A 57,671-nucleotide genomic window follows, 5' to 3' on the forward strand; every position below is an offset into this window, starting at 1 on the left:
TTGGAGGCGATCATGGAGGCCCCGATGGCCCACCAGGTCAGCGAACCCTCGGCCAAAAAGAAGTCGTGGGTGTCGGTGACGGCTTTTTTCTTTTTGTTGTACACCCAGTAGCCATAGGAGGCCACAATAACAAAATAAACAATGAATACAAGGTAGTCAGCGAAAACTAAGTTCTTTTCCATACAAGCAAAGAAGGTTTTTGGAATGACGAATAAGTAAATGACTCGTTGTCCTAAACCTATCCGTCATTCATCATTCAGATTATTTAGATTTTAATTGATAATAGAGGTCGTTCCAACGCAATTCGTTTTTGAAAGAATGCAGTTTTGTTTCCTTATCAATCAAAACAAATTCAACTCCTGCCATTTCTGCAAAATCTTCCAGGTGTTCTGAAGTAAGGTTTTGAGAATAGCAAGTATGGTGAGCACCACCCGCTAAGATCCAGGCAGCGCAACCAGTTTTCATATCAGGATAAGGTTTCCACAAAGCACGGGCAACAGGAAGTTTAGGAAGTTCCTGAGTTACATCCACAGCTTCTACATCATTTACCAATAAACGGAAACGACCGCCCATATCAACTACAGAAGCATTCAGCGCTGGACCGCCGGCAACATTAAATACCAGGCGTACTGGATCAGCCTTGCCACCAATACCTAATGGGTGGATCTGGCAAGAAGTTTTTCCATTGGAAATACTTTCGCAGATCTCGAGCATGTGCGCACCCAGTACCATTGGATTGCTAGGATCGAAATGGTAAGTATAGTCTTCCATGAAGGAGTTCCCTCCAGGTAAACCTGCGGCCATTACTTTCATAACACGTACGAGTGCAGAAGTTTTCCAGTCACCTTCACCACCGAAGCCATAACCTTCTTTCATTAAGCGTTGAGAAGCGATACCTGGCAACTGAGCCATGCCATGGAGGTCTTCAAAAGTATCAGTGAAACCTTTGTAATTACCTTGTTGCAGGAAGTAACGCATGCCGGCTTCAATCTTTGCTGCTTCACGCAGGGAAGCATGTTGCGCGCCGCCTTTTCTCAGGCTTTCCTGTAGTTCATAGCTATCAGAGTACTCTTGAATTAAAGCATCAACAGTAGCATCGCTCACTTCATTGATCACTTTTACCAAGTCGCCAATGCCGTGTGTATTTACTGAGTAGCCAAAAATCATTTCGGCTTCTACTTTGTCGCCTTCGGTTACAGCAACATAGCGCATGTTGTCGCCAAATCGAACGAAACGGGCCCCCTGCCAGTCATTCCAGCCAGCAGCAGCTCTAGCCCAGACATTGATCTTATTCAGAACTTCTTCATCCTGCCAGTGGCCAACAACTACTTTGCGGTTTTGGCGCAGGCGCGTCATCATGAAACCGAATTCGCGGTCACCATGAGCAGATTGGTTCAGGTTCATAAAGTCCATGTCGATACTATCCCATGGGATATCGCGATTAAATTGAGTGTGCAGGTGTAATAAGGGTTTCTGCAAGGTCTTCAATCCACCGATCCACATTTTAGCGGGGGAGAAAGTGTGCATCCAGGCGATGATACCGATACAGTTTTTGTCGGTATTCGCTTCTACACAGATGTTGTAAATCTCTTCCGGTGATTTTACGGTAGGTTTAAATACAACCTGAACTGGAATTTGTTTTGCATTGTTCAACGCAGTGGCGATCGTTTTGGAATGTTCAGCCACCTGTTTCAATGTTTCTTCTCCATAAAGGTGCTGGCTTCCAGTAACAAACCACACCTGCAATTGTTTCAAATCTGTCATTTTATGAGATTGTGAATTGTGATTGGTGTACGATCAATATTCAACGAAACATAGAACATACACTTGTATTTATTAAGTAAAGAATGTTGTTATAAGATTTATTGCACTACCGCTTTTTAAGACATAAAGTGGATAATGCAGTTATGGACTGTTAGCCTGGGTGAAGGATAAGACCAGTAATAGAAAATAAGCTCTTTCTTTTGAAGAGATGTTTTGTAATAAACAGTAAAAAAGAAGTGATCAGTTTTTTCATGGTAAAAGAAATCGTTAGCAGACGTCAAATATCAATGGGTTATATTTTGATAGGTTGTTTTCAATGTACCAGAAATGAAACTTGCCAGTGATCATTACAGATCACTGGCAAGTAGTTATTTATTATTGACCATAATATGAATGTGGGCCATGCTTTCTTTCATAATGCTTCCTGATCAGGGAATCCTGCAATTTAGGGACGTCTTTCCTGATTTGTTCGGTCAGGTAAGCCATTTGGGCTACTGTTTCTAAAACAGCACTGTTGTACACTGCTTTTTCAGGTGTTTTACCCCAGGTGAAAGGAGCGTGGTTTCCTACCAGGATCATTTCTACTTCTTCGTAGCTCAATCCTTTTTGTTCCAGGCATTCCATAATCTGGAAACCGGTCTGGTATTCATAATTTCCTTTGATCATTTCATCATTCATAGGAGGAGCACAAGGGATATCCACGGTTAAGTGATCGGCATGTGTTGTACCAAAGATGGGAATATCTCTTTGAGATTGAGCCCATGCTGTTCCATAGGTAGAGTGCGTATGCACAATGCCGCCAATTTTTTCCCAATGCTTATATAAGACTGCATGGGTCAAAGTATCTGATGATGGGCGCAATTTGCCTTCAACTGTATTTCCGTCGAAGTCAACAATCACCATTTTCCCGGGAGTGAGGTCTTCATAAGGAACACCGCTTGGCTTGATGGCAAAAACGCCGAGATCCCTGTCTGCGGCACTTACATTGCCGAAGGTAAAAAGTACCAGGCCTAGCTTAGGCAGTTGCATATTTGCCTCGTAAGCAGCTTGCTGTATGTGTTGGTATTTGCTCATGATGCGTGAAATGTCAAGCGTTACTGACTATTGATTGATTAATTATTGTTTTATGATTATTGTTGTTCAAATTTTATAGTTAGACAGCAGCCAATTCAGATACAGATGGTATTTGATTTTCCACGAAGCCACCCAATTCTTTGTATTGCAGGTAGCGTTTTGCATAGATAACAGCACGCTCTGAATTAGGATAGTATTCTGCATCGAAGCCTTGTCCCATTACTTCCATAGCCTGTTCAACATTTTGGTAAATACCTGCGGCTGTAGCAGCAAACATGGCAGCGCCCAAAGCGCAGGTTTGTTCTGATTTATGGACACGAATCGGCATGTTAATGACATCTGCCATCATTTGCATGATGAAAGGAGATTTTTTAGCAACACCACCCAGGGCGATCAGGCCTTTAACAGGGATACCTTCATCAACAAAGCGTTCAACGATTGCTTTAGCGCCGAAGCAAGTTGCTTCTACGATAGAACGGAATATTCTAGGAGCATCACTTCCCAGGTTAAGACCAGTCAAGGCTCCGGTCAATAATTGGTTTGCATCAGGTGTGCGACGACCATTGAACCAGTCAACGGCCAGTTCGCCATCTTCTTCTAAAGACAGAGCGGCTGCTTGTTTGCTGAGTTCAGGGATGATCTTTTCAGTAGCTTCTTCAATGAGCTTTTTGATGGTATCGGCATCAACCAGTTTGGATTGGGAAAGGATGTTTTGCATAGGCCAGGCAAGAACATTCTTAAACCAGGCATAAGCATCACCAAAAGCAGACTGGCCAGCCTCCATACCGATCATACCAGGAATTACAGAACCAGGAACTTGTCCACAAATACCTTTTACCAATGTATCTTTTACTTCTTCAACCGGGGCTACGAGGATGTCGCAGGTAGAGGTGCCCATGACCTTGCTGATGTAATAGGGTTCAATTTGGCCACCTACTGCACCCATGTGGCAGTCGAAAGCACCTACACCAATCACTACGTTTGTTGTCAGGCCAAGACGGTTCGCCCATTCCTGGGAAATGATACCGGCTGCTTTATTGGAACAAGACGCATCTGCGAAAAGTCTTTGAGTAAAGCCTTGAAGCAATGGATCAAGAGATGTAAAGAAGTCTTCAGGAGGTAATCCGCCCCATTCAGCAGCATATAAGGCTTTGTGGCCAGCAGCGCAAATGCTGCGTTTCATTTCTGAAACTTGCTGTCCGCCGGTAAGTATATAAGGAATCCAGTCGCAATGTTCTACCCAGGAATAGCAGGCATTACGCACTTTTTCATCTACTCTTAAAATATGAAGGAGTTTCGCCCAGAACCATTCAGAAGAATAAATGCCTCCAACATACTGGAGGTAGTTGATATTGAATTTCTCCGCATGCATGTTGATTTCTGCAGCTTCCTGAACTGAGGTGTGGTCTTTCCATAGTACGAACATCGCATTTGGATTTTCCTCAAAGCCTGGAAGAAGGCAAAGCGGTGTTCCGGATTCATCTACAGCTATAGGAGTGGAGCCGGTAGTATCAACCGAAATAGCGCGCACTTGTGCAGCTACTTCAGGACCAGCTTTAGCCAAACAATCTTTTATAGTTGCTTCCAGACCTTCAACATAATCCAGCGGGTGCTGGCGGAATTGGTTGGCAGCGGCATCGCAGTATAAACCTTTTTTCCAGCGAGGATAATAAAATACAGAGGCAGCAATCTCTTGTCCTGTATTGGCATTTACAAGGAGTGAACGTACCGAGTCAGTACCATAATCCACACCGATAACGTATTGATTCTCTTTCATAAAACAAGAATTGTAAAAATAACAATTATTCCTAAAACTAGGACAATTTTATTAATGCGAAATAAATTTTATTCCGCGCTCAAATTGATTTATGAAAATGTTTGATTTACAATGCTTTGTAGCTTTCTAAATTATTATATAGAATAGCTGGTTTTCGGAGCTTTTTTAATGGAAGAGTTGGTTGTTTATCTATTTTTGGAGCCTAAAATAAATGCCATGAAGGGATATTATATAAATGAGTGAATTATTGGATTATGCTGTTCAGGTGCCTTGTTTTCATCTGTCTATGGAAATTCGAAGCAGGCTGATTGCTGTTTCGGACTTTATCTTGGAGGTCGCCAAAAGAATAATGTAAAAAGCAGAAAATAGCAAAATGTTCCATCATGAAAGTAAATCCTGACATTGCAGGAGGTATGAGCCAATTTTACCTTTATGCCTCGTTTTTTATTCCTTAAACAAATATTCATGAAATTTAGTCTTTCATCTATAGCAAAGGCTTCAATAATTAGTCGCTTTGCTTTGATGGTTTGCTTGTCTTCCTCAGTTATTGCGCCTGCATTTGCGCAGGATAGCCAAACTAAAAAGGAAGCTGATACCGCTTATTATAATGTAGTAAAACAAAGAGCCGGCAAAATTGTAGTCAACCTGGGTATTGAAGATGCTGCAAAAGCTGAGCGTGTGCAAACAATTATTGCCAGGCAGTATCAGAATCTGAATAACATTCACACCAGCCGCGATATTCAGATAAAAGCCGAAAAGGCAAAAGCAGATCAAAGCAAGGAAGCTATTGCTGCTAGTGTGAAGAAGATTGAAGATAAGGCCAGTAAGCAATTGGCAAAACTACACAAGAAATACCTGAAACAATTAGGAAAACAATTGACAGGTGAGCAAGTGGTGAAAGTAAAAGATGGAATGACTTATGGCGTGGTGCCCTTAACTTATAATGGCTACATGCAGATGCTTCCCAATCTTACAGAGGAGCAAAAGAAGCAGATCATGGCCTGGTTGGTTGAAGCCCGCGAAAAGGCTATGGATGCGGAATCTTCTGAGAAAAAGCATGGGTGGTTTGGTAAGTACAAAGGCCGGATCAATAATTATCTTTCAGCTTCAGGTATTAATATGAAGCAGGCGGGAGAGGAGTGGCAAAAACGCATTAAGGCAGAACAGGAAGCGAGGAAGGGGAATAAGGCATCTTAGTATGATAAAAGCCTTTATTCATCTTTAACGATACGAAACAGGAAAAGCTTACCGTAAGGTGAGCTTTTTTATTATTCCTGCCATTTAAGAGATGAAAGTACAACAATGAAATAATGGGATAATATATGAAATAGCAGGATTGTCCATCATGTCAGTGAAACTTGACATTGTCCCAGGGGGCGGGCAAATGTAATTTTAACAATTATATGACCCCCTAATAGCCATAGGAATCAATTTACTTCCAATTAAAAGATTTTTAAACGACACAGCTTATGAAGCATTTATTGCTTGCCTTGGGGACGACACTCGTTGTGGGTGTGCCCTCCATGGCTTCTCCAAATTTTAAGAGTGATCCTTCGTTCAGACATGCATATTTCAATGCAGGGCCAATTACTGGTAGAGTGACCGATGACAAAGGGCAGCCTTTGGCAGGTGTGACTGTGCAGGTAAAAGGTCTGAAAACTTCTGCTGTAACTGATGCAGATGGCTCTTTTACCATTAATGCACCAAGCGGTGCTTCGACACTTGTTTTTTCCTATGTTGGTATGGAGCGAAGGGAAGTGAGTATTGGGGGAAAAACAGACTTTCAGATTCAGTTAAAAACTGCTAATGCTTCGTTAGATGAAGTTGTTGTTGTGGGCTATGGTACACAAAGAGCGAAAGCTGTTACCGGATCAGTGGCAACAGTTGATGTGAAGAAGTTGGAGAATATACCAACGGCTACGATCACAGAAGCATTGTCAGGACAAGTGCCAGGTTTAAGTATTTCTGGCGTTAGTTCCCGCCCTGGTGTGAAGCCTTCAATTGATATTCGTCAGCAGTTTGGCTGGAGTAAAGATGGAAGTAGTACAACTCCTTTGATTGTAATTGATGATGTGATCCAGATTAATCCGGAAGATGGCAAGCCTTCTATGGATGCGTTCAATAATTTGGATGTGTCTGAGGTGGAAAGCATTACTGTGCTGCGTGATGCAAGTGCTGCCATCTATGGTTCTAGGGGGTCTCAGGGTGCTATCGTTGTAAAGACGAAAAGAGGAAAAGCTGGCGCTCCTAAGATCTCTTATTCTGGTAGATTCCAATATAACGATGCCGTGAGTCATCCAAAGGTGATGAGTGCTTATGAGTATGGTATATTCACAAACAGGTACGGGCGTGCCGCAGGTTGGGCCGCTGCTAACTTGTTTGACGAAACTGAGTTGGAAAAAATGAAATCCCTGGATTATGACTGGCGTAAAGAAGCCTGGAAAGCTGCTGGTACAATGCAACATTCAGTTAATGTGAGTGGTGGTGCAGAGAAAGCTACTTATTTTGCCGGTGCCTCCTACTATAGCCAGGGTGCTAATATGGGTAGCCAGGATTATGAAAGGTGGTCATTCCGTACAGGTGCAGATGTTAAGGTGGCTAATAATTTGAAATTGAGTGCTACTGTTGCAGGTAATAACACGGATATTGAAAAATCGTTTACAAAAGTAACGCTTAATGATGGTGTTTATACAAGGCAATCAGAACAAACCGATTATGCAGCATTGGCCCACATGCCCAAATATATTCCCTGGCAATATAACGTAAATGGTGTTGATCAGTTCATATCTCCTGCTTTGGGTACTAAAAGCGCGAGCACCTCGGTAAATAATAATAACATTACCGGTTGGAACTATTTTGCGCTGTTGAAGAATGGGTCTAAGACTGTAACAAACACTTTCAATTATAATACGAACTTTTCATTGCAATATGATTTGCCTTTCATCAAGGGTTTGTCTGTAAAAGGTTCATACGGATTAAGTTATTCTGCGGACAACAATGAGCAAGTGATGCTGCCTCAGACACTTTCTGTGGCAACAAATACAGATAAAGCAGGAACGCACTTGTATGATCCTGCAACTTCTGTTTGGTTTACAGGGATCAGTAACGGTAGAACGCGTGTTGGATATACTGATAGGATTGGAAAAATGCAGCAGGCAAACTTCTTTGTTAACTATGATAACACGTTTGGTCTCCATAACATTTCTGCAGTAGCTTCTGTTGAGAAAAGCCAACAGGATTTTCAGAATAAAACGATTCTTTATGAAAGTACAACAGATGGTTATAATGGAGCCTCTTCTTCAGCTGGTATATTGAATACCTCCAATACCATTGTGGGTAGGAGTATAGGCGGTAGCCTTTCTTACCTGGGTCGTGTAAACTATAACTACGATAGTAAGTATTTGTTGTCGTTCTTGTTCCGTTCAGATGCATCCACCAAATTTGCTCCTGAAAACTACTGGGGTTTCTTCCCAAGTCTTTCTGCTGGTTGGGTAGTGTCTAAAGAAAAATGGTTTAATGACAAATTTGACTGGGTGAACTATTTGAAACTTCGTGCTTCTATTGGTAAAACCGGTATTGATAATGTTAAGCCATGGAGATGGGCGCAATTATATAGCTATGCAGCTGATAAGGGGTTGGGATTTGGATCTGCTAATGGCGGCATGTTAGTGTCTGGAGTGAATCCGGATGTTACTCCGAATAGGGACCTGACTTGGGATCAAACGATTAAACGCAATATTGGTATAGATGCCTCTTTCCTGAAAAGCAGGCTTTCTATTACCATAGACCAATACTATGATCATATAACCGATATGTTAACAGTGATGGGTGCCCAGGTTGGTACTCCTGTTACTGTAGGTGGTGCTTTTGCTGAACAAAACTTTGGTGCAATTAAAACCTGGGGTACTGAGTTGAGTGCGACCTGGAGGGATAAAGTTGGTGCATTTGATTATAGTGTAGGAATGAACTTTGCAACCGAGAACAACAAGGTTACAAAATATCCGACTGCTGCTTTTGATTATCCATCAAAGATTGACAAACAAGTAGGATATTCTACCATTCGTCCCGCTTATGGCTTTATCACCTGGAAAGGTACTTCAACCGGGGATGGACTATTGCGTACCCAGGAAGATATTGATGCTTATTGGACTTACCTAACCGATTTGGCTACAAAAGCTGGTACTACTCCAAAATACTTTAGCGGAGATAAAACAAGCATTAAAACAGGTATGCTGGCTTATGAAGATAGAGCAGGAGCGCTTGATGCTACAAATAAAACAATTGCCGGGCAAAATGGTCAAATTAACGAGTACGAAGATTATGCGGAATTAGTTCATAAAAATAGAGCCTATAGCGTTAATACGAATCTGGGTGCTTCCTGGAAAAACTTAAGCTTACAGGCTCAGTTGGCAACTAGCTGGGGTGGATACAATTCCATTGATTACCTGAAACAGCCAACAAGTAGTGGTCAAATGTTCTGGTCTCGTGAGAGTTATCTGAATGATATGTTCGATGCTGCAGATAACGTAAATGGTAAATATCCTAATCTGTTCTATAATGACTTTAAAATTGGTAATCCATCTGATTTCTGGCAAATTTCATCATTCCGTTGTTATGTACGCAGCCTGAGCTTTGGTTATAATCTGCCTAAGGAAATTGCTCGTAAAATTCGTATGGATGGTGTTAAGCTTTCTCTGTCAGGTGTAAACATGTGGGATTTTTACAATCCATATCCGGATCATTATCGTAACATGTATGATAGCCCAAGCTCGGATTATCCAACATTGAGAACCTGGACATTCGGTGTGAATGCTACTTTTTAAGTGAGTAAATAAATTTTATTGACAATCATAGATATAAATCTAAGAAAATGAAAAAAATATTAGGATCCATCTGCTTAGCTGCGGTAATGTTTACCGGTTGTAAGCAGGATTTCCTCGAGGATATGAAGAGCTACGATAAGTTTGATGAGAACTTATTCAAAAACCAGGCACAGACAGGCTGGTATATCGACAGGGTGTATTATGATTACTTTTCTGCCTATAAATCGCCAATTGTTACCTTGGTTGGGACATATGACGATGCTCGTACAAAAATGACGGAAGAGATCGGTGGAACTGTTGGCAATTACATTAATCCTCAGAAGACTTTGGTGAACTCGCAGGATGCAGATGCCTATTATGGCGCTCCTCTTGCAGCTAGTTTATCGAATAATCCTTATACTCGTATTCGTAACTGTAATGTCCTGTTATCTAAAATAGACTCAGTAGGAAAAGACCTGCCTCTTTCATTTAGAAAAACATCCCGTGGACAAATGTTTTTACTCAGAGCGCTTCAGTATTTTGATCTGGTACGTGTTTATGGTGGTGTTCCCATCATAACAACCGTTCAGGATACCAAAGATGCGCCTGAAACAATTCAAGTGCCTCGTGCAAAATCTTCAGAAGTTTTTGCTCAAATTGTAAAAGACCTTGATTCTGCTGCCGCTTTATTGCCTATGCAATGGGATGGTGCTAATTTTGGTCGGTTCACAGGTGCAGCTGCGCTGGCTATGAAGAGCCGTGTGTTGCTCACTGCTGCCAGCCCTTTATTTAATACTAATTGGGATAATTCAAGTGATGCTAAATGGCAAGCGGCATTGGATGCGGGTCTGGCTGCTGAAACAGCGTTGACTAATGCCGGATATGGCTTGTATGGTGCTGGTACTACTAAAGGTAAAGATTGGGCTGAAATGTGGTATAAGAATGATAATGCTTTCAACAAAGAAGCTATCATGGTGCAGTTGTTAACCAATTCTACTTTAAACACAGGCACGAATTTGAATGGTTGGGAAAAATCGATCAGGGTAGCTAAGCAAAAAGGTAGTGGCGGTATTGCTGCTCCTAAAGAAATGATCGATCTGTTCCCACTGGCAGACGGTACCCGTCCTACTGCTGCAAATGGATACGATGCGCTCAACTTCTTCATGAACAGGGATCCCAGGTTCTACCGCACGTTTGCTTTCTCTGGTTCTAAGTGGCCAATAGCAGAGACCGATGTACCTTCTGTAATTTGGTTGTACAGATGGAAAAATGGATCCACCCCTGTTTATAGCGATGGTAACTCCGTGACTAGCCCTGCTGTAGTTTCTAAAATGACAACTCCGAAAGCTAGTTATCTTGTCGGCCTGGATCGTACGGGTACCGATATTATGGAATACCGCTATGCAGAGTTGTTATTGAACATTGCTGAATGTTATGCTGCTAAAGGTGATATTGCTAATTGTGTTATTTATCTTGGAAAGATTCGTAATCGTGTAGGTATCCCTTCTGCCAACAATTATGGCATTGGCCCCTTAGCTGATAAATATGCTGCTATTGAAGCATGTTTGTACGAGCGTCGTGTTGAGTTGGCTTATGAAGGCAAACGCTTCTGGGATATTCAACGTTGGATGCTGTATAATGATGACGCTGCCGCAGGTAATAACACCTGTGCCAAATTAGGAATTGCTCCAATTAATGGTACCGCTCGCACTGGCCAGCATTGGCAGTATAAAACTACTACTACGAGCAATACTGATCCATTGACGGCTGCAAGGGGTACGATCTCTATTGACCCGGATGCTGCTGATTTCCAAACACAATTGCAGGCTCTGAAAACTTTTGTTCAAAACAACATAGTGCTTTCTTCTCCGGATAAACCGATGGATAATATCAATGGTACATCAGTATCAATTAACTTCAGACAGAACTATTATCTTTCTGGAATAAAAGATAATGTACTTTCTGTGAATCCATGGTTGACACAAACTATTGGATGGAATGATTATAGTGGTGCTCTTGGAACATTTGATTATAAACAATAAATAATCAGCAATGCAAGGGGAATGTTTAGCATTCCCCTTGTTGTAACTTTTAATAGACGGTTTTGCTTGCTTGCCGGGATTTTATTGATTTACAAACTTTAAAACAAGTAAACCGAATTTGAAGATGAAAATGAATTTTGTCAAGTCTTTATTGTTTGCCTCGGCTATCGGAGCAGTACAAACCGTTTCTGCCCAATATCCTGATATCCCAAAGGATGTGAAAGCATGGTCTGATTCGTTGATGGAAGCGGCCCGTTTGCATTCCGATTCTGCATGGGAAAAGGCAAAGCCCATCATGGAAAAAGAAGCCATGGAAGGCAAACCTTTTATTCCATGGGCTTCACGTTATGATGAATTACCTCAAGCCAGTATCCCAGCTTTTCCCGGTGCAGAAGGCGGTGGTAAATACTCCTTCGGCGGTCGTGGTGGTAAAGTATACGTAGTGACAAATTTGAACGATGATGGTCCCGGAAGTCTGCGTTGGGCATGCGAACAAGGCGGCGCCAGAACCATTGTTTTCAATGTGGCGGGGATCATCCGCCTGAAAACGCCGTTGATCATCCGTGCTCCTTACATTACCATTGCCGGCCAAACGGCTCCCGGTGATGGAGTTTGTATTGCAGGAGAATCTGTTTGGATCAATACCCATGATGTGATCATTCGCTATATGCGTTTCCGCAGGGGCGAAACAAATGTTGGTAGAAGAGATGATGCCATTGGCGGTAACCCAATTGGTAATATCATGATTGACCACGTATCTGCCTCCTGGGGATTGGATGAAAACATGTCCATGTACCGGCATATGTATAACGACAGCACCGGCAAAATTGAAGACAAGTTCGGAACCGTTAATATTACGATCCAGAACTCAATTTTTTCTGAATCATTGGATACCTGGAACCATGCATTTGGCAGTACGCTGGGTGGAGAGAATTGTACGTTCATGCGCAACCTTTGGGCGAACAATACAGGACGTAACCCATCTGTGGGTTGGAATGGCATCTTCAATTTTGTGAACAACGTGGTTTTCAACTGGGTACACCGTTCAATTGATGGAGGAGATTACCGTGCTCAGTTCAATATCATCAACAATTATTTCAAACCAGGTCCTGCTACCCCTAAGAATACACCTGTAGGACACCGTATCCTGAAACCTGAGTCTGGTCGTAGTAAACTGAAATACCATGTATATGGAAGGTGCTATGTAAATGGTAATATTATGGAAGGTTATCCGGAGATTACAAAAGATAACTGGAATGGTGGCGTTCAGGTGGAAGAAGAAAACAATGCAGGTAAATACACTCCGTTCATGAAGGTGAACAAACCTTTGCCCATGACTGAGTTGACTATTCTATCTGCACAAGATGCTTTCAATTATGCCATCAATAATGCGGGAGCTACTTTACCAAAAAGGGATGCTGTAGATAAGAGGATTGCTGAGCAAATCAGAACCGGTAAAATAGATTATAAAGAAGGAGTGAAGTTGCCTGAGACTCAATTCAAGCACCGTCGTTTACCTATCGATTCTTATAAGATTGGCATTATCACTGATCCAAGCCAGGTGGGTGGATATCCTGAATATAAAGGAACACCTTACAAAGATTCTGACAACGATGGTATGCCTGATGCATGGGAGATTAAAGTGGGCTTGAATCCAAACAATGCAGCAGATGCAGGCCTGGATAAAAATAAAGATGGTTATACCAATATTGAAGAATATTTGAATAGTGTAGTAGATCTGAAAAATGTAAAACCTGTGGTGGCGAAAAAGTCTATTTAAAACCCGTTTTAATCATTCTATAAGGAAAACAGCCTGTCAGCAATGACAGGCTGTTTTATTATAAAGAGTTCCTTAAGTTCAAATAGAAGTTCACTTCAACTTGTTTTATTGCCTGGCTGAGAATTAATTCAGCTGTTTTTTCGCCCAACATTTGAAAATCTGTGGAGATGGTTGTAATACCATTAAGGAGCACTTTTTTGATAGAGGTTTCATTATAGGAGATGATGCCAATGTCTTCTCCAATAACAAGATTTTCTTCAAGCGATTTTTCAATCAGTGTTACCAGGTCATCTTCAAGAAGGTTGATATAAACCTCGCCGCGTGCAAGGGGTACTTTTTTAATATCAGAAATGATGTTGTAATTAAAGGCATATTCCTGGCAAAAAGCAGTAAAGCCTGTAATGATTTCAGAAGGATAATAAGTATATTCCGGGAATATAATATTAAGAGCATGGTATTTACTCAACCTGGGTAAAGCCTGTTCCAAAGAACGATAAATGTCTTTTTCAAAGTTTTCATATACTGCTCTGAAATTTCCTGTTACACGGGGAATAATTTTATCTAACAGGATCAATTTATCTTTTGGAATGGTATTGATGAATTTATGAGCGTTTTCCGATCCCTCCAAAAAGTGAGGCATAATAATGTAATAATCATAGTCCTCCTTACAGTTCAGTAATAGCTTTTTGAATAAGGTAAAATTATTATTATAAACATACATGTCTATAGTGGCTGCATCTCCCAATTTATTGGCAAGGGATTCATAAATAATTTTCTTGTGAGCACTAAGCTTATTGAACAACAAGAATATCTTGATGATTTTATCAACGTTAGTATTTTTTACGTAATAACCCTTTCCCGGAAAAGAACCAATAATGCCAGTTTTCTTTAAATGCTTATAGGCTTTTTCTACACTGTCTCTTGAAATTTCAAACTCAAAACTTAATTCATTGATAGATGGCAGTGGGTCATCAATATTCAGCTTCTCTGTTGCAATAGCTTTGATAATTGAGTTAACTAACTGCTGGTATTTTGGCATCGCAGAATATTCATCTATATGAATCAATTTATAGAAAGGATGAGAGGTCATACCATAAATGTATTTCTGGTAAAAAGTAGAATTTTACCTCTGCTAAAATAGAAAATATTCCAGGTGTAATTGAAATAAAATGCAAGAGTGGTAAACAATTGCAGGTACCGAAAGTACAGGATGGTTACGCTTTTTTTCAAAGTTAAATTTGGTAATTGTGAATGTAGTGTGTTACTCGCCATCAACAAAGAATGGTAGAAATTTTTACCGGCGCATGCCAGGATAAAAAGGATTTAAAAACTTTCATAGATAAATCGATTGTAAAGAAATTATGCTGATTGACATTTTGCCTGTTAAGGATAAACAGAATTTAAAAGAGCTGTTGCCGAATGTAGAAATTCCTGAATTAAAAATACACTTTCCGGGGAAAGTGGTTTTTGGAAATGATTCATTGAAATACTTACCCGATGAATTGCTTCAGCTTTCCGCATCCAGAGTATTTATCTTAACTATAGCACCGTTACTTCCGCAAATACAGGATTGTACAGCAAAGCTGAAAGACCTGGGAGTGGAGGTATATACAGATACCAGTATAATCAAAGAGCCATATTTTAGTGACTTTGATAGCATCATGAAAAAGGTTGAGTTGTTACATCCAGATGTTGTAGTAGGTATAGGTGGCGGAAGTGTACTGGATGTCGCCAAGCTGATTGCCGCTCAACTGGAAAATGAGCAATCTCTTCAGGAGTATGTTGGTATTAACTTACTAAAAAGCAGAAAGAAAAAACTGGTTTGTATACCGGCAACATCCGGAACTGGAAGTGAAGTTTCTCCTAATGCTATATTAGTTGATGATTTGGATAATCAAAAAAAAGGGATCATTAGTCCATATCTGGTACCAGATATGGTATTGGTTGATCCTTTATTGACCATTTCAATGCCGCCTGATATTACGGCTGCAACCGGACTGGATGCATTAACACACTGTTTGGAAGCTTATACCAATAAGTTTGCTCATCCATTAATAGATGTATATGCTTTTGAAGGCATGCGGCAGATAGTTGCTAACCTGGAACTGGCAGTAAAAGAGGGGTCGAATAAGGATGCAAGAGCAGCTGTTGCGATGGGAAGTTTATTGGGGGGATTTTGTTTAGGTCCGGTTAATACTGCCGGTGTGCATGCATTGTCGTATCCCCTTGGCAGTAATTTTCATTTGCCTCATGGTCTTTCTAATGCCATACTTTTACCCTATGTAATGGAGTTTAACCTGCCTTCAGCCATTAGCCGGTATGCTCAAGTAGCTATTGCTTTAGGCTGTTGCAGAGAGGAGAGCGAGGAGGCCACGGCTTATAAAGGTATTGAAAGAATAAAGCGTTTAATAGAAGCATGTGGAATACCTGCAAGGCTACGTGACGTAGGTGTGCCGGAGCAGGCTATTCCGGAAATGGCTACGGCAGCATTGAAAATAACACGGTTGTTGAAAAACAATCCTCGTACTATAACCATAGAAGATGCCATTGGCATTTATCAAGCAGCTTATTAACTATGCGTCCGAAAAAATATACAGGTGTTTTTGTCCCGGTAGTTACTCCTTTAACCGCAGATCATCAATTAGATGAAAATGCAGTGGAAAAATTGTTGCGCAATTTTCAGCAGGAAAATGTTGTACCATTTATCCTGGGTACTACTGGTGAAGTTGCTTCACTGCCGTTAAGTGTGAAAAGGAATTATATAAAGAAGGCTGTAAGCCTAAAAAGAAGGGATGATCTCATTTTTGCGGGTGTTTCTTCCAATTGCCTGCAGGAATCTGTAGAACTGGCTAAATATTGTTTTGATTCTGGTATAGATGCGGTGGTGGCTACACTGCCAGCTTATTTTAGTCTTACAGAAAATGAGATGCTGAATTATTTTGAAACTTTGACAGAAAAAGTGGCTGGTCCGGTGATCATATATAACATTCCTGCAACCACACACATGTCCATCCCTCTGAAAATAATCGAAACATTGAGTTATCATCAGCATATTGTTGGTATAAAAGATTCTGAAAGAAGTGAAGATCGGTTACTGGAATCGCTCCAGCTTTGGTCTCAACGTGAGGACTTTTCCCATTTGATCGGCTGGGCGGCTAAATCAGCCAAAGCCCTTTTGAATGGCAGTGACGGATTGGTGCCCAGTACAGCAAATTTTTGTCCGGGGCTTTACCGGCAGTTGTATGAGGCAGGGCGCAAGGGCAATCAGGAAATAACTGAGGCCCTGCAACGTGTATCTGATGATCTTGGGAATATTTATCAGAGTGGGCGAACATTAGGTACCTCATTATGGGCATTAAAAGTGATTCTACAGGAAGAGGGGCTATGCCAGCCTTATGTGATGCCGCCGCTCCTTGATCAGGATGAAAAAGAAGCAGAAATTGTAAAGTTGCAGTGGAAGCAAATAAAAGAGCATTTATTAATAAACAAAGAAAAAGTGCAAATTGTATAAAAATATTGGTATGTCATTAAAACCAATTATTGGTATTACCATGGGTGATCCGGCTAGTATCGGACCCGAAATCGCCGTAAGGGCTTTGCTCGAAGAAAAGATATACAATATCTGCAGGCCTTTAATAGTAGGTGATGCTGGTGTTTTTCAATATATTATTGACCATTTGCAGCTGGACGTTTCCATTCGTCCTGTGCAAAATGTAGCTGAGGCAAAGTTTGAAAGAGGCGTGATCGACGTATTGGATCTGCATAATGTTGACCTGCAAAATTTGGAATGGGGAAAGATTTCAGCCATGGCAGGTAATGCTTCGTTTGAGGCAGTAAAGACAGTTATTGACCTGGCATTAAATGGTGAAGTAGATGCGACAGTAACTGGGCCTATCAATAAAAAATCAATCAATGAGGCTGGTCATCATTTTGCCGGGCATACCGAAATTTATGCGCATTATACCGGTACGAATAAATATGCCATGTTGCTTGTAGAAGACAACATGAAAGTGATCCATGTCTCAACACATGTTTCGCTACGCCAGGCCTGTGACCTGGTTAAAAAAGAACGCATTCTGGAAGTGGTTCATCTGCTGCATGATGGTTTGCTGCAATTAGGTGAATCGAATCTGAAGATTGGCGTTGCAGGTTTAAACCCGCATGCTGGTGATTCCGGGTTGTTTGGTACAGAGGATGAACAGGAAATTGAACCAGCCGTGCAGGAAGCCAGAATTCAAGGTTTTGATGTTGAAGGTCCTGTTCCTGCTGACACGTTATTTTCAAAAGCGGCTACAGGTCATTTTGGAGGTATTGTGGCCATGTATCACGACCAGGGGCATATACCCTTTAAACTCTCTGGCTTTAAATGGAATGCTCAAAAAGGACAGATGGAAAGTGTAAAAGGAGTGAACATTACTATGGGCCTGCCTATTATCAGAACATCTGTAGATCATGGAACTGCATTTGAAATTGCAGGCAAAGGTGTCGCTAGTCCCGATGCAATGATCTTAGCCATTGAATCTGCTGTTCAGTTATGTCAAAATAAAAAAAATTAAATATCAAACAATGATTGTTGTACTTGCCGACGATCTGACCGGGGCTGCAGAATTAGGGGGTATTGCTTTACATTATAATCTGGATATTGAAATAAACATGTCCGTGAATCCCCGATCCAACGCCAATTTCCTGATTATCTCTACTGATACCCGTGCGATGCCCAAAGAAAAAGCTGGAGTGGAAGCGGCTAAGGCTACTGCCAAAGCCATGAAGTTGAAGCCCAAAATGATTTTTAAGAAAATCGACTCAGTATTGAGGGGGCATATATTACCAGAAATAAATGCTCAATTGAAACAATTGAATTTGCATAAAGCTTTACTGGTACCGGCTAATCCTGCTTTGGGCAGAACCCTTACAAATGGGATGTATTATATCAATGGTCAACCGATTCATGAGAGCGGTTTTTCCAAGGACCCCGAGTTTGCCATAAAAAGTTCAAGAGTGGCAGATATGCTGCATGCACATGATGAACCTTTATATGTGATAAGCAACCAGGAGCCTTTACCGGAATCTGGTATCATAGTGGGTGAAGCCCAAACAACTGATGATTTAAATAGATGGGCATCTCAAATAGACACAGATACATTGATCGCTGGTGCTGCAGGTTTCTTTTCTGCGCTATTAGATAAAATGAATCTAGAACCTAGAACCAGTATTGAAAGCGAGGATACAATTTTTGGCAAACCTGCCTTGTTTGTTTGCGGAACAGCTTTTGGAAAAAGTGTTGAAGCAATAAAAAGTATAAAAAAGAAAGGTGGACCGGTGAGTTATATGCCTAAAGAAATTATAGCATCCTCCAATCCGGCAGATTCTTATTACCAGCAATGGAGTGATGAAGTGGTTTCTTTACTGGCTGCTAAAGGAAAGGCCATCATCGCTATTGATGAAAAAACCACTAAGGATATTGACTTAAGTACCGCTGATTTACGGGAAAAGACAGCCCAGGCAGTTGAATACATCCTGGAGAAAGTGTATGTCCGTGAACTGTTGGTAGAAGGAGGATCTACGGCATCCACCATTATTAAAAAGCTGCAGTTCAATCGCTTTTTCCCAATCAAAGAATTAATGCCTGGTGTGATCCGTATGAGTGTAGAAGGGAAGGATGATTTTTACCTGACCCTTAAGCCAGGAAGTTATGACTGGCCTGCTCACATCTGGAAGTTTTAACTATAGATTAATTGCACCATATGAATACCTCTTTACATCTGATTGATTATTCAATCATAGTCCTTTTGTTGTTGGTAACTCTTTCGTTCGGTTTGCGATTTGCGAAACGGCAGAAGAGTACGCAAAGCTATTTTCTCGCCAAGGGTAGAATTCCCGCCTGGGCTATTGGCATGTCCTTGTTGGCAACATTGATTAGTTCGGTTACTTTTTTTGCCTATCCTGCTGAAGGATATACCTCTAATTGGATTCTGCTGGTGCAGGGGCTGATGGTACCCATTGCATTAATGGGTACTATATGGTTTATTGTGCCTTTGTACCGCAAGGTGATCCGGTTAAGCACATATGAATATTTCGAAAAACGTTTTGGCCTGTTTGCCAGGTACTACAGTTCTGTGGCCTTTGTATTAAGGCAGTTTTCAGGTATGGGCACTGTTTTTTTTCTTTTAGGACTTGCGTTATCCCAAATGACCGGAGTCAATACAATGGGCATTATTATCCTTGTAGGACTGATCATAATTGCAGTAAACTTATTAGGGGGGATTGAAGCAGTGATTTGGCTGGATGTATTTCAAGGCTTTATGTTGTTTGCCAGCGGGTTGATATGTATCGGAGTCTTACTATTTTCTGTTGACGGTGGACCGGCTGCCGTATGGCAGATTGCCAAGGCCAACAATAGAACAGGTTTTGGTCCATATAAGCTGGATTTTACGCAACTCACATTTGTGGTTATGGCAATTAACGGGCTCTTTTATGCTATTCAAAAGTATGGCACTGATCAAACAGTTGTACAACGTTACTTAACAGCCAAAACAGACAAAGCAGCGATCCGCGCTTCCCTGCTGGGTATATTGCTGACTGTGCCGGTTTGGATGCTATTCATGTTTATAGGTACGGCATTATTTGTTTTTTACAAGCAAAACGCATTACCTGGACATATACATGACGCAGCTGTTTTCCCTCATTTTATTATAACACAATTGCCCACCGGAGCGATTGGATTTATTATGGCTGCTATGATCTCTGCCGCTATTTGCAGCTTAAGTGCAGACTTGAATTCACTGGCCGCAGTTGGTGTAGAAGACTATTACAAAAAAATCAGGTCCAACAGGAATGAAAAAGAGTATCTGTTTGCTGGAAAGCTGATCGTTGTGTTTTCAGGAATATTAGCTATTGGAATAGGTTGCCTTTACTTGTTAGCTGGTAATGAAGGTGTTCTGGGTATTGTATTCACGCTTTATGCCATTTTCTCAGGTGGCATAGTCGGAATATTTTTACTGGGGCTATTCAGTGCCCGAGCCAACCGGCAAGGCGTAACTATCGGAATTATTGTGTGTATACTTTTTACCGCCTATGCATTACTTACTTCAACAAAGATGGGCTTAGGTGAAAATAAATCATTACTACTTGACTTGGGTGCATATAATTTCAGTCATCATAAGTTGATGTTAGGGGTATATAGTCACCTGATTGTGATAGGTGTTGGTTATGTAGCAAGCCTTTTCTTTCCTAAGCCAGTTTTAGATAAAAATCTATTGTATAGCGGTTGGCGGGAAGGCCGAAAGAAAGAACGGCTAATAAAAAATACAGCTGAAAAGAAAAAAGTAACTGTTTGATATCTCCATTTAAAAGTTAGTGCAAAAGTGTAGCTACAGTACAGGACGGTTTGGGTAAAAGCGTTTTTTAAATTTGATCTATAATTAAAAGATACTAATAATAGCATTATGGCTTTTACTGTTCTGCTGGCCAATGTATTTAGTATCAATTGGATGTAACTGCTTAATATTTTTTCTAAACAATTAATGGTTTTGGTGTTGACAAACCTGTTAAAGAATACAATAGGTTAATGGCCGAGATATGTAATGTGTTGAATTAAATAATTGTTTTCTATTCTTTTTTAAATGCAACTGTCATATGATTCAAAAATTGAAAAGAAGCTTTCTTTGCTTCATGCTTTTATTGGGCTGTAATTGTTTGTTTGCACAGCAAAAAACAGTGTCTGGTAAAATCATTGACCAGGAAACCGGGCAACCTCTAACGGGAGTAACAGTTAATGTAAAAGGTTCAACCCAAAATGTACTTACTAAAGAAGATGGTTCCTTCTCTATTACTATACCATCTAATCAATCCGTACTGCTTGTAAGCTATGTTGGTTATGGGAGTCAGGAATTGCCTGTTGGCAATAAATCTACTATTACGCTTACCATGACGAATACCAATAAGAAGTTGGATGAAGTAGTAGTGATTGGTTATGGAACTGTGAGAAAGCGTGATTTAACAGGGGCTGTTGTTTCTGTAAAAGGAGAGGAGGTAACGAAAGTGCCTGCTACCACCCCGATGGAAGCGATCCAGGGAAAAATTCCAGGAGCTGACATTTACAGGGATAATGGGTACGCGGGACAAGGTGCGAATGTTAGAATTCGTGGTACGCGTTCTATAGGGAACCCCGGAAGTTCAAACAATGTATTATACATTGTTGATGGCGTGCAGGGAGTTAATATGGCTGATATCAATCCTAATGATATCCAATCTATAGAGGTGTTGAAAGATGCTTCTTCCACTGCTATTTATGGTTCCCGTGGTGCCAATGGAGTGGTGATTATTACTACCAAAAGAGGTACAACTGGTAAAGCCAAATTGTCTTTTAATACATATTCAGGTATATCCAAAGTGGCCGGTTATGGCGAGTTTCAGAATGGACCTGAATATGTGGCATTCAAAAGAGAGGCTTTTAGAGCTGCAGGTACCTGGAACAGTCCTGCCGATGATTCCAAGATTTTTAATGCGGCTCAGTTAGCTGCCATTCAAAATGAGCAATATGTGGACTGGCAGGATCTGCTTCAGAATAAAGGAGCACAGCAAGACTACCAAATCGGTGTTGCAGGCGGTACTGATAAAACCAAAGTATATTTTTCTGCAGGCTATTTTCATGAGAAAGGAATTCTGAAGTTGGATGAATACAAACGGTATACAGGTAGATTTAATATCGACCAGACCATTAACAACTGGATGAAAGTAGGGATCAACTCACAATTAGCTTATATTGACAATGATATCAGACGCGATCCTTTCAACCAGGCATCTAAAACGCCGCCTATTGGTTCCGCTTATGATTCTGCTGGTAATTTTATTCTTTATCCTAATGGAGGCAGTGAAATTAATCCGCTTGCTGATCAACAGCCAGGGCAATGGGACAGGAATACAAAAACAACCCGTTTTTCTGCTGCTACTTATCTTGAATTGACCCCAATCAAAGATTTAAGCATTAAGTCTACTTTCTCTACAACCCAATCAAGTGCAGCAGCAGGCTGGTTTTATGGAAAAAACACGATTGATGGCAAAGGAGCCAACTCTCAATCACAAATTACCAATTCGCAAAGCAGCTTTATCAGCTGGGAAAATCTGCTGAATTATAAAAAACAAATAGGTGATCATTCGATTACATTAACAGGTGTGACCAGCTACTTGCAAACAATCAATACCAGCAGTTTTGCAGGAGGTAAAAATCAAATATTCGAATCGCAATCATTTTACAACATTGGAAGTGCTTCTCAACAACCTTTCTGGGGAAGTGGCTACAATAAACAGAACCTGGTTTCCTTTACTGGCAGGGCTAATTACAGTTATTTAGGTAAATACCTGCTGACACTTACGGGACGCAGTGATGGTTCTTCAAAATTGGGAACAGGTAATAAATGGGCGTTTTTCCCTTCTGCAGCTTTAGGTTGGAGAATTGTTGATGAAGGATTTATGGATAATCAGGATTTATTCAGCGATCTGAAATTAAGAGCTAGCTATGGTATTTCGGGAAATGATGTGATCTCTCCCTACGCTACACAAAATTCTCTAACCCTGATTCCTTTCTCTTATAATGATGCCAATGCTGCTGTTGCTTATGGTATTAACACAACTATTGGCAATGATGCATTAGAGTGGGAATTGACAGCAACAAAGGATCTAGGATTGGATTTCAGTATTTTGAAAAACAGGATAAGTGGAAATATAGATTATTATGATGCATTGACTTCAAATCTTATATTCCCATATACTTTGCCAGGTTCAACAGGTGTTTCTACGATCAACCGCAATGTAGGAAAAACAAGGAACCGCGGTATTGAGGTTGGTATCACCACACATAATATTACCAATAAGGCATTTACATGGTCCAGCAATGTCACCTTTACGAAGAATAAGGAGAAAATTGTTGAATTGCCCAATGGAGATGTAATTGACAATGATTACCGCAAGTCATTGATTTTGGGGCAGTCTCCAACTATTTACTATGATTATAAGAAAATTGGCATCTGGCAGTTGGGTGAAGAAGCTGAGGCAGCAAAATACAATGCAATTCCGGGAGATATTAAGATAGCCGATATATCCGGACCAGACGGTAAGCCTGATGGAGCCATTACTTCGGCTGATCGTACCTATATTGGAACTAGAGTGCCTAAATGGACTGGAGGCTTGAATAACGATTTCAAATACAAAGGCTTTGATTTGAACGTTTTCATCTTTGCCCGCGTTGGCCAGTGGATGAGCTCTGATTATTATGCAAAATTTGTTCGCAACGGAAGTCAGAATAGTGCTCGAGTTGACTACTGGACACCAGAAAATCCAACCAACGCCTATCCTCGCCCGCATGCAACAAGGAGTTCTTCTTATGTAACCACATTGACTGAATTTGAAAATTCATATGTAAAACTCAGGAATGTTACATTGGGTTATACGTTGCCCAAAGACATCAGCAGCAGGTTTAAAATGGACAATTTAAGAGTGTATGTATCAGGTAAAAATCTTGGCTGGATCTCCAACAAGAAAGACTTTGACCCTGAAAGTGAAGGCATCATTGATCAGCCATTGTCCAAATTATTTGTTGCCGGTTTGAATGTTACTTTCTAACGATTAACTAAAAAAATATGAAAATCAATATAAAGAAGTTATTGCCATTTTTACTTGTAGTATCCTTAACGGAGTCTTGTAAAAAAGAATTAGAGGAATATAATCCAAGCGGTGCAACTGTAGAGAGTTTATTTAAAACACCAGAAGGGTTTGAGTCTGCTGTAAATGCCACCTATACTTATAATAGGAATTTATATGGTAAAGAAGAAGGCTATGCCATGCTTGAAATGGGAACTGATATTTGGACGAATGCTGCCTTTAATGGCAGCACAGGTATCAATGGAATTTTTCCACAGACACCACTAACGACTTACCAGGGATTGATTTCTGACAATTTATGGGTGAATACCAAAATGTGGCAACCTTGTTATTCAGCGATTAATTTGTGCAATACCGGGTTGAAATACATTGATAACGCAGGATTGAATGCCGCAAGAAAGCCTGTACTTGAAGCGGAAATGCGTTTCATGAGGGCATGGTATTATTATCACCTGGTAGAAACATTTGGTGATATCCACTTTACGCTGGAACCAACTGAAGGGATGGTTACTACAGCTAATCGCACCTCTGTTGAAACTATCTACAAACAGATTTTTGAAGACGTAGAATCTGCTGTAGCTAATCTTCCTGTCACTACCAATGATTATGGCAGGATTACCAAGCCTGCTGCAGAGGCGTTCCTTGCAAAATTGTATTTAACCAGAGGCAGAAACCAGGAAGCGAGTGATTACGCGAAAAAGGTAATCACTGGTTATAATTTTAAATTGTTGACTAATTATGCCGATCTGTGGAATATCAACAATCAAAAGAATGCAGAAGTGCTTTGGGCAGTGAATTATTCTACCAACCTGGCCAATAATGCCGGTAGCAATTTAGGACATAGTTTATTTTTAATGGAGTATAATACCTTACCAGGCATGTTACGTGATGTGGCCAATGGATTTCCCAATGTGCGCTATATGCCTACAAGATCACTCATTCAGATGTTCGATGACCAAAACGATGCTCGCTATAATGCTTCATTTAAATCGGTTTGGTACGCAAATGAGCCTGATGCCAGCAAACGCCCGGCAGGCATGAATGTAGGAGATACTGCTATTTTTGTATCAAAGAATGTTATATCTGCTGCCGAACGGACCAGTAAGAAATATAAAGTATATGATATTAATGATGTCTATGATGCCAATGGCTTACCTAAAGATCGTTTTCACTTCCTTTCTTTAAAGAAATTTGATGATCCAACCAGGGGTTCTGCTACAGAAACCCAAAGCTCCAGGGATGCTTTTATACTCCGTCTTGCTGACATGTATCTTGTAGCTGCTGAGGCTCAATTCAAACTAGGCAAATTAGATTCTGCTGCCTACTTTGTGAATGAGGTAAGAAAACGTGCTGCTTTGCCTGGTAAGCAAGCTGCAATGCAGATAGCACCAGCAGATGTGAATATGGACTTTATTTTAGATGAAAGGGCCCGCGAATTTGCTGGAGAACAGATGCGCTGGTATGATCTGAAAAGAGCTGGTAAATTGGTGGAAAGAGTTAAAAAATACAATCCTGATGCGGCAGTTAATATTAAGGACTTCCATATTTTAAGACCGATTCCTCAGGCTCAGCTGGACGCGGTAACCAATAAATCTGAGTTCAAGCAGAACCAGGGTTATTAAACGCGCGCTCATTTAATATAGAAATATTGAAAAATTTCATACAGCAATTATAGTGTACGGGGGATTGGTTTTCCATTTTCCCCCTTTTTAATATGAGCAGATAGAAGTCTGCAAAACACTTATAAAACCATTATCTGATCTTTAGGGGAATATCAAAGGCTAATTTGAAGTAATATGTTTTAAGGGATCTTAACCCTGATGAAAGTAGATGTTAATATAATATTTAAGATTTTAACAACTCACTGATTAGTAATAGTAAAATCATCCATCATCTTAGTGAATGGTTCTATTGTTCAGGGATTTTCTCACTTCTAATTTTAGCAATCCGTACTCCCCATTTAAATGCTAATAAAACTTTGATTTAATAATGAAAAGTAAGCTACTACCGATTGCATTGTTAATGACATCCATTGGTGTTACTACTGCAAGTTTTGCACAATATCCTACCATACCTCCTGACGTAGAGGCAAAAGCTGACTCCTTCTTAGCTGAGGCTCAACGCAGGTCTGATCTTGTATGGGAAAAAGCATTACCAATTATTGAAAAGGAAGCCAAAGAAGGCAAACCTTATATTCCATGGGCATCTAAACCAGAGCATTTACCTCAAGCAAAAATCCCGGCTTTCCCCGGTGCAGAGGGGGGCGGCGCTTATTCATTTGGAGGACGTGGCGGCAAAGTATATGTAGTGACCAGTTTAGCAGACAGTGGTCCGGGAACCCTACGTGAAGCTTGTGAAAAAGGCGGTGCAAGAATCGTTGTGTTTAATGTAGCCGGTATCATTCGCCTGAAAAGTCCTATAGATATCCGAGCTCCCTATATTACCATTGCAGGACAAACGGCTCCTGGTGATGGCATTTGTGTAGCAGGAGAGTCTGTGTGGATCAATACACATGATGTGGTGATCCGGTATATGCGTTTTCGCAGAGGTGAAACGAATGTTGGACGCAGGGATGATGGACTTGGTGGCAACGGTGTTGGAAATATTATTATCGACCACGTATCTGCTTCCTGGGGATTGGATGAAAACATGTCCATGTACAGGCATGTATACGATCCAAAAGACGGTTCAAAGCCGCAGAAATTACCAACTGTAAATGTTACAATACAGAATTCCATATTCTCTGAAGCCTTAGATACTTATAACCATTCATTTGGCAGCACTATTGGTGGGCTGAACAGCACCTTCATGCGTAATCTGTGGGCCAATAATATTTCCCGCAATCCTTCGATTGGCATGTATGGGGATTTTGGTTTTGTAAACAATGTTGTGTTCAACTGGTGGAACCGTTCTGCCGATGGAGGTGATCATCTTTCCCTCTTCAATTTTATCAACAACTATTATAAGCCAGGTCCAATGACGCCAACCGACAAGCCAGAAGGTTACCGCATCTTAAAGCCTGAGTCAAACAGGGACAGAAAAGCTGGTCTCCAGTTTGGTAAGGCATATGTTGCAGGTAACATCATGGAAGGAAATGAAAGAATTACTAAAGATAACTGGGCTGGAGGTGTGCAGATAGAAGATAATCCCGATGTACAAAAATACCTGGACCAGATTCGTGTGGATAAGCCATTTCCAATGGCGCCAGTAGTTACATTGACAGCGCAGGAAGCTTACCAGTATGTATTGAACAATGTGGGTGCTTCATTGCCTAAACGTGACCCGGTTGATAACCGTATCATTGAAGAAGTGAAGACTGGAAAAATCGTTTATAAAGAAGGTGGCCGGACAGGCATCGGCAGCGAGTATATCAAACGTCGTCTTCCAGTAGATTCTTACAAAAAAGGTATTATTTCCGACATAAGCCAGGTAGGTGGTTATCCTGAATATAAAGGAACAGCTTACAAAGACGCAGATAAGGACGGTATGCCAGATTCCTGGGAAAAGAAAGTGGGTTTAAATCCTAACAATGCTGCTGATGCCACCAAGGATCGTAATCATGATGGTTATACCAACATTGAAGAATATTTAAATAGTGTTGTTCCGGTACAAAGTGTGAAACCTCAGCCTGGTTTAGCTAAGAAATGATTGAATTTTTCTCATTCTACTCCGGAAACCCTGAATAATTATTCAGGGTTTCCGGAGTAGAATTTTGCGTTAACGTTTACATTCATAGAAAATAAAAGATCTCGTTTTGACCACTTATTGCTCAATAACCAATTCTACGCTGAAAAGGTTCTTTTCTTATTGCCTTATTGCCAGTCTTGTGCCTGGATTATCCCCTGTATATGCTCAAAAAGGAAAAGTGAAGCCACTGCCTCCGGTTTCAGTGAATACAGGCCAATTGATTTATACGCCTGATGCTCAGGGGAACAGGGTTCCTGACTTTTCCTATTGCGGTTACAAAGGGAGCAACGAAGTCATTCCTTTTGCCCCAGTACGTGTTGTTGTTCCCATTGTGAATGGTGATGCTACTTTAAGGATTCAGTCTGCCTTAAATTATGTTGCTTCATTACCAGCTGGAAAAGACGGGATCAGGGGCACTGTTTTATTGGAGAAAGGTATTTACAAAATAGCTGGTGGCTTAACTATCAATGCATCTGGTGTTGTTCTTCGTGGTAGTGGAATGGGTGAAGAAGGAACCGTGCTGTTAGCTGAAGGGAAAGATCGTCAAACGCTGATTACAATTAAAGGTAAGAATGACCGCACGGTTGATGTTGAAGGTGATATTTCTGATACCTATGTGCCTGTTAATGTTAACAAATTAAAAGTGAAGACTCCTTACTCCATTAAAGTGGGAGATGCCGTTCTTGTACGCAGGCCTTCAACGCTTAAATGGATTCAGGAGCTGGCTACAGACCATTTTGGTGGTGGCATTACTGCGTTGGGATGGAAACCCGGAACACGTGATATTTTCTGGGACAGGAAAGTGGTTGCCGTTGATGGCGACCAGATCACCCTGGATGCACCCCTGACAACTGCATTGGATACTACCTATGGTGGTGGAAAGATCGCCCGGTATCAATGGCAGGGACGCATTCAGCAGGTGGGTGTTGAAAACCTCCGTTGCGTTTCCACCTATGACAATTCGAATGTAAAAGATGAGGCCCATCGCTGGATGGCCATCACTTTAGAAAATATATCTGATGCCTGGGTTCGCCAGGTTGTTTTTGAACATTTTGCCGGATCAGCCGTTTCTGTTTATGAAACCGCCAACAGGATAACAGTAGAAGATTGTAAATCATTAGCACCTGTTTCAGAAATTGGAGGGCAACGTCGTTATACCTTTTACACAAATGGCCAGCAAACACTTTTCCAGCGCTGTTACGCTGAATTTGGTTACCACGATTTTGCCGTTGGATTTATTGGTAACCTGAATGCATTTGTGCAATGTGAATCTCATTTGCCTTTCAGCTTCAGTGGTACCATTGATAGCTGGGCATCCGGAGTTTTGTTTGATGTTGTGAATGTTGATGGCAATGCCTTGCGTTTTGCCAACAGGGGTCAGGATGGACAAGGGGCAGGATGGAGCGCTGCCAACTCTGTTTTTTGGCAATGTTCTGCTGCAATGATCGAGTCGCAGAAGCCTCCGACAGCCAACAATTGGGCTTTTGGTTGCTGGGCTCAATTCTCCGGAGATGGTTTTTGGGACCAATCAAACGAACATATTCAACCTCGCAGTTTGTTTTATGCGCAATTAGCAAGCAGACTCGGCGACAGCATTTTAAAAAGAGCTTATTTAGTTCCAGTGGAGTCTGAAGCTTCCAGCAGTCCTTCTGTGGCTGTTGCTGCTTTGTTGACATCTCAAGCTGTAAATCCTGCACCGCTTTTGACTGATTGGATAGACCTTTCATCAAAAAGGATTAAAATTCCTACGGCAACAGTAGGCATTAAGACCATCGACCAGGTTGGCATTCATAAACCAACTGTCATTCCTTTTGTTGCAGCCATGCAGGTACAAAACGGTTGGCTAGTACGCGGTTCCTCCATCGTAACAGGTGGTAGAAATGATGTAGACTGGTGGAGAGGCGATATTCGTCCTGCTGGTAGAAAAGATGCAGGTCTTGGGATCACTCGTTATGTGCCAGGACGCGTAGGATCTGGTCTCACTGATGATCTGAATGAGTTGACTGATTCCATGAAAGCCCAAAACCGGGTGCTGTTGGATCACAATTATGGTCTTTGGTATGAGCGTCGCCGTGATGATCACGAGCGTATCCGTCGCATGGATGGTGAAGTATGGGCTCCTTTTTATGAACAACCTTTTGCTCGCAGTGGACAGGGATTTGCCTGGGACGGTTTGAGCAAATATGATCTTACCAAATACAACTATTGGTACTGGAATCGCCTGAAAACCTTTGCTGATTATGCAGATCAGAAAGGACTGGTACTGATTCACCAAAATTATTTCCAGCATAACATTATAGAAGCAGGTGCACACTATGCCGATTTCCCCTGGCGTCCTGCCAATAACATCAATGCAACAGGCTTTCCTGAACCGGTTCCTTTTGCTGGTGATAAAAGGATCTTCATGGCTGAACAGTTTTATGATGTGAGTCATCCTTTAAGAAGGGCTTTACACCGCGCATATATTCGCCAGTGCCTAGACAACTTTTCAGAAAACAGTGGCGTCATTCAAATGATCGGTGCAGAATTTACAGGACCTGTGCATTTTGTGCAGTTTTGGTTAGATGTGATCGCTGAGTGGGAAAAAGAAACCGGAAAGCACCCGTTGATTGGTCTGAGTACAACAAAAGATGTTCAGGATTCTATCCTGGCTGATAAGCAAAGAGCTGCTGTTGTTGATGTTATTGATGTCCGTTACTGGCACTACCAGGAAGATGGTAAAGCATATGCGCCGGAAGGTGGTCAAAACCTGGCGCCTCGTCAGCATGCTCGTTTACTGAAGCCAAAAAGAAGTTCAGCAGACCAGGTATATCGCGCTGTTAAAGAATACAAGCAGAAGTATCCCGAAAAGGCAGTAATATATTCAGGCGATAGCTTTGATCGTTTTGGCTGGTCTGAATTTATGGCAGGAGGGTCGCTGGCGGTGATTCCTAAAGTGAACAGCGAAGAGTTCCTCAAGAAATCTTCCCAGATGCAGCCAGTTGATTTAGCTGGCGAAAATGCAAAGTATTGGGCCTTGGGTAATAAGGAAGGCGAATTGATCATCTTTGCTGATGCAAAAGATGCAGTATCCATTGATCTTTCAAAAACACCCGGCTCTTTCCTCATTCGTTGGATTGATCCAAAGAATGGTAATATTTTAAAACAACAACAAAACCTGAAAGGCGGAAAAGTTGTGGATGTGAAGAAACCTCAAGGTGGCGAGTTGGTAATCTGGGTAAGTAAAAAATAAAAATTAAAACCGAATAATAATTTAAGCATGTTGAAAAAGATTGCTGCAACCATTTTAGTTTGCTTTTTATCTAGTCTTAGTTTCTCGCAAACTGCAATAAAACCGTTGCCTAAGTTGAAGGTGTCTGCAAATGGACGTTACCTCGTTACTGAAAAAGGAGAACCTTTCTTTTGGTTGGGTGATACAGGTTGGTTATTGTTTGGTAAGCTGACACGCGAAGAAGCTGAGAAATATTTGGAAGACCGCAGGATGAAGGGTTTTAATGTGATCCAGGTGATGACATTGCATACAGTAAGTGCTGTCAACGTATATGGAGATAAAGCTTTGAATAATAGAGATGTCGCTGCTCCAATAACTACACCAGGTAATTCATTTGCAGATGCAGAACAATATGATTTCTGGGATCATGTGGATTACATTATCAAAAAGGCTGAGGAAAAAGGTATTTATATGGCCCTTGTACCAGTGTGGGGCACTAATGTGAAAGAAGGATACGTCAACCAACAGCAAGCCCAAAAATATGCTTCATGGTTGGCAGATAGATATAAAAACCAGTCAAACATCATTTGGATGAATGGTGGTGATATTCCTGGCGCTGATTCCCTGGATGTTTGGAAAACAATCGGTTCCACATTACGTGCACACGACCCCAATCACTTGATAACATTCCATCCCAGAGGCCGCACCACTTCTTCCATTTGGTTTCATAAAGAGCCTTGGTTGGATTTCAATATGTTTCAATCCGGGCACCGTAGGTATGACCAGGATACTACTGCTGGAGAGCAATTTCATTATGGAGAAGACAATTGGAAATACATCCAGACCGACTTCCGTTTGTCTCCTGTAAAACCGAGCATCGATGGAGAACCTTCTTATGAAAGGATTCCCCAGGGTTTGCATGATACTACAGAGAAACTGTGGACAGATGCTGATGTAAGAAGATATGGTTACTGGTCGGTTTTTGCTGGTGGCTTTGGTTACACTTATGGTCATAATGCGGTAATGCAAATGCACAAGCCAACAGATAAAGGGAGCGCTTATGGCTCTAAGGATTACTGGTATGATGCGATTGATCATCCGGGTGCAAGGCAAATGTTATATCTGAAAAACCTGATGCTTTCTAAACCATACTTGGAACGTGTTCCAGATCAGTCTTTGATCGCTTCAGGCCAGGGTGAAAAGTATAATCACCTGGTCGCCACAAGAGGAAAGAACTATGCTTTCATTTATACTTTCAATGGCCGTAACATGAATATTGCGATGGGTAAGATTAAGGGCAGTAAGGTGAAAGCTTCCTGGTATAATCCACGTAATGAGGAACAAACTGTAATTGGCACTTTTGCCAACAAAGGAGTACAATCATTTAGCCCTCCAGGTGAGCAACAAGATGGAAATGATTGGGTGTTGGTATTGGAAACAATATAATTTATGCTGAAGAAGAATTTTTTCTACGCTGCCTGCCTTTTGCTTTTAGGAGGATGTAAAGCCGGAAAGGAGGTCTATATGTTCACTTCTTTCCGCGAACCGGCCAATGAAGGCTTGCGTTTATTGTATAGTAAAGATGCTTATCACTGGAAAGAACTCAATGGTGTTTTCCTGAAACCGGAAGTAGGTAGTAAGATCATGAGGGATCCTTCTATCGCTCAAGGTCCAGATGGTACTTACCACCTGGTATGGACATCTGCCTGGAGAGGTGATAATGGGTTTGGTTATGCTTCCTCTAAAGACCTGGTTCATTGGTCTGAACAGCAATTCATTCCTGTGATGAAAAATGAGAAGGATGTTGTGAATGTATGGGCTCCTGAATTGTTTTATGATGATGCGCAAAAGCAGTTTGTTATTGTTTGGGCATCTACCATTCCTTTCCGCTTCCCTAAAGGGGTAGAAGAGGAGAACAACAACCATAGGTTGTATTATACCACTACAAAAGATTTCAAAATCTTCTCTGATACCAAACTATTTTTTGATCCTGGCTTTAGTGCCATTGATGCTGTGATCGTGAAGGAAAAGAAAGATCAGTATATACAGGTGTTAAAAGACAACACGCGTCCGAACCGCAACCTGAAAGTGGCTTTTGCCAACAATGCATTGGGGCCGTATTCTAGTGCGTCGCAACCATTTACTGGCAACTTTATCGAAGGGCCCAGTGTTGTGAAGAAAGGTGACGAGTGGCTGATCTACTTTGATGTGTACCAGGAAAAGATTTATGGTGCTATGAAGACAAAGGATTTTAAAACGTTCACGGATATCACTAAGGAAGTTTCAGTGCCTGAAGGTCATAAGCATGGGACGATCTTTATGGCAAAGGAGAAATTGGTGAAGCAGTTGGAGAAAAGAAGAAAATAAAACTAAGTATTACAGTTATTTTATACAAAATGAAAAATAGTTTTATAAAGATATCAGCATTGGCCTTTTGCGGTTTATTATCCGCTTCTGTTCATGCTCAGGATACAGTCCGCTATACAGGTACTACGTTAAGCAACGTGGACTATCATCATGGCCAGTTAGCTCCAGCTATAGGAGTGCACAATATACAAGTGATGCGTGCTAACAGGGAATTTCCGGAGAAAAGCGATGGCTTTGGCTGGACATACAACCATGCGCCCATGATCGCATACTGGAATGGTACTTTTTATGTTCAGTATTTAAGCAATCCTGTAGGTGAACACGTACCTCCCGGGCAAACATTGCTGTTGACTTCAAAGGATGGATACAATTGGTCCAAACCTGAAGTTGCTTTTGGATTGTACAAGATTCCGGATGGTACAACAAAGGAAGGCATCAAAACGGTAGCCAAAGACCTGTACGCGGTAAATCACCAACGTATGGGCTTTTTCGTATCTAAAAAGAGCCGTTTGTTAACCCTTGCATTTTATGGTACTGTTTTGGAAAAAGGCGATGATCCTAACGATGGAAATGGTATTGGTCGTGTGGTAAGGGAAATTTATAAAGATGGTAAAATGGGGCCTGTTTATTTCATCCGTTACAATCATGGTTGGAATGCAAAGAATACCGCGCATCCTTTTTATACTTCCAGCAAGGATAAAGGATTTGTTGAGGCCTGCAATGAATTATTGGCCAACCCCCTCATTACCCAGCAATGGAATGAAGAAGCTGACAGGAATGATCCGCTGATTCCCTTGAAGAAAGATTATAAAGCTTTCAGCTTTTATCACCTTCCTGATGGTCGTGTAGTTGGCCTATGGAAAAATGCCTTAACAGCCATCAGCACCGATAATGGTAAATCATGGCCTGCTAATGCCGTGCGGGCTCCAAGATTTGTTAATAGTAATGCGAAAATCTGGGGGCAACGTTTATCAAACGGTATGTATGCAACTGTGTATAATCCATCAGAGTTTCGCTGGCCTCTGGCTGTTTCAACCAGTCCTGATGGTTTGAATTATACCAACCTGTTGCTGGTTAACGGAGAGATCACTTCTATGCGTTATGGTGGTGCTTATAAATCTTATGGCCCTCAATATGTGCGTGGTATCGTTGAAGGAAATGGAACACCTCCGGATGGCAACATGTGGGTTACTTATAGCATGAACAAAGAGGATATCTGGGTTTCTAAGATCCCAGTCCCTGTAACAGAAAAAGCAACCAGTCAAGCAGATGATGTGTTCCAAAACATAAAGGATGGCGATGAGTTGAAGTTGTGGAATGTCTATAGTCCGCTTTGGGCCCCGGTGACAATTGAAAAGATGGCTGACGGAGTTAAGGCTTTGACAATGAGTGACTGGGATCCATTTGATTATGGTAAAGCAGAAAGGGTGATTCCTGCCGCAAAGAGATCAAGTGCAGAGTTCTCCATTACGCCTGCCCAAAATGATAAAGGTCAGCTGGATATTGAATTCCAGAATGCCAAAGGAAATGCTGCGATCAGGCTGTCTTTTGACTCAACTGGAACTTTGATTTCTAAAGCTGGTTATCGCAATAGGGGAGTTGCCCCATACAAAGCAGGTGAAGAATACAAGATCAAGGTGGAATGGAATGTTGATACCCGTTTTTATACCATCTCTGTGAATGGAAAGACGCCTAGCAACAACATTATGTTTGCTCCTGCAGAAAGCATCGAAAGGATCGTTTTCCGCACAGGTGGTGTACGTCGTTTCCCCGATGCTGATACCCCAACAGACCAGATATACGATCTGCCGAATGGTGGTTTTTCTGCTCCTAAGGCAACATTCTATATCAAGTCTTTGAAGACAGGAAGCGAATACCTGGCGAATGCGAATAAACAATAATAATAAAAACCTTGTGAAAAATACCAGGAACTAATGCTATCAAAGGATTTAAACCTTTTAAAAATTCAATTGTGAGAAAATTCTGTCTTTCCATCTTTGCTGTTGTCGCTATTGCTCTCCTGATCGCATTTCAGAAGAAGGATGCAGTTCAGTTAGTGAACCTTAGGTGTGAAATGCTGTTAAATCCTGAAGGTATAGAAACAAAATCGCCTCGTCTGAGCTGGGAACTGGAATCAAAAGAAAGGAATGTAGAACAGACTGCTTACCAGGTCTTAGTGGCTTCTTCAGAAGCTAAATTAAAAGCCGGGGAAGGAGATTTGTGGAACTCTGGGAAAGTGGCTTCCGATCGATCTATTCACATATACTATAAAGGGAAACCTTTGGCGAGCAGAACCAATTGTTTCTGGAAAGTAAAAGTATGGACCAATAAAGGTGAATGCTCCTGGAGCGAACCTGCTCATTGGAGCGTAGGTTTATTGAAAGAAAGTGACTGGAGTGCAAAATGGATTGGCATGGATAGCGCTTTTGCATGGGATTCTGTTTCCAAATTTGCGCGCCTTTCTGCCCGTTATTTCAGAAAGGAATTCAATGCTCCTGCTCAAATTAAAAAAGCAACTTTATATATAGCTGGTCTTGGTTTGTACGAACTATACATCAATGGCCAACGTGTAGGAAATCATGTTCTGGCGCCTGCACCTACAGAATACAGCAAAACGGTTAAGTATAATACGTTTGATGTAACAGCCCTGGTAAAAGTAGGGGGAAATGCTTTTGGAACTGTTTTAGGTAATGGTCGCTTCTTTACTATGCGCCAGAATTACAAACCGCAGAAGTGGCACACCTTCGGCTTTCCCAAGATGTTGCTTCAATTGGAAGTTGAATATGCTGATGGCCGCAAGATGCAAATCAAGAGTGATGAGAGCTGGAAGATGACTGCTGATGGTCCTATACGCACTAATAATGAATATGATGGTGAGGAATATGATGCAACAAAAGAGTGGCCAGGTTGGAACACGGCTGGATTTAACGATGGTAAATGGTTACAGTCTCAATTGGTAAAAGCTCCTGGAGGTAAACTTGAAGCCCAGATGAACGAACCAATGAGAGTGGTTGAAAATATTCAGCCTGCTTCTGTGAAGCAATTAAAGCCCCGCACTTTTATCATGGATATGGGCCAGAACATGGCCGGCTGGGTAAAAATGAAAGTGCGCGGAAAGAAAGGCGAACAAGTAACACTTCGTTTTGCCGAAACACTGCAGAACAATGGCGAGTTGTATGTTGCCAACCTGCGTGATGCAAAGGTGACAGATATTTATACCTTGAAGGGTGAAGGCGAAGAAGTATGGGAGCCAACATTTGTTTACCATGGCTTCCGCTACGTTGAAATTACCGGGTATCCAGGCACACCAACGACAAAGGACTTTGAAGGCAGGGTGGTTAATGATGATCTGAAGACAATTGGCACATTTGAAACTTCAAATAGCATCATCAACCAGATCTTTAAAAACTCTTTCTGGGGTATCCGGAGCAATTATAAAGGAATGCCTGTTGATTGCCCGCAGCGTAATGAACGCCAACCCTGGTTAGGCGACCGTTCTACAGGCGCCTACGGTGAAAGCTTTATTTTCGACAATGTAAAGCTGTATGCAAAATGGTTGGATGATATTCACCAATCGCAAACCGAAGAAGGAAGTATCCCTGACGTTGCGCCTAACTTCTGGTATTACTATAAAGATAACATGACCTGGCCGGGAACATACCTGATGATCGCCAATACGCTGTATGACCAGTTTGGAGACAAGGAGCCAATTGTAAAACACTATAATTCGATGAAGAAGTGGCTGGCCTATATGCGTAAAAAATACATGACGGCCGATTATATTGTGACCAAGGATAGCTATGGTGATTGGTGTGTGCCACCTGAATCGAAAGAGCTGATCCACTCACAGGATCCAGCCCGGAAAACAGATGCGCAAGTGATTGCAACGGCCTATTATTACTACATGTTGCAACTGATGCAACGCTTTGCAACTATGCAAAACATGTCACAGGATGTCAAAGAATATGCGGCCTTAAGTATAAAGATCAAGGATGAGTTCAATAAGAAGTTCTTTAACAGGAGCACTTTCCAATACAGTAATAATACAGTAACTGCAAACCTGCTCCCACTGAGCTTTGGCATGGTGCCTGAAAATGCAAAGGCAAGGGTGTTTCAAAATGTTGTTGATAAGATATTAATCGAAAACAAAGGACATATTAGTACTGGTGTTATCGGCACACAATGGCTGATGCGTGGCCTTACAACAATGGGGCGTCCAGATGTGGCATATGGAATTGCTGCTGCTAAAGACTATCCAAGTTGGGGCTACATGGCAGAAAACGGTGCAACCACCATTTGGGAACTGTGGAATGGTAACACTGCTAATCCTAGCATGAACTCTGGCAATCACGTGATGCTGCTAGGTGATTTAATTGTGTGGTATTATGAAAACCTGGCTGGTATTAAATCCAGTAAAAAATTCCCAGGCTATAAAAGAATTGAAATGAAGCCCGTTACTGTAGATGGATTGGATTATGTAAAGGCTTCTTATCAATCTATTCATGGGGTGATCAGGAGCGAATGGAAAAAAGAAGGCGGCCAGTTTATCTGGAATATCACCATACCAGCTAATACAAAAGCAGAAGTGCATATTCCAGCCAATTCTAAAGATGATGTAAGGGAAGGCGGCAGAAAGATAGCTGCTGGTGCTGATATCAAATTTATACGTATGGAAGATGGCCGGGCTGTTTTCCAGGTTGGATCAGGAAGTTATGCATTTGTTGCGCCGCACCCCCAGTCCGCCAAAGGCGGAGAGCGTGTCGCTTCAAGGCCTTAATTATTAAACAGATGTTAATTGAACATAAACGATCATTGATTGAATCATATCTAAGTTGTTGATTAAAGAATGACAAGAAGAACTATGAAAAAAATAACAATAGCATTGGCTTTTATGGTGTTGGGAAGCATAAACTTCCTTTCTGCTCAAAGCCAGAGATGGAAGAGTGGAATACTGGTGGATGAATTTATTTTTGAAAAAGCACCTTTCCCGGAAAGTCACGCAGCTACGATTGCATTGACACCAAAAGGGTTGATCGCTTCATGGTTTGGTGGTACCAAGGAAAGAAATCCCGACGTATGTATTTGGGTGAGCCGTAGGGTAAACAACAGGTGGACAGAACCTGTAAATGTTGCCAACGGTATTGTCAATGATACTTTAAGATATGCATGCTGGAATCCTGTATTGTACCAGGTGCCGGGCGGTGACTTGTTATTGTTCTACAAAACCGGTCCTAAGGTATCTGCCTGGAAAGGATGGATGAAAACCTCAAAGGATGGTGGCATCACCTGGTCTGAAGCACAGGCGCTTCCGGAAGGTTTGATCGGGCCTGTGAAAAACAAACCTGTGATGCTGAAAAACGAAAGGCTGTTAGCTCCCTCAAGCACAGAAGGTGATGGTTGGAAACTCCATTTCGAAGTTTCTGACGACAAAGGCAAAACCTGGACGAAGATTGGCCCCATCAATGATGGTAAAACTTTGAATGCCATTCAGCCAAGTATATTGTTTCATAAAGGTGGTATTCTCCAGGTGTTGGCAAGAAGCAGGAACAGAGCCATCCTGGAATCCTGGTCTTATGACAACGGAAAAACCTGGACTCCATTATCCAAAACAAACCTGCCTAACAATAATTCAGGAACTGATGCCGTGACTTTAAAAGACGGCAGGCAATTGCTGGTGTACAACCACGTATTGCCACCAGATACGTTGGCTAAAGGACCTCGCACTCCTTTGAATGTTTCTGTTTCTAAAGATGGTAAAAGATGGTATGCGGCATTAGTATTGGAGGATTCTCCGATCAGCCAGTATTCCTATCCTTCTGTGATCCAAACGCCTGATGGCATGGTTCATATTGTTTACACCTGGAGGAGACAAAAAATCAAGTATGTAAAGGTTGATCCTTCCAAACTGAAGTTAACAGAGATCAAAGATGGTGTATGGCCAGGAGGGAATCCTGTAAAGCCAATAGCTGGGAAAGCAGAAGAGGAATAATTTGTGAAGGTATCATTTCCTTCTTCCTATCTATTCATCCTTCATTTCTGGAGCATACATGGTGTATGGATGGTGTATAGATGAAGCATAGATGGTGTATGGATAGTGTATGGGGAGTGTATGAAAATGGTTCCGGCGCAGTCAGGCCCAATTGAAAAATATAGTAGACTGCAGATGCTAAAAAATCATATATCTAAGATGAAAAAATACTTATTAATCCTTTGTTTCTTTCTCCTTGGCAAGGCTGTGCTCTTTGCTCAGACTTCAGATGATGCATTTAAGAAGCCTTTGAAGGAAGTGATTGCAGATGTAGAGAAACAGTTTGATGTTAAAATCAGGTACCCGGAGGAATTGGTAGCTGGCCGTATGATTACCTATGCCGGTTGGCGGTTCAGAGCAGGTAATTTGGAAAAGACGTTGACTAACATTCTTTCGTCACAGGATCTCACTTTTGCGCCGGATGGAGATAAGCGATATAAGATACAGGCTTTTCAATACCATTTAAAGACAGTTGAAGAAGGTAAACAGCAGTTGGAATACCTTGCTTCACTGTACAGCAACCAGGTAGAATGGGAAAAGAGGAAAGATGAATTAAAAGCCTGCATGCTTTCTGCCTTGCATCTTTCGCCATTACCAGCTAAGCCTGCATCACAACCTATCAGAACCCCAGTTCGCAAGATGGATGGTTATACAGTCGAAAATATTGCTTTTGAAGTTTTGCCAGGTGTGTACATCAATGGTTCACTTTACAAGCCTACAAAGATCAAAGGGAAGATCCCTGTTATCCTGAACCCAGATGGACATTGGGGCGGTCACCGTTTCCGTCCGGATGCACAAATCCGTTGTGCTATGCAAGCTCGTATGGGAGCAATGGCAGTTAGTTTTGACCTTTTTGCATGGGGCGAATCTTTATTACAATTCAAGCCTGAAGATCACCGTAAAAGTCTTGCTCAGACAGTACAAGTGCTGAGTGGTATGCGTATTCTTGATTACCTGCTTTCTTTGAAAGAGGCTGATAAAAACAGAGTTGCTATCACAGGAGGTTCTGGTGGTGGCAGTCAGACTATGATGACAACAGCCATTGATGACAGGATTACATTGAGTGTTCCAGTTGTTATGCTTTCATCTTATCATAGTGGAGGTTGTCCTTGTGAAAGCGGTATGGGGGCACATCTTTGCGGAGGTGGTACTAACAACGTCGAAATTGCTGCTATGGCAGCCCCAAGACCGCAACTGGTGATTTCTGATGGTAAAGACTGGACACAGAATGTTCCGAAAAATGAGTTTCCTTTCCTTCAAAGAGTTTATGGATTTTATGGCAAACAGGATATGGTAAAAAACGTACACCTTCCTGAGGAAGGACATGATTATGGATTGTCCAAGCGCCTGGTTTTATATGAATTCCTGGCACAATACCTTGGATTGAACATTAATGCCGTTAAAGATCAAAATGGTAAAATAGATGAGTCGAAGGTGACCATTGAGAAAGAAAGTGATATGTATGTATTTGGGGAGAAGGGAGAGCGGTTACCTGCAAATGCTATTAAAGGGTATGAGGCGTTGCAAAAATTAATTGAACAGAAATAACTGCCCAGCACGCCCCCAGTCCGCCTAAGGCGGAGAGCATCAGCTCACAGGAACATTTGTTTTGAACTTTTTAAACAGAGCGTATAACAGTATTTTTAAAATTTATCTATAAAGATCATGAAAGAGAAAAATAGAGGGTTGAGTATGGTTGAAAATTCTTTTTCAAGGAGGAAGTTTCTTTCATCGGCAGCATTGGTAGCCACAGGATTAGTTGTAGCCAGGAACTTTTCATGGGCATCAGCTTTTAGTAATAGATTGGAGGCTTTTCCTGCTGCTCCCACTGTGCAACGTTACAAGATCGCTGTTGTTGACTTGATGATCTTAAAAAGGCAAAAATTGAGTGCGTTTCAATTGACAAAAGAGTTAGGTGCAGATGGAGTAGAAGTTGATATGGGTGGTCTTGGTAATCGAGAGACCTTTGATAATAAATTGTCTGATCCGGTTACCCGCCAACAATTCTTAGATAAGGCTAAAGAATTGAACCTGGAGATCTGTTCCCTGGCTATGACCGGATTTTATGCCCAGTCCTTTGCTACGAGGCCAACGTACAACCGGATGATCCAGGATTGTATTGAGACTATGAAAGCCATGAATGTAAAAGTGGCGTTTTTGCCACTAGGCATACAAGGAGATTTAAAGAAGAATCCTGAATTGCGACCGGCAATTGTGGAGCGACTGAAGGTTGCTGGTAAAATGGCTGAAGAAGCAGGTGTTGTGATTGGTATCGAAACGTCTTTAAGTGCAAAAGAAGAAGTTCAATTATTAAAAGAAATTGGATCTCCTGCCATTAAAATTTACTTTAACTTTTCTAACCCACTGAAGGAAGGAAGAGACCTTTGCAAGGAGTTACGTATCTTAGGACGGGAACGTATCTGCCAGATTCATTGTACCGATGAAGATGGTGTTTGGTTGCAGAACAACACCAGACTAGATATGAAGAAAGTGAAGAAAACCTTAGATAAAATGAAGTGGCGTGGTTGGTTGGTTATTGAACGTTCACGTGATGCAAAAGAGCCAACGAATGTAAGGAAGAACTTTAGTGCGAATACAGCTTACATGAAATCCATTTTTCAATCTGCATAAATTATCCAGATGGTTATTTGTAAACGATTGATTGTCGTATCACTGGCTTCTATTATTTCTCTATTCTCTGACATTGCTATTGCATCGGACATATATGTAGCACCTGGTGGTGTGGACACTAATCCCGGAAGTGTTCAGCAGCCTAAGGCCACTTTGGCTGCAGCTTTACGCCAGGCAAGAGAATTACGCCGGCTTAATGATCCTTCAATAAAAGATGGCATACGAATTATTGTAAAAGGTGGTACTTATTTTCTTAATGAATCTCTCTTTATTAGACCAGAAGATTCCGGAACTGAGAACAGTCCAACGATTATTGAAGCCGCACAAGGAGAAAGTCCAGTACTCAGCGGTGGAGTAAAAGTTAGTGGATGGAAAAAAGTATCTTCTGTTCCGGGATTACCTGTTTCAGCTCAGGGCAAAGTGTGGATGGCTGATATGCCAATGTTTGAGGGACGACCATTGGAATTTCGTCAGCTTTGGGTTAATGGACAGAAAGCCATTCGAGCAAAGGATACCTATGGCGATAGCATGAACCGGATCCTTTCCTGGAATCACCAAACAGAAAGCTGCTGGATACCGAAGCCAAAAGCAGGCGACCTATCATCCGCGGAAGGATTGGAAATGTTTATTCATCAGTGGTGGGCCATTGCCAATTTAAGAGTGAAGTCGGTGAACGTACAAGGAGACAGCGCGCAGCTTACTTTTTACCAGCCTGAGGGCCGCGTACAATCAGAACATCCCTGGCCCGCACCCTGGATCTCTAAAAAGACGGGTAATTCTGCATTTTACTTAACCAATGCCATCCAATTTTTAGATAGTCCCGGTGAATGGTATTTAGACCAAAGGGCCCGTAAGGTTTATTATTGGCCTCGAAACAATGAAAACATAAGCAATGCCAATGTGATTGCTCCGGCTTTAGAAACATTGGTAAGGGTAGAAGGCTCGATCGACCGTCCTGTGTCGCATTTCTATTTCAAGGGCATTTCTTTTCAAAATGCTACCTGGTTGCGTCCTTCCAAAGAAGGGCATGTGCCTCACCAGGCTGGTATGTATATGCTGGATGCCTATAAGCTGAAAATACCGGGCACTCCAGATAAGAAAGGTCTGGAGAACCAGGCATGGGTAGGGAGGCCAGCAGCCGCAGTAGTAGTGAAATTTTCCAATCATACAGGCTTTGAATCCTGCCGCTTTGAGCACCTTGCTTCTACAGGATTGGATTATGAAAGAGGCAACCATGCAGATGAAATCAAAGGCAATCTATTCAGGGATATTGGTGGCACAGCTATACTAATAGGAGTTTTCTCTGACGAAGGTATAGAAGCGCATCTTCCTTATAATCCTGCAGATGAAAGAGACGTAAGCACCAATACATATATCTCGAATAACTTGATTACCAATGTTACCAATGAGGATTGGGGATGCGTTGGTATCGGGGCTGGTTATGTTAAAGGAATCCGTATAGAACATAATGAGATCTACAATGTTTCCTACACTGGAATCAGTATGGGATGGGGGTGGACCAGGACTATTAATGTCATGCGAAGCAACTCTATTATTGCCAACAGCATTCATCATTATGCAAAACACATGTACGATGTAGCAGGAATTTATACCTTATCTGCTCAACCAGGTTCCCTGATACAGTATAACTACATTGACAGTATTTACAAGGCGCCTTATGCTCATGATCCCAACCATTGGTTCTACCTCTATACGGATGAAGGCTCTTCCTACATTACTGTAAAAGATAACTGGTGTCCGGCTGAAAAGTTCCTTCAGAATGCTAATGGGCCTGGGAATACCTGGGAAAACAATGGTCCCAAGGTTGCGGATAGCATCAAGAATGCTGCTGGTATACAAGCGAAGTACCAGTACCTTTTAAAGGAAAAAGAACATGGAAAGACAGCCTGGCCTATTAACCAAATGTAAATGTGTATCATGAAAGCAAATGTGTTTTTTGGAATTGTTTTCCTGATTGTTTCATGTTTGGGCTCTTGTGTTAGCCGTGAGGCTCATGCAGTTCAAAATGTTACATTTAAAGATACTGCAAGCATTGTGAAGGGAAGTTCCTTTATCATTGAATTGGTTGAAAAGCCTTGGGTTAAAGTAGATCTTTCAAAATTAAGGGCAATATGTGAGGAGAATGGTTTGCAACATCCCAATATTCATCAATGGAAGGATCATTTTGTAGTATTTGATACAGCTTCATATGCAGCAGGTTTGGAAAGTAAAATAAGTACAGCCTTTCAAGGTGCAGTTGTAAAGACATACAGGAATCCATTTTATGAATTTAACAGGTCGCACTGCGGGAATGATCCTGTTGCCAAGGTGTGGGATCATGTAATATTAACAGCAAACCTGGTAGAAGATACAGTGCTACAGAAGGAATACATGGATTATCATGCTACCCAGTTTCAAAAGTGGCCGGAAGTATCCAAAGGATTTTGTAATGCTAATTTCCAGCAGCTTTTAGTTTTTAGAAATGGAAGGCAGTTGATGTTGGTCATAAGTATTCCTAAGGGAAGCAGTTTAGATGAACTGAATCCAAAGACTACAGAGAATAACCCAAGGGTTGATGATTGGAATGCACTCATGAAAAAATACCAGGAAGGAATTGAAGGGACAAAGCCGGGAGAGGTGTGGGTGTTTTTGGAGGAAGTAGGCAAATAGGAAAGGATTGAAACTTTATTTCATCATTATTTATAATTGAAACCGATGCAACGATTAGGCATTTTAGGGTTGGGGGAAGGCAGGAGTACCATGTCTGCTGCCTTGCAAAGTAAAAAATGGGAACTGAAGAAAATTTGCGATGTAAAGGCGGAATTATGTCACCAGCGAGCAAAAGAGTTTGATTTTCATCAGTATACAAATAGTTACCAGGAATTGTTGGATGATCCTGAAATTGATGTCATTGCTATATATACTCCCGATCATTTACATGCGGAACATGTGAAACTAGCCTTACAGCATGGAAAACATGTGGTGTGTACAAAGCCATTTATTGATGATTTGTCAAAAGCAGCCGAACTGCTGCGGCTCAGTGAACAAACAGGAAAGAAGGTATTTATAGGACAAAGCTCCCGTTTCTTTGAGCCTGCAAAAAGGCAAAGGGCTGATTTTGAAGCTGGTATCATAGGAGACTTGATTACTATTGAAGCCTACTATCACGCTGATCACCGATGGTTTTTAGAGAAGGGGTGGGCATTGCAAGAATCATTTAAATGGTTGTATGGAGGACTCAGTCATCCTGCAGATTTCATAAGGTGGTATTTGCCCAATATTGAAGAAGTGATGGGATATGGAATGATCAGCAGTAATGGTAAAAATGCTGGATTAAAAAATGAAGATACCATGCATTTCATTTTTAAAGCGACAGATGGGAGGATTGCAAGGGTAAGTGGAGCTTATACGGGGCCCACTCAACCTGCGGCCAGAGATAGTGGTATGAGCACCATACTGAGATGTACTGAAGGTGCCAGCCAGGCAGATTACCATGAATTGCGGTACTCTGTTACGACCAATACTGGCGAAGAAAAGATCATTCATTGGGGGGATGCTTACCTGAAACATTATTTCAGGTTTGAGGGACAAAGTCATCATGCTGGTGAATACCAGAACTACCTTGAATATTTTGCAGATTCCATTGAACAAGGATTTACAGCATATCCTGATATCAAGGAAGGTATAGGAACAGTTGCCCTTCTTCAAGCAATGGATAAAAGCTTATCTACAGGAATGCCTGTTAAAATTGTTGATGTATTAAAGGAACATGGATTAGAGGAATTGATTTACTCAAATGAGCGGTCATTGGCCGGGGTGAATGAAAGGTGATGACTGATAAAACTTAATAACGCTTAAAGAAACGAACGATAATTGCCATGGGGAATAACATCATTGAACGACTAACCACGTTAGATTACCTAATTGTCATTGCTTATCTAATTATTTTATTGGTGATTGGTTACAGAGCAAGTTTTTCACAGAAGAAGAAAACAGGTGAATCGCTTTTCCTTGCGAATAAATCCCTGGGATGGCCAAGTATTGGGTTCAATATGTGGGGCACCAATGTAGGACCTTCCATGCTTCTAGCTTTTGCCAGTATTGGGTATAGTACAGGAATTGTAGCAGTCAATTTTGATTGGTATGCTTTTGTGTTCCTGTTTTTGCTGGCCATGGTATTTGCGCCACGTTACCTTTCCGCTAATGTGACCACCATGCCTGAGTTTATGGGGAATCGTTATGGAGATTCTACCCAGAACATCCTTGCCTGGTATGCCCTGATCAAGATACAGATCTCCTGGCTTTCCCTTGGCTTGTTTGCTGGTGGATTCTTAGTGCGTCAAATATTAGGTATTCCCATGTGGCAATCTGTTATTGCTTTGGTGTCGTTTGCTGGCTTGTTTGCATTTGCAGGAGGCTTAAAAGCAATAGCAAAAGTGAATGTTTTCCAAATGATCCTGTTGATTATTGTTTCTTTAACGCTCACCATTATGGGCGTGCAAAAGGTCGGGGGATTGTCTGAGGTTTACAGCAGTGTACCAGGTCATTATTGGAATTTGATACACCCAGCGAGTGATACTAAATATCCCTGGTATGCGATTCTTCTTGGATACCCGGTGTCTGCTGTGGCTTTCTTCTGCACAGACCAGGCGATGGTGCAATCAGTGCTGGGCGCCCGTAACCTGGAGAATGGTCAACTAGGTGTCAATTTTATCGGGTGGCTTAAGATATTGTCCCTGCCTCTTTTTATTCTTACTGGTATTTTGTGCTATATTCTTTTCCCAGGCTTAAAAGACCCCAGTGAGGCTTATATGACAATGGTTACTAATCTTTTTCCTGCAGGGATGAACGGGTTGGTGATTGTTGTGTTGATCGCTGTTTTGGTGGGAACAATCGGATCATCACTTAATTCATTAAGCACGGTTTTTACCATGGATGTATATGCCAAGAAGATCAATCCGAATGCAACCAATGAAGAGATCATTAAAGTTGGGCGAATGACTGTTGTGGCGGGTTGTTTGTTTGCCATTATGATGGCTATAGCTATTGACAGTATTAAAGGGTTGAATCTTTTTGATGTGTTCCAGTCGATACTTGGTTTTATAGCTCCGCCACTTTCGGTTGTCTTTCTTTTGAGTGTATTCTGGAAGAGAACAACCAGAAGAGCCGTAAACCTGATACTGTCTGCCGGATCGGCTTTTAGCTTGGGGATAGGTGTATTATACTTGTGGGTATTTACACCAGATCAATATGATTTCTGGCCACATTACCTGCTTTTATCTTTTTACATATTCGTCGTTTTATTACTGGTTGCAGTGATCACTTCTTTGCTTGATCCTTCGCCAGTTGTAACGGATCATTCTAAACATGGTGGTAGTGGATTGCCAAAGCCAACAAAGCGTGTATGGATAGCATGGGTATTATTGATCATTACCATGGTTGGCCTGTATTTAGTTTTCAATGGTCATTAAGAAGAAAGCAATAAGGAAAAGTTGAGAGATTCAGCAATTGAAAAATATTAAAGAAGCATATAATCAATTATAAACGCTCATGAACAGGTACAGTACAAAAGATATTTTCAAGAGGTTGGGATTAGCCGCTGTTATGGTATTGTCTGCAATGGTAAGCGAGGCTCAACAAAAAGCAACCTGGATCTGGTATCCCGGGGATTATGAGATCTGGCTTGCCAATAAGATGCAAAACCGCCGTACTGAGCGAGGATCTTTCTTTCCTCCATTCTGGCGATTAGATAATCATTATGTACTGATGGATTTCCACAAGGTATTTGACCTGGCTCAACCAGAGGAGGTAGAACTTCTTGTGGAAGGTGATTACAATGTGAAGTTGGACGCCAAGCTGATTTCGGGAGCTCCAAAGAAAATAACGATCCCAGCCGGAAAGCATAAGGTCAACATCAAAGTGCATAACCAGCAATATGTACCTGCCATTTTTGTGCAGGGTAAAACTATTGTTTCTGATTCATCCTGGCAGGTAACTTATGAAGATAAAGAGTGGATTGATGAAACTGGAAAGGTTTCAGATCAATCCGGTACTAAATGGTTGAATGCGGGTTATTGGAATTTTAATGATCCCCAAGTAAGGCCTTCAGCATTTCAGCTGAACAGGGAGCCACAGGCTGCTGTTAGCAATGTCCGCCAACCTCAATCCCTGTTCGTTGACTTTGGTAAGGAAACATTCGGCTTTGTAAAACTGCATGGTTTAAAAGGTAAGGGTAAAATATCTATTTATTACGGTGAATCAGCAGAAGAGGCTAAGGCTACTGAAACCTGTGAGACCCTAGATCACCTGGCAATTGACCTTTCCAGCAAGAAAGATTCTGTTATGAATCTTTCCAAGGCATTCCGTTTTGTCAACATTCAAATGGATAATGGTGTCAGCCTGGATTCTGTTTCCATGTTATATGAATATCTTCCATTGAGTGATCGTGGGCAATTCCGTTGTTCAGATGAACAGATCAACAAGGTCTATGATGTAGCTAAGTATACGATGCACCTGAGTACACGTGAATTTTTTATTGATGGTATCAAACGTGATCGCTGGATCTGGAGCGGTGATGCTTATCAAAGTTATTTGATGAATTATTACTTGTTCTTTGACTCACCCACGGTATCAAGAACATTAGCAGTTTTGAGAGGGAAAGATCCTGTCACCAGTCATATCAATACCATCATGGATTATACTTTTTATTGGTTCCTGGGAATCTATGATTATTACCAATATACTGGAGATAAAACATTCATACAACAGTTCTATCCACGCATGCAGAGCCTTATGGATTATTGTCTTGGCCGCCGCAATAAAAATGGACTGATGGAAGGACTAGCCGGTGACTGGGTGTTTATTGACTGGGCCGAGGGGTTGAGTAAAAAGGGTGAAGTGAGCTTTGAACAACTGTTGTTTGCCAGGAGCCTTGAAACCATGGCTCTTTGCGCAGGTATTGTGAACGACGCTGAAGGCGCTGCAAAGTATAAGGGCCTTGCTGCTGATGTGAAGTCTAAACTGTTTGCCAACTATTGGAATGAACAAAAGGGCGCATTGGTGCATAGCCGGGTGAATGGTGTGCAGACAGAAAATGTTACCCGTTATTCCAATATGTTCGCCATCTTCTTTGATTACCTGACCAATGCGCAGAAACAATCAGTTAAGAAGAATGTATTGTTGAATGACCAGGTGCAGAAGATCACTACACCCTACATGCGCTTTTATGAACTGGAAGCATTTTGTGCATTAGGTGAACAAAAGTATGTGTTGAAAGAGATGAAGGATTACTGGGGAGGCATGCTGAACCTTGGTGCCACTTCATTTTGGGAAGAATACAACCCTAACAGGAAAGGGGCAGAGCACTATGCCATGTATGGCCGTCCATTTGGTAAAAGTTTATGTCATGCCTGGGGCGCCAGTCCGATCTATTTATTAGGGAAGTATTACTTAGGTGTAAAGCCAACATCTGCAGGATATGCTACTTATATTGTAGAACCTGTGTTGGGCGGGCTGAAATGGATGGAAGGAAAAGTGCCCACGCCTCATGGTAATGTCTCTGTTTATTGCAGTAACAAGCAGATCAAGGTAAAAGGAGATGAAGGAAGGGGGACGTTGCGATTTAAGAGTAAGAAAAGGCCAGATGTTAAAGGTGGTATTATCGAGGCTAAAGGTGATGGAATATACGAGTTGACTATTGAACCAGGGAAAGAATATGTTGTGGACTATGTTCCTGTTGCAGAGAAGATCAGTACTGGTACAGTTAAAAGCAAAGAGAATCAAAACGGAAAAGGAATTTAGTAGGAGGCTTGAACGGGAACTAGCCCTTCAAGCTATTTTAATCATTAATCATGTATCATATTAAAAACTACACTGTTTATTCTGCCAAGAGAAAGTTAGAGCAATCCATATCCGATGCCACACACACTTTGACCGAGATCTCATTTCTGGTACTCAGAATTGAAGTGGCCAACGGTGTGGTCGGTGAATCGTATCTATTGAGTTTTCAATACAGTCCCAATGCCATTGCCGGTGCCATGAAGGATGTGGGAGAAATGATTATTGGTGAAAAGGTTTATGACACTGTCAAAGTTTTCGAAAAGATGAACCATGCCAATGAATACTTTGGTATGGAAGGTATCAATCGCTGGGCACAAGGCGCATTCAATATTGCGATGTGGGATGCCTGGTGCAAGATCCTGGGACAACCTATATGGAAGGTGTTAGGTACCTCCAGGACAAGTGTTCCCATTTATGGCAGTGGCGGATGGATCTCTTATACTGTTGATGAATTGATCAATGAGGTAAGCAATTATAAAAAGAGGGGATTTAAAGCTGTTAAAATCAAAGTAGGTAAGCCGGATTGGAAGGAAGACCTGGAACGGTTAAAACTTGTACGGGAAGCTGTTGGGAATGAGATCAACATCATGATGGATGCCAACCAAGGTATGACTGTACCTACCGCCTTGCAATTATCCAAGGCTGCGCATGAACTCAATATCCATTGGTTTGAGGAGCCTATCGATCATACTGATTTTGAAGGATATAAACTCCTGAGGTCGCAAGCAGGTATTTCACTTGCCATGGGCGAGCGTGAATATTCAACTACGCCTTTACGTGAATTACTTGTTCGCAATGCATTGGACATTTGGCAGCCAGATATACTTCGTTTAGGAGGTGTAGAGCCTTGGCGTAACAGTGCAGCATTGGCCGCAAGTTTCAATATACCTGTATTGCCGCACTATTATAAAGATTATGATATCCCATTGTTGTGTACCATTCCGAATGGTGTTGGAGCAGAATCATTTGACTGGATCGATCCGCTCATTGATCATCCTTTACAGATCATTGAAGGGATGGCAACACCTCATGACAGACCAGGCTGGGGCTTTTCATTTAAAGATGAGTTTTTAACCAGCATATAATCGAGTCTGAAATGACACAACAAGTAATGGATGAAGACAGGAAAGCCAAGATCTTAAACCGAATGCCTTTACACAGGTTTGGCAAGCCGGGAGAATTGGCATCCATGATTTGTTTTTTAGCCTCACCAGCAGCCTCATACATCACCGGACAGGATTTCAGTGTTGATGGAGGTGCTTTGGCTTATGAATATTAGGAAATTAAGTTATCGGGATAGAGGAATAATGATTGCTGCCAGAAATAAGAATTAGTTTTTGAAGACAATTTTCACATTTACAGACATCATGAACATTAAGCATTCTGTTATCGTTTCTTTCAGCTTATTTCTAGCGCAATTGGTCCAGGCACAAACTGTTACCGGAGAGCCTGCCGCAACACCACCACCACCAAGCATCTTTCACTCAGAGCCATGGGAAGATCAGCAGGTGAATAGTATCAACCGGGAGCCTTCAAGGGCTACTGCTTATTCCTTTGCCAGTGAAAAAGAAGCGCTGCAAGGTGACCGTTCGAAAAGTGGAAGAATGATCTCGCTGAATGGTGAGTGGGATTTCTTCTTTGCACAGAAGCCCGCTGATGCCCCTAAGGATTTTTACAAGGGCAGAGTGAAAGGTTGGAAGAAAATTCCAGTGCCTTCCAACTGGGAAATGCAAGGCTATGACATACCAATTTTTAAAAGCGCAGTATACCCATTCAGACCTATTGACCCACCTAGAGTTCCCAAGGATTATAATGCAGTAGGCTCTTACCAGCGTACGTTTACTGTGCCGGCAGACTGGAAGGATATGAATATTACACTTCATTTCGGCGGGGTGAATTCAGCATTCAAAGTATGGCTGAATGGTCAGTTCCTTGGCTATAGCGAAGACAGTTTCCTGCCTTCGGAGTTTAATATTACCCCTTATTTACAAGCTGGTGAGAATATCGTTTCCGTGCAAGTGATCCGTTGGAGTGATGGTTCTTATTTAGAAGACCAGGACCAGTGGAGAGTGAGTGGTATACAACGTGAAGTCTTGTTGCTGGCCGAGCCCAGGATCCGCATTGCTGATTTTCAATGGGAGGCCAAACTGGATCACAATTACCAGGATGCCCTTTTCAGTATCCGTCCGCGCATAGACAATACGACAGGAAAGCCCATTAAAGGCTATATGCTGAAGGCTCAGTTGTATAACAAGGATCTTCAGCCTGTGTTTGAAAAGGCTTTAGAAAGAAGCGCAGAGTCCATTATCAATGAAATTTATCCAAGGCTGGATAACGTGAAGTTTGGTCTCCTGGAAACCAATGTGACGAACCCGGCCAAATGGAGCGATGAGGTTCCTAATTTGTATACACTGGTGCTTTCGCTCAGTGATTCGACCGGGAAACTGTTGGAAGCCAAAAGTTGTAAGGTTGGTTTTCGCAGTGTTGAGTTTTCCAAAGAAACAGGTAAACTGTTGATCAATGGGAAAGTCACCTACCTGTATGGTGTTAACCGCCATGATCATGATCCTATAAAGGCTAAAGCGGTTAGCAGAGAGGATATTCTCAAAGATGTACGGACGTTGAAACAATTCAACTTCAACTGCATCAGAACCAGTCATTATCCTGCAGATCCCTATTTCTATGAGCTGTGTGATGAGTATGGCATTCTTGTGATGGATGAAGCCAACCTGGAGACACATGGTATTGGATCTAAACTCAGTAACGATCCCACGTGGACTGGAGCATACCTGGAACGGGTAACACGAATGGCCATGCGAGATAAAAACCACCCCAGTGTTATTATATGGAGTTTAGGTAATGAAGCTGGCCGTGGACCTAACCATGCTGCCATGGCTGAGTGGTTGCATGATTTTGATATTACGCGTCCTGTCCATTATGAAGGAGCACAAGGTAATCACCGGATGGAAGGATATATACGTCCTGGAGATCCTGGCTATCTGAAGCCAAATGACCATTCACACCGTATTCAAAATCCAGTTGATCCTTTGTATGTGGATATGATCAGCCGGATGTATCCAGGCATATTCACGCCCAAATTATTGCTAGACCAGAAGAATGGAGATAACCGGCCTATTTTCTTTGTCGAGTACTCACATTCTATGGGTAATTCGACCGGAAATATCAAGGAGTTTTGGGATATTTTCCGTTCCAGTCCGCGAATGGTAGGAGGAGCTATCTGGGAATATCGCGATCAGGGTTTATTGAAAAAAGATTCGGCAGGAGTGCCTTTTTACGCTTATGGTGGCGATTTTGGTGAAAAGCTATTTGAGGATTTTACCATAAAGGGTATTGCCACCTCAGATGGTACGCCAAGAGCTGCCATGTATGAATGCAAGCGTGTGTTTCAGCCTGCAGAAGCAGAACTGGTTGATGCAGTCAAGGGCAGTATCAAAATATACAATCGTCACGCTGTCAGGAATCTTGCAGATTATGCTGTTTCACTTTGGATCAGGGAAGACGGACGCGTGGTCTCCAAAAAAGAGTTGCCCCGAATTCAATTGGCTGCAGGTGCTGATACTGTTCTTAACATAACCTCTTTCTTGCCCAAGATGAAAGCGGGTAGTGAATATCTGGCAGATATTCACTTTACCTTGCCACAGGATGAAGTATGGGCACTTAAAGGACATGAAGTGGCCTCTAACCAGTTTTCACTGACACCCGTTGTGCAGGTTAAAGGTAATCGCTCTTCCTATCCAGCTTTGGCTATTCGTGAAGAAGGGAAGGGTTATGTAGTGAATGGTAAAGATTTTTCAGTGACTATCGATAAGACAAATGGTGCCTTAAGTTCTTATGTATGGAAAGGGCAGGAGCAGGTGGCACAGCCATTGACGCCTCATTTTACCCGTCCTTTGACTGATAACGACCGCAGGGGTTGGAAGGCGCAGAGGAAACTTAAGCAATGGTTTGAACCTGGGATGAAGCTTAAGAGCGTTACTGCGTTGGACGGTGGTAAGGGGATTGTGAAGGTTACTAGCAATTATTCCCTGATCAATGACAGTGCCTCTGTGCAAGTAGTTTATACCGTGAATGGAGATGGTGTGTTGAAAGTTGATTATCTACTTAATGTACATCCCAACTTGCCCAATATTCCTAAAGTTGGTATGCAGGGTGGCATCAGGAAAGGATATGACCAGGTAACCTGGTATGGACGTGGGCCGCTAGAAAATTATGTTGACCGCCGATATGGTTTTGATGCGGGTATTTATTCCATGCCGCTTACACAGTTCTTTGATTCTTATGTAGTGCCCCAAGAGGCAGGTAACCGCACTGATGTGCGTTGGATGTATTTGTCGGATCCCAAGCGTTCGGAAGGGGTAATGATCGTTGCGGACAGCCTATTGAGTATGAGTGCCTGGCCGTATACGGAAGAGAATATTCAGACAGCAAGACATACTAACAAGTTGAAAGATGCAGGATTTGTAACTGTGAATATTGATTTGATGCAAATGGGTGTGGGGGGAAATGACAGCTGGAGCGATGTGGCGGCGCCGTTGGAGCAATACCAGATACCAGCACAGGCTTACCGCTACAGTTTTTACCTGACGCCTGTGAAGGGTGTGAAGGAGCCTGCAAGGGGGATGATTCAAAAGATCAAGTTTTAATCTGGAGCAGTCATATTTTAAAGCCGTGCTTCTATAATTGGAAGCGCGGCTTTTTGTTTTCGTGTGCTTTTCTTTTTAATCCTTTGGCCTTGAAGTTTTTATTCATTGATTAGGAAGTCCGGGAAAGTTGTAAGTTTAAAGAACAATAAAACCTTCAGTTTATGCTTACTGCTGCAAGAATAGCAAGAATAGCCATGTGGGTGATGGTTGTAGCTATTTTAGCCACCTTTTTCACTTCTGCAGCATGGGTAAAGATTGTTTGGGTAGTAGCGGCTGCAGTTTGCCTGATTAGTATATTGATTGTTGCCTACCAAAAAAACAGGAATCGTTATAGATAAGGCTATCTTATTTTTAAAATGGGAGGATATTTCTGTTTCGTGCACTAAGTGTACTTGAAGTATGCTTGAAGTGTGCTTGATCTATACACCATCCCTACTTAAGGTATACTGTAGCCCTACTTTAAGTATACTTAAAGTATACTGAAGCAACGAAGGATGACTGGCTGTTCCGGACTGTAATTATGAATATAAATCCTCATAGTCAAACGAGGAATTGGATCTTATTGTCCTATTTATTAAAACAGCCGTCTCTTTTTCCGTTTTTCTTCTTCGATGACAAATGTAATCGGCTGTTTACGGTAGGCTTTTACAGGACGGCCATATTGTATTGCCGGTTTCCATTTTGGGCTAAGCTTGATTGCCCGTATGAGTTCCTGCTCCATACCGAATCCACAGTTGGTTAGTGCTTTCGCATTTGTAACGGAGCCATCTATATCTATTATAAATTGGGCCACGACCTGATACTTGCCTGCAGGTGCACCCTTATTAATCGGTACATCCGGATTCAAGTGATTATTTAAAAAGTTTGTAAACTCCGTTACACCTCCAGGGAAATCGGCTTCCACTTCTACACTATCCGGGGGGGCAAGTTGGCCTGATACAGTTTGAAAAACAGAGTCACTTTTATTGGGAATGGTGTTGCTTTTAACAGGAATGGTATCATTAGACAAAAGCTGGTTCCTTAAAGGATTAAAGGATATTGCCTGTTGACCGAAAAGATCTGTATTGCTGCTTAGTACGATAAATAGGAAGAAAACAGGGAGAATAATTTTCATGAGTTTTGGTTCAATATTGAAAGTTCAAATATAAGACTTTGCCAAAAAGAGAGGACAGCAAGAAGAAATAATTCCGCTTAATCTAAATAGAATGATTGTATAATTTGGGGTAGACTTGAAGCCGGCTGTGGGTGCTCGTTGGTTTATCATTTTCTACATTAAATAAGAAATGGTTTTTGGGTGGTTGAAGGTGCATGATGACGAGGGCGATCAAAGCAGATGCCTCCTGCATAAAAGGTATGAGGAATATAATTGATGGAGTAGAGGGATTACTGTTTTGGAAGTTGTGAGGAGCTTTGTGCTGTTAAAGCTGGTTGTGATGTGGGTAAAGAGGTAGTGTTGGAGCTGACGGGAGTAAGAAAATGGTGTTGTTGATGGGTTTACAATAAATTATCCCCTTCGTTTGAAGGGGATAATTTATTCAGGCGTTCAGACGGTTTAGTTTTCATAGGATTAATTAAACGCCATAGTTTTTCAAGGATAGGATGTTTTCAGTTTTTCAAGGGTACCATGTTTTCACAAGAGTACAAAGTTTTCAATAGTGATACGGATGTTTTCATAAGTGGTACGGATCAAAAATCAAAAATTCAAAGAAAAAAGCAAACAGTTAGTTTTCAAATAGGTTATTGGATTGTTTAGTTTTCTAAGGTCATTGTATGGTTTTCATAGGTTATTGATTCATTGGAGACACAAAGCTAAACCTGAATATTCGCCTTTGAGGGTGAGATTCGGTAAAAAGGCATAAGAACGGGCTCAAAACCGGATTTATAGGGTTATAATTTTTGGTAGTTTTTATTAGCAATCAATGAGTTAGTGATTACACTTAGTAGTCATACTTAGGAATGAGTATTGATTCTAAGCTAATTAATGAGTGCCTAAAAGTGGATTATAAGATCTCTTCTATAGGTTTCTTCAGCCTTTACCCGCATGATCTGTTGTACTGCATCGATATTATAGTTCTCGATCTGTCTAATGCCGGTAAAGGGCGCCCTTCGCTGTGCGGTCCATATAACGATTCTGTAGTAAGGAAATTGCTAAAATTGTTAGTAAAGTTAAGAAAAATTTACAACACTCTCATTAATACAGCTGCTCTTTCATGACTTCTATTCCTCCTGTTGTTAATAGCAGAGAGCATGAAGGACAATTCGATTTTATATATTCATTAAAAATGGATATATTCAGAGTGTCAATCCCTTAATCAACTTCCAGTCTTTTAAAAAATATTCAAGCTGTTTTTTAAAGTTGACAATAGATAGATAATTCACCTAATAAATTAAGCATGACTAAGCTAAAAATCGGTGTTATTGATCTGGTCGGCAAAGGCACGTCAACTACTTTGTGGGCTAAGATCATGCATGCCAACCTGGCCAGTATCATGCCCCAGGTGGTGGCTACCTGGTGCGAACAGGAAGGACATGAAGTCAAGTTGATTTGTTATACGGGCAGAGAGGACCTGCACAATGCATTACCTAAAGATGTTAACCTTGTTTTTATTTCTTCTTTCACACAAGCTGCCTTGTTGGCTTATGCGATAAGCAACTATTTTCGAAGTCAGGGCGCCATAACTATTCTAGGTGGACCCCATGCCCGTTGTTACCCTGATGATGCTGTCAAATACTTTGATTATGTGTTGGGCTTTACCCATCAATCAACCATACTGGAAATTCTAAATAATTGTGAAGCGCATTATTTTCCTGGGAAGCATCTTTCAGCCAAGGGACAGCCATCCAAACTGCCCGGAGTTAAGGAAAGGTGGAAGTTTATGGAGCCCACGCTGAATAAAGCACCTTTTTTAAAGATTGTGCCCATGTTAGGGAGTGTAGGCTGCCCTTATACTTGTTCTTTCTGTATTGATTCAGTGGTGCCTTACCAACCTTTGGAATTTGAAGTCATTAAAGAAGACCTGCGTTTCCTGCTGACCAAATTTAAGAAGCCTATGGTGGTTTGGCATGATCCCAATTTTGGAGTACGCTTTCATGATAACCTGGAAGCCATTTCTTCTGCAGTACCGCCAAAAAGTTTCCGGTTCATTGCTGAAAGCAGCCTTTCCATCCTTACAGAAGACCACCTGAAAGTGATGGCGCAAAATGGTTTTGAGGCATTACTGCCAGGTATAGAATCATGGTATGAATTGGGCAATAAATCACGAACCGCGCATATAGAAGGACTGGAAAAAGTAAATCGCATTTCGCAACATGTCAACATGATGTTCCAGTATATACCCTACGTTCA

35 protein-coding genes and 1 pseudogene (1 of these 36 running past the window's edge) are annotated in these 57,671 nt (G+C 41.6%); 30 read left to right on the forward strand and 6 right to left on the reverse strand.

Going from position 1 to position 57,671, the window contains the following annotated elements:
* The 4 genes and pseudogenes from OCK74_RS22355 to OCK74_RS22370 form a co-directional block, all read right to left on the reverse strand.
* Positions 1-182: pseudogene (locus OCK74_RS22355) on the reverse strand (sodium transporter); the annotation flags it as partial.
* A 79-nt stretch (positions 183-261) separates the two neighbouring features.
* Positions 262-1,764 (reverse strand): L-arabinose isomerase, encoded by a 1,503-nt coding sequence (gene araA / locus OCK74_RS22360; protein WP_279299320.1) that lies wholly within the window; start codon positions 1,762-1,764, stop codon positions 262-264.
* A gap of 375 nt (positions 1,765-2,139) precedes the next feature.
* A complete protein-coding gene (locus tag OCK74_RS22365; RefSeq protein WP_279299321.1) occupies positions 2,140-2,838 on the reverse strand; it encodes an L-ribulose-5-phosphate 4-epimerase in 699 nt (232 codons plus the stop codon).
* Between the two features lie 79 nt (positions 2,839-2,917).
* Entirely contained in the window at positions 2,918-4,615 is a 1,698-nt protein-coding gene (locus OCK74_RS22370) for a ribulokinase (RefSeq protein ID WP_279299322.1), read from the reverse strand.
* A 465-nt stretch (positions 4,616-5,080) separates the two neighbouring features.
* On the opposite strand from OCK74_RS22370, the gene OCK74_RS22375 reads away from it, so the two are divergent.
* From OCK74_RS22375 to OCK74_RS22390, 4 genes are all read left to right on the forward strand, one after another.
* The gene (locus OCK74_RS22375) at positions 5,081-5,812 is read left to right on the forward strand and encodes a DUF3826 domain-containing protein (protein ID WP_279299323.1); all 732 of its coding nucleotides are present in this window, start codon (positions 5,081-5,083) and stop codon (positions 5,810-5,812) included.
* 272 nt (positions 5,813-6,084) lie between these two features.
* Positions 6,085-9,438, forward strand: a complete 3,354-nt coding sequence (locus OCK74_RS22380) for a SusC/RagA family TonB-linked outer membrane protein (protein ID WP_279299324.1) — start codon at positions 6,085-6,087, stop codon at positions 9,436-9,438.
* A gap of 47 nt (positions 9,439-9,485) precedes the next feature.
* Positions 9,486-11,459, forward strand: a complete 1,974-nt coding sequence (locus tag OCK74_RS22385) for a RagB/SusD family nutrient uptake outer membrane protein (RefSeq protein ID WP_279299325.1) — start codon at positions 9,486-9,488, stop codon at positions 11,457-11,459.
* 124 nt (positions 11,460-11,583) lie between these two features.
* The gene (locus OCK74_RS22390; protein WP_279299326.1) at positions 11,584-13,239 is read left to right on the forward strand and encodes a polysaccharide lyase; all 1,656 of its coding nucleotides are present in this window, start codon (positions 11,584-11,586) and stop codon (positions 13,237-13,239) included.
* 58 nt (positions 13,240-13,297) lie between these two features.
* Here the strand turns inward: OCK74_RS22390 and OCK74_RS22395 are convergent, their stop codons facing one another.
* Positions 13,298-14,329 carry a GntR family transcriptional regulator gene (locus OCK74_RS22395; protein ID WP_279299327.1) on the reverse strand — a complete coding sequence of 344 codons (1,032 nt, stop codon included), beginning with the start codon at positions 14,327-14,329 and terminating at the stop codon, positions 13,298-13,300.
* A 271-nt stretch (positions 14,330-14,600) separates the two neighbouring features.
* Here OCK74_RS22395 and OCK74_RS22400 point away from each other — a divergent pair, with 271 nt between their 5' ends.
* From OCK74_RS22400 to OCK74_RS22520, 25 genes are all read left to right on the forward strand, one after another.
* The gene (locus tag OCK74_RS22400; RefSeq protein WP_279299328.1) at positions 14,601-15,812 is read left to right on the forward strand and encodes an iron-containing alcohol dehydrogenase; all 1,212 of its coding nucleotides are present in this window, start codon (positions 14,601-14,603) and stop codon (positions 15,810-15,812) included.
* A 2-nt stretch (positions 15,813-15,814) separates the two neighbouring features.
* Positions 15,815-16,750, forward strand: a complete 936-nt coding sequence (locus tag OCK74_RS22405) for a dihydrodipicolinate synthase family protein (protein WP_279299329.1) — start codon at positions 15,815-15,817, stop codon at positions 16,748-16,750.
* A gap of 10 nt (positions 16,751-16,760) precedes the next feature.
* Entirely contained in the window at positions 16,761-17,795 is a 1,035-nt protein-coding gene (pdxA, locus tag OCK74_RS22410; protein WP_279299330.1) for a 4-hydroxythreonine-4-phosphate dehydrogenase PdxA, read from the forward strand.
* Positions 17,796-17,805: 10 nt separating this feature from the next.
* Positions 17,806-18,963 carry a four-carbon acid sugar kinase family protein gene (locus tag OCK74_RS22415; RefSeq protein ID WP_279299331.1) on the forward strand — a complete coding sequence of 386 codons (1,158 nt, stop codon included), beginning with the start codon at positions 17,806-17,808 and terminating at the stop codon, positions 18,961-18,963.
* Between the two features lie 20 nt (positions 18,964-18,983).
* Positions 18,984-20,576, forward strand: a complete 1,593-nt coding sequence (locus OCK74_RS22420) for a sodium:solute symporter family protein (protein WP_279299332.1) — start codon at positions 18,984-18,986, stop codon at positions 20,574-20,576.
* Between the two features lie 298 nt (positions 20,577-20,874).
* Positions 20,875-23,859, forward strand: coding sequence for a SusC/RagA family TonB-linked outer membrane protein (locus OCK74_RS22425; protein ID WP_279299333.1), 2,985 nt, complete (start codon positions 20,875-20,877; stop codon positions 23,857-23,859).
* 17 nt (positions 23,860-23,876) lie between these two features.
* Complete coding sequence (locus tag OCK74_RS22430; RefSeq protein ID WP_279299334.1) at positions 23,877-25,520, forward strand: RagB/SusD family nutrient uptake outer membrane protein; 1,644 nt, start codon at positions 23,877-23,879, stop codon at positions 25,518-25,520.
* Between the two features lie 367 nt (positions 25,521-25,887).
* On the forward strand, positions 25,888-27,546 hold the full coding sequence (locus OCK74_RS22435) for a pectate lyase family protein (protein ID WP_279299335.1): 1,659 nt from the start codon (positions 25,888-25,890) through the stop codon (positions 27,544-27,546).
* Positions 27,547-27,652: 106 nt separating this feature from the next.
* Positions 27,653-30,817: a DUF6298 domain-containing protein gene (locus OCK74_RS22440; RefSeq protein WP_279299336.1), complete on the forward strand. Its 3,165-nt coding sequence runs from the start codon at positions 27,653-27,655 to the stop codon at positions 30,815-30,817.
* A gap of 27 nt (positions 30,818-30,844) precedes the next feature.
* Positions 30,845-32,242 carry a glycoside hydrolase family 140 protein gene (locus OCK74_RS22445; protein WP_279299337.1) on the forward strand — a complete coding sequence of 466 codons (1,398 nt, stop codon included), beginning with the start codon at positions 30,845-30,847 and terminating at the stop codon, positions 32,240-32,242.
* Between the two features lie 3 nt (positions 32,243-32,245).
* The gene (locus OCK74_RS22450) at positions 32,246-33,163 is read left to right on the forward strand and encodes a glycoside hydrolase family 43 protein (RefSeq protein WP_279299338.1); all 918 of its coding nucleotides are present in this window, start codon (positions 32,246-32,248) and stop codon (positions 33,161-33,163) included.
* Between the two features lie 29 nt (positions 33,164-33,192).
* Positions 33,193-35,064, forward strand: coding sequence for a six-hairpin glycosidase (locus tag OCK74_RS22455; protein ID WP_279299339.1), 1,872 nt, complete (start codon positions 33,193-33,195; stop codon positions 35,062-35,064).
* A gap of 71 nt (positions 35,065-35,135) precedes the next feature.
* Positions 35,136-37,940, forward strand: a complete 2,805-nt coding sequence (locus OCK74_RS22460) for a glycoside hydrolase family 78 protein (protein ID WP_279299340.1) — start codon at positions 35,136-35,138, stop codon at positions 37,938-37,940.
* Positions 37,941-38,024: 84 nt separating this feature from the next.
* A complete protein-coding gene (locus OCK74_RS22465) occupies positions 38,025-39,152 on the forward strand; it encodes a sialidase family protein (RefSeq protein ID WP_279299341.1) in 1,128 nt (375 codons plus the stop codon).
* A gap of 198 nt (positions 39,153-39,350) precedes the next feature.
* On the forward strand, positions 39,351-40,739 hold the full coding sequence (locus OCK74_RS22470) for an alpha/beta hydrolase family protein (RefSeq protein WP_279299342.1): 1,389 nt from the start codon (positions 39,351-39,353) through the stop codon (positions 40,737-40,739).
* Between the two features lie 117 nt (positions 40,740-40,856).
* Positions 40,857-41,822, forward strand: a complete 966-nt coding sequence (locus tag OCK74_RS22475) for a sugar phosphate isomerase/epimerase family protein (protein WP_279299343.1) — start codon at positions 40,857-40,859, stop codon at positions 41,820-41,822.
* Between the two features lie 9 nt (positions 41,823-41,831).
* Positions 41,832-43,751 (forward strand): right-handed parallel beta-helix repeat-containing protein, encoded by a 1,920-nt coding sequence (locus tag OCK74_RS22480; RefSeq protein ID WP_279299344.1) that lies wholly within the window; start codon positions 41,832-41,834, stop codon positions 43,749-43,751.
* Positions 43,752-43,760: 9 nt separating this feature from the next.
* Positions 43,761-44,492, forward strand: a complete 732-nt coding sequence (locus OCK74_RS22485; protein ID WP_279299345.1) for an L-rhamnose mutarotase — start codon at positions 43,761-43,763, stop codon at positions 44,490-44,492.
* 45 nt (positions 44,493-44,537) lie between these two features.
* Positions 44,538-45,653, forward strand: coding sequence for a Gfo/Idh/MocA family oxidoreductase (locus OCK74_RS22490; protein ID WP_279299346.1), 1,116 nt, complete (start codon positions 44,538-44,540; stop codon positions 45,651-45,653).
* Positions 45,654-45,700: 47 nt separating this feature from the next.
* Complete coding sequence (locus OCK74_RS22495; RefSeq protein ID WP_279299347.1) at positions 45,701-47,293, forward strand: sodium:solute symporter family transporter; 1,593 nt, start codon at positions 45,701-45,703, stop codon at positions 47,291-47,293.
* Between the two features lie 79 nt (positions 47,294-47,372).
* Positions 47,373-49,622: an alpha-L-rhamnosidase-related protein gene (locus OCK74_RS22500; protein ID WP_279299348.1), complete on the forward strand. Its 2,250-nt coding sequence runs from the start codon at positions 47,373-47,375 to the stop codon at positions 49,620-49,622.
* Positions 49,623-49,672: 50 nt separating this feature from the next.
* Positions 49,673-50,746, forward strand: a complete 1,074-nt coding sequence (locus tag OCK74_RS22505; RefSeq protein ID WP_279299349.1) for a mandelate racemase/muconate lactonizing enzyme family protein — start codon at positions 49,673-49,675, stop codon at positions 50,744-50,746.
* An 11-nt stretch (positions 50,747-50,757) separates the two neighbouring features.
* On the forward strand, positions 50,758-50,940 hold the full coding sequence (locus OCK74_RS22510; protein WP_279299350.1) for an SDR family oxidoreductase: 183 nt from the start codon (positions 50,758-50,760) through the stop codon (positions 50,938-50,940).
* A 58-nt stretch (positions 50,941-50,998) separates the two neighbouring features.
* Positions 50,999-54,325, forward strand: coding sequence for a glycoside hydrolase family 2 TIM barrel-domain containing protein (locus OCK74_RS22515; protein WP_279299351.1), 3,327 nt, complete (start codon positions 50,999-51,001; stop codon positions 54,323-54,325).
* Between the two features lie 161 nt (positions 54,326-54,486).
* A complete protein-coding gene (locus OCK74_RS22520; RefSeq protein WP_279299352.1) occupies positions 54,487-54,663 on the forward strand; it encodes a hypothetical protein in 177 nt (58 codons plus the stop codon).
* A 236-nt stretch (positions 54,664-54,899) separates the two neighbouring features.
* Here the strand turns inward: OCK74_RS22520 and OCK74_RS22525 are convergent, their stop codons facing one another.
* Positions 54,900-55,439, reverse strand: a complete 540-nt coding sequence (locus OCK74_RS22525) for an energy transducer TonB (protein WP_279299353.1) — start codon at positions 55,437-55,439, stop codon at positions 54,900-54,902.
* 1,279 nt (positions 55,440-56,718) lie between these two features.
* Between OCK74_RS22525 and OCK74_RS22530 the strand changes: the two genes are divergently transcribed.
* Positions 56,719-57,671, forward strand: partial view of a B12-binding domain-containing radical SAM protein gene (locus OCK74_RS22530; protein WP_279299354.1) — the 5' portion only. It continues 589 nt past the right edge of the window; the window shows 953 of its 1,542 coding nt (coding positions 1-953); it begins with the start codon at positions 56,719-56,721; its stop codon lies beyond the right edge, outside the window.

Origin of the sequence: Paraflavisolibacter caeni (assembly GCF_025628885.1) — a bacterium.
GTDB classification, from domain to species: domain Bacteria; phylum Bacteroidota; class Bacteroidia; order Chitinophagales; family Chitinophagaceae; genus Flavisolibacter; species Flavisolibacter caeni.

What these genes read in the sequence shown, in the direction of transcription:
- OCK74_RS22430 (WP_279299334.1), top strand. Translation starts at nt 23,877, where the DNA reads ATGAAAATCAATATAAAGAAGTTATTGCCATTTTTACTTGTAGTATCC.
- OCK74_RS22375 (WP_279299323.1), top strand. Translation starts at nt 5,081, where the DNA reads ATGAAATTTAGTCTTTCATCTATAGCAAAGGCTTCAATAATTAGTCGC.
- OCK74_RS22495 (WP_279299347.1), top strand. Translation starts at nt 45,701, where the DNA reads ATGGGGAATAACATCATTGAACGACTAACCACGTTAGATTACCTAATT.
- OCK74_RS22425 (WP_279299333.1), top strand. Translation starts at nt 20,875, where the DNA reads ATGATTCAAAAATTGAAAAGAAGCTTTCTTTGCTTCATGCTTTTATTG.
- OCK74_RS22455 (WP_279299339.1), top strand. Translation starts at nt 33,193, where the DNA reads ATGAAAAATAGTTTTATAAAGATATCAGCATTGGCCTTTTGCGGTTTA.
- OCK74_RS22420 (WP_279299332.1), top strand. Translation starts at nt 18,984, where the DNA reads ATGAATACCTCTTTACATCTGATTGATTATTCAATCATAGTCCTTTTG.
- OCK74_RS22465 (WP_279299341.1), top strand. Translation starts at nt 38,025, where the DNA reads ATGAAAAAAATAACAATAGCATTGGCTTTTATGGTGTTGGGAAGCATA.
- OCK74_RS22475 (WP_279299343.1), top strand. Translation starts at nt 40,857, where the DNA reads ATGAAAGAGAAAAATAGAGGGTTGAGTATGGTTGAAAATTCTTTTTCA.
- OCK74_RS22370 (WP_279299322.1), bottom strand. Translation starts at nt 4,615, where the DNA reads ATGAAAGAGAATCAATACGTTATCGGTGTGGATTATGGTACTGACTCG.
- OCK74_RS22445 (WP_279299337.1), top strand. Translation starts at nt 30,845, where the DNA reads ATGTTGAAAAAGATTGCTGCAACCATTTTAGTTTGCTTTTTATCTAGT.
- araA (WP_279299320.1), bottom strand. Translation starts at nt 1,764, where the DNA reads ATGACAGATTTGAAACAATTGCAGGTGTGGTTTGTTACTGGAAGCCAG.
- OCK74_RS22365 (WP_279299321.1), bottom strand. Translation starts at nt 2,838, where the DNA reads ATGAGCAAATACCAACACATACAGCAAGCTGCTTACGAGGCAAATATG.
- OCK74_RS22490 (WP_279299346.1), top strand. Translation starts at nt 44,538, where the DNA reads ATGCAACGATTAGGCATTTTAGGGTTGGGGGAAGGCAGGAGTACCATG.
- OCK74_RS22500 (WP_279299348.1), top strand. Translation starts at nt 47,373, where the DNA reads ATGAACAGGTACAGTACAAAAGATATTTTCAAGAGGTTGGGATTAGCC.
- OCK74_RS22520 (WP_279299352.1), top strand. Translation starts at nt 54,487, where the DNA reads ATGCTTACTGCTGCAAGAATAGCAAGAATAGCCATGTGGGTGATGGTT.
- OCK74_RS22485 (WP_279299345.1), top strand. Translation starts at nt 43,761, where the DNA reads ATGAAAGCAAATGTGTTTTTTGGAATTGTTTTCCTGATTGTTTCATGT.
- OCK74_RS22400 (WP_279299328.1), top strand. Translation starts at nt 14,601, where the DNA reads ATGCTGATTGACATTTTGCCTGTTAAGGATAAACAGAATTTAAAAGAG.
- OCK74_RS22380 (WP_279299324.1), top strand. Translation starts at nt 6,085, where the DNA reads ATGAAGCATTTATTGCTTGCCTTGGGGACGACACTCGTTGTGGGTGTG.
- OCK74_RS22415 (WP_279299331.1), top strand. Translation starts at nt 17,806, where the DNA reads ATGATTGTTGTACTTGCCGACGATCTGACCGGGGCTGCAGAATTAGGG.
- OCK74_RS22525 (WP_279299353.1), bottom strand. Translation starts at nt 55,439, where the DNA reads ATGAAAATTATTCTCCCTGTTTTCTTCCTATTTATCGTACTAAGCAGC.
- OCK74_RS22385 (WP_279299325.1), top strand. Translation starts at nt 9,486, where the DNA reads ATGAAAAAAATATTAGGATCCATCTGCTTAGCTGCGGTAATGTTTACC.
- OCK74_RS22450 (WP_279299338.1), top strand. Translation starts at nt 32,246, where the DNA reads ATGCTGAAGAAGAATTTTTTCTACGCTGCCTGCCTTTTGCTTTTAGGA.
- OCK74_RS22405 (WP_279299329.1), top strand. Translation starts at nt 15,815, where the DNA reads ATGCGTCCGAAAAAATATACAGGTGTTTTTGTCCCGGTAGTTACTCCT.
- OCK74_RS22510 (WP_279299350.1), top strand. Translation starts at nt 50,758, where the DNA reads ATGACACAACAAGTAATGGATGAAGACAGGAAAGCCAAGATCTTAAAC.
- OCK74_RS22395 (WP_279299327.1), bottom strand. Translation starts at nt 14,329, where the DNA reads ATGACCTCTCATCCTTTCTATAAATTGATTCATATAGATGAATATTCT.
- OCK74_RS22505 (WP_279299349.1), top strand. Translation starts at nt 49,673, where the DNA reads ATGTATCATATTAAAAACTACACTGTTTATTCTGCCAAGAGAAAGTTA.
- OCK74_RS22470 (WP_279299342.1), top strand. Translation starts at nt 39,351, where the DNA reads ATGAAAAAATACTTATTAATCCTTTGTTTCTTTCTCCTTGGCAAGGCT.
- OCK74_RS22480 (WP_279299344.1), top strand. Translation starts at nt 41,832, where the DNA reads ATGGTTATTTGTAAACGATTGATTGTCGTATCACTGGCTTCTATTATT.
- OCK74_RS22390 (WP_279299326.1), top strand. Translation starts at nt 11,584, where the DNA reads ATGAAAATGAATTTTGTCAAGTCTTTATTGTTTGCCTCGGCTATCGGA.
- OCK74_RS22435 (WP_279299335.1), top strand. Translation starts at nt 25,888, where the DNA reads ATGAAAAGTAAGCTACTACCGATTGCATTGTTAATGACATCCATTGGT.
- pdxA (WP_279299330.1), top strand. Translation starts at nt 16,761, where the DNA reads ATGTCATTAAAACCAATTATTGGTATTACCATGGGTGATCCGGCTAGT.